Below are 56575 nucleotides of genomic sequence, written 5' to 3'. Positions count from 1 at the left end.
TGCCCATCATGGGTACGGATGCGGCATTTTGTGGTGCGCTGGTGCGATCCTTGATGAACGTCCCCTACCGCCAGTTTCAGCAGAACGAGAGCCGGTTGCTGAGCCAGCCGCACCGGTTGCTCGACTACCTCAACCATCAGTTGATGGCGTCCGGGCTTCGCCACTCTTTTGCCATGGCGGCGCTGCTGTTTGATCAGCATGATGGGCTGGTGTTTGCCAACGCAGGGCTCACCTCTCCCCACTGGCTGATGCGCTCCGGCGGCCTACCCCTTGGTCTGATGCGCAGCAGCCACTACGCCCTGCACAAACGCAGCTGGCATGAACCGTTCGCCCTGCAGTTTCGCAGCGACAGCGGCGGCTCGCTGGATGTGCAGGTTCGTCATCACTGATGCCGCCTGATAAACAGGCCAAAACAAACAGGGCGCCGATGGGCGCCCTGTTTGTTGTTTACAATCCTGACCGTTTAGACGGTGGCGGAGTGCAGTTTCTTCTCTTGAGCTTGCGGCTCTTTGGCCGGGCCTTCGGCACCGTGCATCCAGTAAACCAGGCGGTTGGCCATGGTCAGCAGGATCAGGGCGCTCAGTACCGCCGCCAGGGCGATGCCACCGAAGATGGCGATCGGGCCGGCTTCACCCACGAAGGAGCCGATAAAGCCCGCAGCGTAGTTGGCCAAGGCAACGAAGCCAAACCAGGCACCCATCATCAGGGAAGCCAGACGCAGCGGAGCCAGCTTGGTCACCATGGAGAGGCCAATCGGGGAGAGGCAGAGCTCGCCCAGGGTGTGGAACAGGTATGCGCCAACCAGCCAGAACATGGAGGTCTTGACGGTGTTGTCACCACCCTGCTGCAGCACGGCACCGACCATGAACAGGAAGCCGATAGCCAGGAACAGCAGACCCATGGCGAATTTCACCGGAGAGTTCGGCTCTTTCTTGCCGAGCTTGATCCAGATGGCCGCAACGACCGGTGCCAGAGTGATAATGAAGAAGGGGTTCAGGGACTGGAACCAGGCAGTCGGCACTTCGAAGCTGCCGATCATGCGGTCGGTATACTCCTGGGTGTAGAGGTTCATCAGACCACCGGCCTGCTCGAAGCCGGCCCAGAAGATGATGGTGAACAGACCCAGTACCAGAATAACCTTGATGCGATCCACTTCCTGCTTGGTCAGCGGTGCTTTCTGCTCGGTAGTACGCAGGGCGGCTGCGCGCTGGGCGGCAGTGACGCGACCGATGTCACCCAGGAAACGCTGGGCCATGGTGGCCTGGATCACCAGAGAGAGCAGCATACCGATACCGGCGCCGACGAAAGCAGCTTGCCAGCCGTAGGCCGTAGCGGCAGCACCACAGATCACGCCTGCCAGCAGGGAACCCAGGTTGATGCCCATGTAGAAGATGGTGAAAGCACCATCACGGCGGTGATCGCCCTCTTCATAGAGGTCACCCACCATGGTGGAGATGTTCGGTTTGAACAGGCCGGTACCCACGATCAGCAGCGCGAGGCCGGCGTAGAACATGGTGTTGACCATATCCGGGAACATGGCGTGGGGCAGTGCCAGGGTGAACTGACCTGCGGCCATCAGCACAGCACCGATCAGGATGGCGCGACGTTGACCCAGGAAGGTGTCAGCCAGCCAGCCGCCGATCAGCGGAGTGATATAAACCAGACCGGTATAGATACCGTAGAGTTTGAGGGCATCTGCCTGACTCCAGCCCAGACCGCCGTTGGCAGTCAGGTCGGTCAGATAGAGCACCAGCACGGCACGCATGCCGTAATAGGAGAATCTCTCCCACAGTTCGGTACTAAAGAGCAAAAAAAGCCCTTTAGGGTGACCTAAAAAGGTCCCTTTTGACGGGTTATTCATTGGAACTTCCACCTGTGTCTTATATTTTTTTGAGTTTTTTATGCAAGGGCGAGAAACACGCCTCAATCCTTATAGAGCATGTGTGAATAAATTACAACATTATGATTTGCTGAGAGTTTATTTACTCTTGATTGATTTTTTGTTGCAAAAATGAAAAAGGAGCATCGTTTGATGCCCCTTAAATACGTCTATAAAAAACAGATTTATCAGCGATTACAACTGCTTGACGAACTGCTTCAGCCAGCCGATGAATTCACCATTCAGCTCGTGATGGCGCACACCATATTCCACATTGGCTTTCATGTAACCGAGCTTGCTGCCGCAATCGTGGCTCTTGCCCTTCATGAAGTAGGCGTTGACCTGTTCCTGCTCCATTAACATGGCGATGGCGTCGGTCAGCTGGATCTCGTCACCGGCACCGGCCGGGGTCTTCTCCAGCAGCGGCCAGATATTGGAGGAGAGGACGTAACGACCCACGACCGCCAGATTGGAGGGGGCTTCGTCACGGGGTGGCTTCTCGACAATGGCCTGCATCGGCAGGGACATCCCTTCGCTCAGCGCTTCACCCTTGATGTCGGCGATGCCGTACTTGTCCACTTCGCTCTCGGGCACCGCTTCCACCATGATCTGGCTGATCTGGTTCTCTTCGAACATGTGCACCATCTCGGCCAGGTTGTCCTGCTTGAGGTTGCTGGCGACGTCGTCGATCAGCACATCCGGCAGCAGCACGGCGAAGGGGTTGTCACCGATCAGCGGACGGGCGCAGAGCACAGCGTGGCCCAGCCCTTTGGCCTCGCCCTGGCGGACGTGCATGATGGTGACATCTTTCGGGCAGATCTGTTGCACCTCTTCCAGCAGCTGACGCTTGACCCGTTTCTCGAGGGTCGCTTCCAGCTCGAAGCTCTTGTCGAAGTGGTTTTCGATGGAGTTTTTACTGGAGTGGGTGACCAGAATGATCTCCTTGATCCCGGCGGCGATCGCTTCGCGCACCACATACTGGATCAGCGGTTTGTCGACCACCGGCAGCATCTCTTTCGGGATGGCTTTGGTGGCTGGCAACATGCGGGTACCCAGACCGGCTACCGGGAGCACGGCCTTGCGAACGATCAGAGGGGTCTTTTTCATGGAAAACTATCCAGAGAGATGAAAGTGCGGCAATCATACTCCAAGAAAAATGGGGCAGCCACCGGCTGCCCCATTTGTATATGCAGGGCTCGGACGTTATTTGACGATGATCATGTCACGATTGGCTTCCAGCGTGGCCGGGCCAATGCCATTGACATCCGCCAGCTGATCGACCGAGGTGAACTTTCCCTGTTTTTCCCGATAGTCGACGATGGCCTGTGCCTTCTTGTCGCCAATCCCTTTCAGGCTGGTGAGTTCGGCAAGGGTGGCCGTATTGATATTCAGTTTGCCGTCCTCCTTGGCGACCGCGGCCGTGGTTGTTTGCTTGGGCGCTACCTTATCTGTGGCCAGCACGGGTTGGCTGAACAGGGGCAAGCAGGCCAGCAGCATGACTGCAGAGAGTTTCTTCATCAGCATTTCCATTCCTCCATGATGTTGGATTTTGCCGAGTGGGCACTTTGAGAAATAGCGTATCGAACGGGTCTTTTTCACTGCAACTTCTGACAGGTCAAATTCTCATGCCGATGGTGGCAGATTTGCTATAAGCGCTCCGCCATGAATGCCTCCGTATAGCCAACCTTATGATCTGGAATGTATTTCAGATGCATCTTTGATTTGACGAGCACACGTCCCCGAGACGCTCTGCTCAAACCGTTGTTGACGTGCCGGATGGCATTATTCTGCACAACACGGTGCGGATGGCATGTTTCACTGGTGTTCCAGTGATACTTAATAAAAAAGGCTGCTCACCTGGGGTGAGCAGCCTTTGTGATCGGTTTTTTCAGGTTAGAGCTGATTAAGCTTGTTCGTCAGCCTGAGCAGCCTGGATACCGGTCAGGGCGATGGTGTAGACGATGTCGTCAACCAGGGCGCCACGGGACAGGTCGTTGACCGGCTTGCGCATGCCTTGCAGCATCGGGCCGATGGAGACCAGGTCAGCGGAACGCTGCACCGCTTTGTAAGTGGTGTTACCGGTATTCAGGTCAGGGAACACGAACACAGTGGCTTTACCAGCAACCGGTGAGTTCGGTGCCTTGGACTTGGCCACGTTCTCCATGATGGCCGCGTCGTACTGCAGTGGGCCGTCGATGATGAGGTCGGGGCGCTTGGCCTTGGCCAGCTCGGTCGCTTCACGCACTTTCTCTACATCGGCACCAGCGCCAGAGGTACCGGTAGAGTAGGAGATCATGGCTACGCGCGGTTCGATGCCGAACGCGGCAGCGGAGTCGGCGGACTGGATGGCGATCTCGGCCAGCTGCTCGGCAGTCGGATCCGGGTTGATCGCGCAGTCACCGTAGACCAGCACCTGGTCAGGCAGCAGCATGAAGAAGATGGAGGAGATCAGGGAAGAGCCCGGCGCGGTCTTGATGATCTGCATCGGCGGACGGATGGTGTTGGCAGTGGTGTGCACTGCGCCGGATACCAGGCCGTCAACTTCATTGCGCTCCAGCATCATGGTACCCAGTACCACGTTGTCTTCCAGCTGCTCGCGAGCAACCACTTCGGTCATGCCCTTGTTCTTGCGCAGCTCGACCAGACGCGGCACATAGCGCTCGCGTACAACGGCCGGATCGATGATCTCGACGCGATCGGTCAGAACTACACCCTGCTGTTCGGCAACTCGACGGATCTCTTCCGGGTTACCCAGCAGTACCGGACGGGCAATGCCACGCTCGGCACAGATGGCGGCAGCCTTGATGGTGCGCGGCTCGTCGCCTTCCGGCAGCACGACACGCTTGTTGGCCTGACGGGCCAGCTCGGTCAGCTGATAACGGAACGCCGGCGGGCTCAGGCGACGGGAACGGGTAGAGCTGACGGTCAGCGACTCGATCCAGTGCTTGTCGATGTGGCCAGCGACGTAGTCCTGTACCAGCTCGATACGCTCGCGGTCATCTTCCGGAATATCGACGTTGAAGTTCTGCAGGCTGACGGCGGTCTGCCAGGTGTTGGTACCGGTCATCATGATCGGCAGGCCGGTGGCCATGGCCTGTTGGCACAGCGCCATGACCTGCGGCTCCGGATGATAGTTACCAGTCAGCAGCAGGGCGCCCAGCTTGACGCCGTTCATGGCGGAGAGGCAGGCAGAGACGATAACGTCAGAGCGGTCGCCAGAGGTGACCAGCAGGCTGCCCGGACGGAAGTGCTCAACCATGTTGTGAATGGAGCGAGCACAGAAGGTCACGGTCTGCAGACGGCGGCTGTCCAGCTCACCCTTGTGCAGGATCTTGGCGGCCAGATGCTTGGCGAGATCCTTGGCGCGCGGGGCGATCAGCTGGGTGTTCCAAGGGATGCAACCCAGGATGCGCAGCGGGCTCTTGCCGAACACTTGCAGCACTTCCAGATTGTGAGCCGCGTCGGAAGCGTGGTGATGGGCTTCGAACATCTCGGTCAGGTCAGGGCGGGTTACGCCATGCTCGTCAACCGGCGCGCCAACCTTGTTGATCACGCAGCCAACGATACGGGGGTTGTTGACACCACCGAAGTTGGAGCAGGCCAGTTCGATGCGCTCTTTCAGCTTCTGGCTGGAGTCATGGCCCGGGTGGGTCACGAATACCATGTCAGCGTCCAGTGCCTTGGCCACGTCGTAGTTCAGCTTGTTGGCAAAGGGCTGCTTGTCGGTCGGTACCATACCTTCGACAACCAGCACTTCGGCACCACTGGTTTTCACGTGTTCTTCGAAGCGGGCAACGATCTCTTCCAGCAGGATATCGGTGTTGCTGGAGCTGATCATGTTCTCGGCGTAGGAGAGGGTGAAGGGCTCGGGCGGATTGATGTTGGCAGCAGCGCGGATAACGGCGGTTGAGCGCTCGGCACCGGTTTCACCCGGACGCGGCTGGGCAACCGGTTTGAAGAAGCTGACATTGACACCGTGACGTTCCATGGCGCGAACAACGCCCAGACTCACGGAAGTTACGCCGACACCAGTGCCGACCGGGATAAGCATAATAGTGCGTGCCACTTTATACCCCTTGTTCATTTTTTGGGATCAGGAAAAGGCCGCCCTGTGGGCGGCCTCGAGTTACTGCGTCAATTAAGCGCCGACCAGTTCCAGCGCGTCGTGGGCGATGACCCACTCTTCGTTGGTCGGGATAACCAGGGCCTTGGTAGAACCAGCCTTGGTGATCTCGCCACCCTTGCCGAAACGAGCCTTCAGGTTGGCGTCGTGATCAACGTCAAAGCCCAGCAGACCCAGCTTGTTCAGGGTGATTTCACGGATCGGGGCGGAGTTTTCACCGATACCACCGGTGAAAACAACGGCGTCCAGACGACCGTCCATGGCGGCAGCGTAGGCGCCGATGTACTTGGCCAGGCGATAGCAGTAAACGTCCATGGCACGCTTGGCCTCTTCTTTGCTGTCGTAGTTGTCTTCAACGAAACGGCAGTCGGAGGTCACTTCGGTCAGACCCAGCAGGCCGGACTCTTTGGTCAGCATGGTGTTGATCTGATCGACGCTCATGCCCAGCTTGTCGTGCAGGAAGAAGATGATGGCCGGGTCCAGATCGCCGGAGCGGGTACCCATCACCAGACCTTCCAGCGGAGTCAGGCCCATGGAGGTATCAACAGACTTGCCGTTCTTGATGGCACAGACGGAACCGCCGTTGCCCAGGTGGCAGTTGATGATGTTGAGCTCTTCAACCGGCTTGTTCAGCTGCTTGGCCGCTTCCAGGCTGATGTAGTAGTGGCTGGTGCCGTGAGCGCCGTAGCGACGGATGCCGTTCTCTTTGTAGAGTTTGTACGGCAGGGCGTACAGGAAGGCTTCTTCCGGCATGGTCTGGTGGAAAGCGGTATCGAATACGGCCACGTTCTTGTCTGCCAGTGCCGGGAATACGCGGCGAGCTTCACGGATACCGATCAGGTGAGCCGGGTTGTGCAGCGGTGCGTACGGAACGGCGGCTTCGATGCCGGCAATCACGTCTTCGCAGATGACAACGGAAGAGGTGAAACGCTCGCCGCCGTGAACAACACGGTGACCGATGGCGATCAGGTTCTTGGCCAGTTCCGGATTGAGCGGCAGGATCTTGTTGACGATGAAGTCCAGCGCTTCCTGGTGAGCGGCACCCGCGCCCAGATCGGCACTGCCTTTCTCGCCATTCAGTTTCCACTTGATGCGGGCATCGTCGAGGTTGAAGCACTCGGCCAGGCCGGACAGCAGGTCATCACCGGTGGTTGCGTCAATGACGGCAAACTTCAGGGAAGAGCTGCCACAGTTAAGAACAAGAACCAGCTTACTCATGAATAAATCCTATCGCAGATTGGGTTGTGTAGGCGGATGCGTTGGACGCGGTGCGGCCAAAAACTTTCAACTTATCCTTATGAGGGTTGGCAATCTGTTGCTTGCCCCTTGTATAGTGATACAAGACCCGAAATCCAGACGTCCCTGACAGGTCAATAGCAAGAAGCTTTTGACGCAAAAATGGGCGTACAAAGGATAACCCGATTGTTGAAAAATAACAAAGTCATCCTCAACCTTTGTTACTTTGCATCAAATTTTGTCGAGGTTTTGCCGTTAGTACGTTCAAAAAGCGCTCGGAGGTAGTATGAGCATGAACATTTTTGGAACTAAGTTACAGCAAGGCCGCCATTATATGACGCTTTGGCCGCGCCGTCCCGAGCTCAATTCGATGTTTCCTGAAAATCGGGTGATCAAGGCGACCGAGTTCGCCCTCAAGGTGATCCCCGCGCTGGCGGTGTTGAGCGTGATGCTGCAGTTCCAGTTTGGCGAGCTGCACTACTGGCCCTCCGTCATCACTTCCGTGCTGTTTCTGCTCAGTTTGCCGCTGCAGGGCTACTACTGGCTCGGCCAGCGTGCCGACACCCGTTTACCCCCGTCGCTGGCGAGCTGGTATCGGGAGATCAACGGCAAGATGAATGAGCAGGGTGGCCGTCGTCAGCTGGTGTCTCAGCCGCGCTATGAAGAGCTGGCCGATACCCTCAAGGCCGCCTTCCAGCAGCTCGATAAATCCTTTCTCTACGAATAACCCGTTTCAGATGCAAAAAGGCGCCAGTGGCGCCTTTTTTGTTGTGGCCGGTGTGTGGATCAGGCCGCCAGCACCTTGCGGATCTCCTGGATGGAGAGCTTGTACTGACGTGGACACTGACGCCACACCTGCAGCATCCGCTGGTACTTGTCGCGCATGGCGATGTCGCTGGAGAGCTCGTCGCACGGGCACTTGAGCTCGGGGAAGCGCTTGTCCACCTCCAGCAGGAAGCAGACGTAGTCAGCCAGCTCACGCTCTTGGCTGCGGCTGTAGCCGTTGAACTCCAGACGGCTGGCGTTGATCTCGCCCTGATCGGCGGCATCCAGATTACCCCATGAGATGGCCAGTGCGTGGTGCAGCTCCAGGGTGTCGATTACCTCCTGGCAGGTCGCCAGATCCAGATGGCCGAAGCTCTTCTCCAGCTCGAGGATCTGCAGGCAGTAGCCGCGCTCGATGATGGTGCTTGCGCGCTGGTAGGCGTCCGCTTTCTCCGGATTGAGTTTCGCCAGAATTTCGTACTGGTTGCTCAGGATCAAACGCTCAGTGTTGCTCATGTTCATGGGATATCTCGCTGGAAGATGATTCTTGGGTCACGTTAACCCATATATAAAATGAATTTTTTGATCTGGGCGGGGGAGTTGGTGAGAAAAATCCACTGGCAAGGGCTTGCTGGCCAGACAAAAAAGGCCTGCATGGCAGGCCTTTCAATGACGCAGGGGAGGGTTATCCCTTGAGGAAATCCAGTACCACCTGATGGTGATCGCTGGTTTTGAACTTGTCGAAGTGGTGGGCAATCTTGCCCTCTTCATCGATCAGGAAGCTCTGACGGTGAATGCCGTCATACTCTTTGCCCATGAATTTCTTCGGGCCCCAGACGCCAAAAGCATCGGCGACGGCGTGGTCTTCATCAGCCAGCAGGGTGAAGTTGAGCTGGTCCCGCTCTTCGAACTTTTTCAGCCGTTTGGCCGGGTCCGGGCTGATGCCAAGCACCACCACATTGAGGGCGGTCAACTCGGCGTTCACATCGCGCAGGCTGCAGGCCTGGGTGGTGCAGCCGGGGGTCATCGCCTTGGGATAGAAGTAGACCAGTACTTTTTTGCCGCGCAGGCCAGCAAGGCTGACCTGATTGCCATTCTGATCGGGCAGGGAGAAATCGGGGGCGGGGCTGCCAGCTTGTAGTGGTTGCATGGGGTCTCCTCGGGTAAAACGCCCTCAGGCGTGTTTGCGATTGACGATAAACTCGAACGATTCGGCACCCAGTTGACGACAGAATTCGGCGAAGGCGGTTTGCGAACCTTCCACTTCACCCTCTCTGGCCAGATTGAGCTGAAAACTGATCTTCAGCAGGTTGAACGGCTGCTGCTCCAGGGTCATTGATTGCATCGCCTGAATGTTCCAGCCATGTTCGCTGAAGAACTGGGTGCACTGGCTTACGATGCCGGGCTCGTCGCGGATCAACAGGTCGGCACTGGCGCGGACGTCATACTGCAGGGACTGGTGGCGTTCGGTGCGTTTCATCATGGTGATGAGATCCCACTCCTGGCTACGCAGGGGCAGGCTGATTTCGAGTTGCATCATGCTGTTCCAGTCGCCCGAGAGCAGCATGATAAAGGTAAATTCATTGCCGAAGATGCCAAGGCGGCTGTCCACAATGTTGCAACCACAGCCACTGACGTGGCGGGTCACTTCATTGACGATGCCAGGCCTGTCCGTGCCGATGGCCGTTACGACCAAGTAGTGAGTCATAAATCTTCTCTCGTCCGTTATTTCGTTGCGAAAGCCGCGCTGGCAAGCCAACCCTCCGGCCCTGATGACCACTCCCTGAGGGACGCTGCCGACTTTCGTTCATTACTTTTTGTTCCGGATGGTATCACGGCTTGCCCCCTCTCTCCCTTGTTTTTCAAAGGGGTCAGCTTTACCATTACGCCCCTGAAAATCGGGAGAAAAGTCCATGTTACGCGGTAGTATTGTTGCGCTCGTTACCCCCATGCTGGCTTCAGGTGAAGTCGATTGGGCCAGTCTGGCCAAACTGGTCGACTATCATGTCAGCGCCGGGACCAGCGCCATTGTTGCGGTGGGTACCACAGGGGAATCGGTGACCCTGAGCGAGCAGGAGCATATCGCCGTCGTTGAAAAGACCGTTGAGTATGCCGCCGGACGCATTCCCGTCATCGCCGGTTGCGGCTCCAACAATACCGCCCATGCCATTGAATTGGCAAAGCGACTGGCCAAAACCGGCGTGGTGGCGGGCCTCTCGGTGACTCCTTACTACAACAAGCCCACTCAGGAAGGTCTCTATCGCCACTATTGTGCGATCGCCGAGGCTAGTGGTCTGCCCCAAATTCTTTATAATGTGCCCGGTCGCACCTGTTGCGATCTCAAACCGGAGACCGTGGCCCGTCTGGCCAAGGTTCCCGGCATTATCGGTTTGAAAGAGGCAACCGGCGATTTGAGCCGCACCCCGCTGCTGCGCGAGCTGTGCGGGCCGGAGTTTGCTCTCTACAGTGGCGACGATGCCACTGGTTGTGATTTTATGCTGCAAGGTGGCGATGGCGTGATTTCGGTCACCACCAATATTGCAGCGGCCCAGATGGCCGACATGTGTCGTGCTGCGCTGGCCGGTGATGCCGGGCAGGCGCATGACATCAACAATCTCTTGATGCCGTTGCACAAGACTCTGTTCTGCGAACCGAGCCCCACCCCGGTGAAATGGGCCTGTGCCCAACTGGGGTTGATTGCAACAGCCACCTTGCGTCTGCCGCTGGTTGACCTCACCCCCGAGGGCGAACAGCTGATGGCGCGAGCACTGACCACAGCGGAGTTGATGGCGAGTGTTTAAATCTAATGGAAAGGGAAATAGAGCCCGTCTGGTGCTGAGCGTTGCGACTGTGGCCGTCTTGGCCGGTTGCAGCACCCCCCAGGATCGCAAAATGGCCAACCGCGACTTCGGTTACGAAGATGCCCGCCTCGAGGGCCGCGCGTTCTTGATCCCCGCAGGATTGAGTGCCCCCACCTTCAACAGCCAGTACGACATCCCGCCGCTTCCCGAAAGCAGCCGTGAAGGTGCCCTCGGCGCCCAGGTCGATGTGCGCCCACCCGCTCAACTGCTGACAGTGGTACCGGGCAGTCAGGTGGTGCAGAGCGCAACCGAACCGACCGTTGCCTTCTATGCCCTGAGCACCAGCCAGAGCGTGGAGCGCGATACCTGGTCGTTCCTGATGAACTTCCTGGCCAAATACAAGGTCACCACCGAGAAGCTGGATCAGCAGGATGGCGTATTGCAGACCGGCTGGTTTGACAACACAGTCGCCCTCGATGGCTGGGGTGAAGATGACGAAGACTTCAAAATCCGTCAGCGTTACCAGTTCACCGTGCGCAACGATGCCCAGCGCCACGCCGTCAATATGTCGGTCCGGGTACTGGATCACGAAGAGACCATCGACGGCGAGACCAGCAACAAGCTGACCCCAGCCGATGCCCAGCGCTATGCTGCGCGAGTGCTGAACCAGTTCTCTCTCTATTACGACAGCCAGCTGAAAGCCCGCGAGCAGCACAAGTCCAACGATGGCATGGGTCTGCAACTGGGTCTGGACAACAACGAGCTGAGCGCCTGGATTGCCGAAGGCTCCTTTGATCAGGTGTGGCGTCGTCTCAACCAGGTACTGCCCGCTTACGGTTTCACCATCAAGGATACCCAGCAGTCACTGGGCTGGATCGACGTCGAGTACGAAGAGCCGGGCGCCGAGTTCTGGAAGGCGAAAGGGAGCAAGCCGTTCAAACTGGAGGAGGAGAAATACCGCTTCCAGCTTGGCGAAATGGCGGGAGGCAAGACCTCCATCACCCTGTTCGACAAGGACAAGAAGCCGGTATCGTCCGGGGTTATCTCCCAGATGTATATCAGCCTGTCCGAGGCGTTCGCCAAGGGGCTGGCCGATCAGGCAGCAGCAAAAGCAGAATAAATACAGGGGCCTTGTGCCCCTGTTTTGTTATCTGAATCCCCCTGAAAACGCGGTGATTCCGAGCGGTTTTCGATGATGCGAGCCCCCTTGCCAGCCCGTTGCAAACAGAGCGCGCAGGTGAGTAACTCGCGATGTTTACCCCCCACAAACAGGAAGTGTTATTAGCCATGAGTCTTGCAGATCAAGTATTGGCGGTGAATGACGATTTGCCGATCCGTACCGATAAACCTGTCCATTCCGGCAAAGTGCGCAGCGTCTACTGGTTGACCCCCGAAGACAGTGCCCGGCTCATAAAAGAGAAAGGCTATGATGTGCCGGCCGATGCGCCCCTCGCCCTCATGGTGATCAGCGATCGCATCTCGGCCTTCGATTGCATCTGGCAAGGTGTGGATGGCCTGAACGGCGTACCGGGCAAAGGGGCGGCGCTCAACGCCATCTCCAGCCACTGGTTCAAGCTGTTCAAGGAGAAGGGACTGGCCGACAGCCACATTCTGGATATTCCGCACCCCTTCGTCTGGATCGTGCAAAAAGCCCGTCCGGTGATGATCGAGGCGATTGCCCGCCAATACATCACCGGCTCCATGTGGCGTGCCTACAAGGATGGCGAGCGCGAGTTCTGCGGCATCACCCTGCCGGAAGGGCTGAAAAAGGATCAGAAACTGCCGGAGATCCTCATCACTCCCTCCACCAAGGGCGTGCTGAAAGGGCTGGATGGCGTGCCGGAAGCCGATGACGTCAACGTCTCCCGTGCCGATATCGAGCGCCATTATAAGGGCTTCAACTTCAGCAAGCCGGCCGATATCGACCGCTACGAAGTGCTGCTCAAAGAGGGCTTCAACGTCATTAGCGACGCGCTGGCCGGGCTGGATCAGATCTTCGTCGATACCAAGTTCGAGTTTGGTTACGTCCACGATGCGGCGGGCAATGAAAAGCTCATCTACATGGATGAAGTGGGCACCCCCGACAGCTCCCGTATCTGGGATGGCGCGGCCCTGCGCGACGGTCAGATTGTCGAGAAGTCGAAAGAGGGTTTCCGTCAGTGGCTGCTCAACCACTTCCCGGATCCGGACATCCTGCTCAACAAGAACCGCATGCCGGAACGTTTTGCCCTGGCCCGCGACAACAAGCTGCCGACCGAAGTGATGATGGATATCTCCAACACCTATGTCGGGATCGCCGAGAAGATCATCGGCCACAAGCTGGCGCGTTCTGCCAATCCCAAGCAGGAGATCATCGAGGTGCTGCGCGATCAGTACGGTCTGATCGACTAAGGGTTGCTCTCTTTTTTTGTCGTCAAAAAACAAACGTTTGCTGATGGCGAAGGAGATAGGCAGAGAAACAGACGGGCCCCGCTATGGGGCCCGTTTTTATTGCTGGTCTGGCGGCAAGCGAGCGGCGATTAGCCGTTGACCCTGAACACCTGACCGGTCTGGATGCCCAACACCGACTTCTTGTAAGCCTGCGCCACCTTGGCGGCTGGCACCGGCACGAACCCCGGGAAGAAGTCGGCGTATTTGTCCATCGACTCCGCCAGCACGGTGGGGCTCACCACGTTGATGCGAAGGCCTCTGGGTAGCTCGCAGGCGGCCGCTTTCACAAAGTGATCGATGGCGCCGTTGACTGTGCTGGCGCTCACGCCCCAGTTGATCGGCTCCTCGCTCAGAATACCGCTGATCAAAGTGATGGAACCCTTGTCAGTCAGATAGGGAATGGCGGCTCGGGTCAGGTTGATCTGGCCCATCAGCTTGCTCTCCAGTCCCACCTGCCACTGCTCGTCGGTCATCTCGGTCAGGCCGTTGAAGGCCACGTTGCCGCTGGCTACCACCAGCGCATCGAACTGACCCACCTTGGCAAACAGCGCCTTGATGGAGGCGGGATCGCGCATATCGACCGTGGCATCACCACGGCTGTGGCCGACCCGGATCACCTGATGATCTTTGGCAAGCAGTTCACTGACCGCGGAGCCGACGGTGCCGGAGGCACCCACAATCACAATTTTCATCTGCATCACTCCTGGTTGGGATGTATCGATTCTAGCGCAACATAAAATGCGAAAAAGCGCGTAAAATAAACCCATTGTTTCCATATTGGAGCTAATGATGGATATCGCCCATCTGGCCAGTTTTTATGAAGTGGTGCTGCGCGGCAGTTTCTCGGCCGCTGCCGATACGCTGGGAGTGAGCAAGGGGATGCTGAGCCGCCATGTCAGCGCGCTGGAGACCTCCCTCAATGCACAACTGTTGCAGCGCACCACCCGCCGCCTCAGTCTGACCGAGGCGGGCAAGACCCTCTATCAGCAGGCGGGGGAGATCTTCGCGCTGGCTCGGCAGGCGGAGCAGGATATTCAGGCGCTGACCGAAGAGGATTGCGGACGACTGCGCTTTACCTGCCCGGTCAGCACTGGCGACCGCATGGTGAGCGAACTGCTGACCAGCTTTGCCGCGCTCTGCCCGGGAGTGGAGGTGGAACTCAATTTCACCAACCAGATGGTCGACATGAGTCAGGGAGAAAACGACATCGCCCTGCGCGCCATGAGTGAGGTGCCGGACAATCTGGTGGCCCTGCCGCTGGGGCGGCTCAAGGATGTGGTGGTGGCGAGCCCCGCACTGGTGGCGCGAGAGGGGCGTCCCGCCACTCCCTATGAGCTGAGCGGGCGCAGCTGCATGTTGCAGGGGCACAATCCGGCTTGGGAGCAGTGGCACTTTATCCGTGAGGGGGAAGAGGCCCACATTCTGGTGCAGGGCAAGGTGCGAGCCAACCACTACAGCACAGTGCTGCAACTGGCGCGTGCCGGTATGGGCTATGCCAAGTGCCCGCTGATGCTGGTGGAGTCGCTGCTGACGGCGGGAGAGCTGGTGACCGTGCTCGACGAATGGCAGAGCGGGCTGCATCAGCTCCATGTACTGCATGCCCAGCAGCGGCGGGTGCCGCGCAAGATCCGGCTGTTCAAGCAGGTGCTGGCCCAGTGGTTTACCGAGCGGCCCCACTACCTGTTCTGAGCGGCGTTATTTTTCTGTCATCTTCGGCTGCTACCCTGCGCCCATCATCGGCATCAGGAAGATCAGCGGGAATGAAGAGTAATAGAGGGTTGACCGGTTTTGTGCTGCTCTGTGCAGTCTTGGGGGCCGGCAGTGTACAGGCCATGGTGGAAGTGAAGGTGCCGGAGAATTTCCGCATCCTCGCGGTGAGCAACGGCACCTTGCAAGATGAGCAGCATGCCACCCTGGCGGATGGAGAGCAGCAACTGCTGGTGCGCTTCGAGGGGGTGATCCCCAGTCGCAGCAGCAGCGAGAATGATCGGCAGGTACGCTCAGAGCCGCAGGTGGTGCGCTATCAGGGCAGCAATCAGCATTTGCAGTTGACGGCCAGCGTACCGGGAGACGAGCGGGGGATGCAGGCGTATGCCAAGGCTCCTGTGGTGGCGTTGCAGGAGAATGGCCACGCGCTTGCTATCCAGCAGGATGTGCTGGTGACCAGCGGCATGCTGCTTGGGGTGGATTGGAACGGCAAACTGGCTGAATACAACCGCAGCGGCGGCAAGGCGGCGCTGACGGCTGGCGCCGTTGCTACGCAGCCAACGGCCACGGCCGCTGGTGGGGCTCAACTCGTTGTGGCAGCCAGCGAGCTGGAAGGGCAGTTGCAGCAGCTGTTCCTCCAGGCAGACCCGGCCCTGCGCAAGCGCTTTATCGGTTGGGCCGTCCCACAGCTTTAAGTTTTCTGCCCGTTGCAGTAACGTGGACACTCCTTTTTTCAGGCGCTCTGTTCATCGTACTCAACGAGGTTTTCATGTTTGAATTGCATTCACGCCTGCAGGCAGATACCCGGTGGCTCGGGGATCTGCCCCTCTGCCGTGTCTTGCTGGCCAAAGACAGCCAGTATCCTTGGCTCATTCTGGTACCGCGAGTAGCCAATCTGCGGGAAATTCACCATCTGGCTCCGGAGCAGCAGCAACAACTGATGCAGGAGTCCTGCTCTGTCGCCAACCTGATGGAACAGGCCCTCAGCCCGGACAAGATCAACATCGGCGCGCTGGGCAATCTGGTGCCGCAACTCCATCTTCACCATGTCGCCCGCTTTGCGACGGATCGCGCCTGGCCAGGCCCCATCTGGGGAGCTCATCCGGTCGTGCCTTACGAGCCACAAGTTTTGGCGCAGCAGGCCGATATATGGCGTGCCCGGCTCGCCAAGCTGAGCGGTTTCACCCCTGTGGCTGCTGATAACGGAGTCAACTGAGAGGCGTGTCGCTATTTCAGTCTCCGGGCCGCGCCATCTGTTAGAGTTATGGTATAGATAAGCCCATTTTCGATGTTCAGGAAGGTCCCATGATAGTGACAAGATCCGATGACGATGCCGTATTGACCACAGAGGATGTGCTGCTCAGCCTGTGCAACTCGGTGACGGACGTTTTGAGTGCCGCGACCATGAGTCAGGTGCGGTTTTCCGGCATGGTGCAGCGGATCAGCAAGACCTGCCTCAAGCCGGATATCGGCTGCTTCGTGCTGTTTGATGGCGGTTTTTCCGGTCTGGTGGTAATCAACTTCTCCGCCGCCGCCGCCATGGAGCTGTACGAGAGCTACATGCTGAGCATGGGACTCTCCAAAGAGGATCTCGCCATCTCCCACACCTCTGACGAGGTGAGCAACGTGATGGGCGAGCTGATGAACCAGATCGTCGGCAGCTTTACCGTCAAGGTGGGCCGGGATCTGCAGACCCACATCACCCAGAACCAGCCGAAGATGCTGGCGCTCAACAAGCAGGTGATGCTGAGCGTCGATACCAATCTCGACAGCCCGGAGTCCCGCCGCGTCACCTTCTTCACCGCCCGCAACAATATCTTCTATCTGGAGCTGGCGATGGACAAAACCGAGTTCATCCGCATCCACAATGAGGGGATGGAGCACGAGGAGCTGGATCCCGATGCGCTGATTGCCCAGGCCAAGCAGGATGCCGCCAAGCCGGCTCAGGCTGCGGCCCCGGTTGCCAACGATCACGACGATCTGCTCGACTCTCTGGGTATTTGAGGCAAATGCCGGATAGCAACAAGGCCACCTTCGGGTGGCCTTGTTGTATCGGTGCGAACAACCGTTGTTAGAAGTTGTAGAGCAGGCCGGTGTTGAACATCACGGATTCAGAATCGTAGAAGTTGATGTCGGAATCGGACTTGGCGTAGCCAGCGGTAAAGGTTGCCGAGAGCGGCGCAATACCGAACAGGCGGTGCCAGAAGAAGGTACCGGTCAGGGCAAACTCGTCGGAGTCGGCGTTTTGGCCAAAGATCGGGTTGGCCTCATCATATTTGGTCTGGCCCAGATAGGCGTTGCTGACGAAAGACCACTGGGAAGCGCGCATGCCGTAGGTCAACTGCAGGCCGTTGCTCTTGTAGCTTTGGGCGCTGCCATCCAGATCCGCTTGGCGGTAGATAAAGGCTGGCTCCAGCATCTGACCGGGTGCCAGCTGCCATTTGTAGGAGAGGTCGAGGGCGTGGATCTTGCCGTTGCGATCCAGTTTGGCTGCTGTATCGGCGCCGTACTGGCTGCCGCTGCGCTCCTCATCCACCTCGATGTTGCGGGTGGTCAGGCTACCATTGAAGTTGCTACCCCAGATGCTGTCCCAGGCGAAGCGAACCCCTTTTGACTTGATATCGGTCGACTGACGGTCGACACCCACCGCGAAGGGATCGCTCCATTGCTCGGTCGGCATGGCATTAAAGACCACGGAGCCAGCTACGATGCCCTTGTCGCTCATTTCCTGACGGATACCGAGCTGCTGGGTGAAGTCGAAACGGATGGCATCCTGGATCAGGTTACCGAGGAAGACCTGGGTGCGGGTATCGGCAAAGGTGTAGCGGATATCGGCGTTAAGCAGCGGGGCAACGGCGGAGCTGCTCTCGGCACTGCCCAGTCCGCTCAGGCGGCGGTTTTCATCATCACCACTATAAAAATTCGATTCGTAATTGATGACACTGACCCCGCCAAGCAGGAAACCGGACCAGCCAGACTCCTTGGGAATTTCACCCAAATCAGCATAAGCACTATTTGCGACCAGCAGGCCCAGGCCCAGCAAGGTGGTATTGCGCATCGGATAACTCCTAAATTAAATGGTAGTGAATTTTTTCGGCCGGTGAGTATAAAGAAAAAACCTTAATGGCAACTGACTCAATATTGCCAATTATCCTAACCCACTCATTTCATTCGGCGAATCGTTAATTAATTGTGCGAGATTAAGAAGAGTTCACTCGGTTGTGCTGGTATTCTGTACCGCGAATATCGGGGGAAAACAATAAGATGAAACAGATTAAATCCTGGGCGCAATATTATGTCGATCTTATGACCAAGCTGGGACTGGTGCGCTTCAGTATGTTCCTGGCGGCGGGCATTATCGTGCTGGCGGTCGCCATCCAGATGGGGGTGACCCTGTTCCTGCGCGGCAATATCGATGTGATCGACTTCGTTCGCTCGGTCTTTTTTGGCCTGCTGGTGACCCCCTGGGCGGTCTATTTTCTCTCCATCGTGGTGGATCAGCTGGAGGATTCCCGTCAGCGACTGAGCAGGATGGTGCGCAAGCTGCAAGATATGCGCGAGCGGGATCTGGAGCTCAATACCCAGCTGCAGGAGAACATCAGCCGCCTCAACGCCCAGATTGCCGAGACCAACCGGGCCGAGAGCCTGCGTCTGCAGGCCATCGAGGATCTCGAGAACGAGGTGTTCCAGCGAGAGAAAGCCCAGCTTCATCTGGGGGAGCGCACCGCTCTGCTGCGCTCCTTTATCGACTGCTCCCCCGATCTGGTCTACTACCGCAACGAGGATGAGCAGTTTTCCGGTTGCAACCGCGCCATGGAGGAGCTGACCGGCAAGGTGGAGGCCGAGCTGATTGGTCTGACCCCGTTCGATGTCTACAAGCAGGAGATCGCCAACAAGGTGGTGGAGACCGACAAGCAGGTTTTTGCCAGCAACGAGCCGCTCACCTACGAGCAGTGGCTGGAATATCCCGATGGCCGCAAGGCTTATTTCGAGCTGCGCAAGGTGCCCTTCTTCGACCGCTTCGGCAAGCGACTCGGCCTGCTCGGCTTTGGCCGTGACATCACCGAGCGCAAGCAGTATCAGGACAAGCTGGAGAAGGCGAGCCGCGACAAGACGACCTTTATCTCCACCATCAGCCACGAGTTGCGCACCCCGCTCAACGGCATCGTGGGCTTAAGCCGGATGCTGATGGATACCCCCCTCGATCCCAAGCAGCATCAGCAGCTCAAGACCATTCACCTGAGTGCGGTGACCCTTGGCAATATCTTCAACGACATCATCGACTTGGACAAACTGGATCGCCGTCGCCTCGAAATTGCGCCGACCCGTATCGACTTGCCTGCCTTCCTCGACGAGCTGGAGACCCTGTCGCGCATTCAGGCGGAGCAGAAGGGGCTCTATCTCCATTTCGATCGCGATGGCGACATGCCGCAATTCGTGATGGCTGACGGTACCCGCCTGCGCCAGGTGCTGTGGAATCTGGTGGGCAATGCGGTCAAGTTTACCGATGAGGGGGGTGTCACCGTGCGTTGTCTCTCCCATCCCGCCGACGAGCCGGGCAAGCTGGCCCTGCACTTCGAGGTGGAGGATACCGGTATCGGTATCCCGCGCGCCCAGCAGGAGAAGATCTTCGCCATGTACTATCAGGTGCAGGGCAAGAAGCACGCCACCGGCACCGGCATTGGCCTCGCGGTCTCCCGTCAGCTGGTGCAGGCGATGGGCGGGCAGCTCTATGTGGATAGCGATCCGGGCGAAGGTTCCTGCTTCACCGCCGAGCTGGAAGTGGCTTGCGCCGAGCCTGTGTTGCCAGAGCAGGAGGAGGAGATGCCCTCCCTCGATATCCTGCTGGTGGAGGATGTGGAGCTTAACGTGACGGTGGCCTGCGCCCTGCTGGGCAAGCTGGGTCATCAGGTGCAGGTGGCACGGGACGGCACCCAGGCGTTGGCGATGGCCAACCCGGATGATTTCGACCTCATTTTGCTCGATATCCAGCTGCCGGATATGACAGGCTTCGATGTGGCGAAAACCCTGCTGGAGCGTTATGGCGACAGCCTGCCACCCATGGTGGCGCTCACCGCCAACTCCACCGGCGATCGCCAGTACTACCGGGATCACGGCATGCAGGATGTGATCAACAAGCCGCTTGGCTCCAAAGCGGTGCGGGAGGTGATTGGTCACCTGTTTGCCGATCTGACCGAGGATGAAGCGGACGAGCAGGCTGATGCGGGCAATCAGGATGCCCTGCTGGATATCCCCTTCCTCACCGATTACGCCGATACCGTGGGTAAGCCGGTGCTGCTCTCCAGCGTCGATCTGTTCGAGAAGATGATGCCGGACTACATGGCAGTGCTCGACTCCAACATGATTGCCAAGGATCAAGCTGGGGTGGTGGAAGAGGCACACAAGATAAAAGGGGCGGCAGGCTCCATTGGCCTGCGCCGATTGCAGCAGACGGCACAGCTGATCCAGAGCCCGGATCATCCCGCCTGGTGGGAAAACGTGGAAGACTGGATTGAGACGCTGCGCCGGGAATATCCGGGCGATATTGCCCGTCTGCGGCGCTGGTTGCTGTCTTGAGGCTGGAGGTTGTCTTGAGTCTGATGGAAGTTGCTGGCAAGGAGCTGCGAGATGTATAGCCGTTTGATTACCCCCGTGCGCATCCACCCCTGGGGGGACGAGGAGCTGCTGGAGGCGACCGAGCAGGATCGCGCCCGTATCGTGCAGGCCGCACCGGTGCGCCGGTTGCAGCAGAAGACTCAGGTCTTTCCGCTCGATGTGAAGGCCTCGGTGCGCAGTCGCCTCACCCACTCGCTGGAGGTGCAGGAGACCGGTCGCCAGATCAGCCGCCGCATTCTGGCCGCCTTGCCAGCAGGAACGGTCTGCGAAGGGGCCTTTATCAATCTGGTGGAGATGTCCTGCCTGCTTCATGACGTGGGCAACCCGCCGTTTGGCCACTTTGGCGAGCAGGTGATGAGCCAGTGGCTCGGCGAGATGCTCGATCCCCTCTATCAGCAGGCGCTGGCGCAGCCACCTTCGGCCCAGTGGGCTGAATTGCGTCAGGATCTGCAACTGTTTGATGGCAACGCCCAGAGCTTGCGGCTGGTGCACAGCCTGCACGAGCTCAACCTGACGCTTGGACAACTGGCGGCACTCTGCAAATACCCGCAGCAGCCGCAACCCGGGGTGAGCTATGGCCAGCATCATGGCTGGAGCAGCAAGCGGGGCATCTTCTTCAGTGAGCAGCCGCTCTACCGCGCCCTCGGTCAGAGCCTGGGATTGGCCCCGGGCTGCCGTCATCCGCTGGTCTACATCATGGAGGCGGCCGATGACATCTCCTACTGCATCGCCGATCTGGAAGATGCGGTAGATCGGCGGATCCTGACTCAGGGTGAACTGCTGGCGGCACTGCGGGCCGCTGACCAGAGTGACTACATGGGCACCTTGCTGGATGAGGCGCTGGCTTCTGGTCGGGGCTTTTTCCCCCATTTTCGCCAGCAACTGACCCGGGATCTGGTGGCGCTGGCGGCGCAGAGCTATGTCAGCGAACATCAGGCCATTTTGCAGGGCTCCTATCCGCAAGCGCTGCTGCACGGTCAGGCGCCGGCGGCGCGGGTGCTCGATATCCTAAAGCGGGTGGCCCGCGAGCTGGTCTTTATGCGCCCCGAAGTAGAGGCCCTCGAGCTGGAGGGGTATGCGGCGCTGCGCGGGGTGCTGACCAGTTATGCCTGCCTGTTGTCGCTGCCAGCGCCACAGTTTGCCCGCCTGCTGGCCGGGGAGGGGAGTCAGGCGCTTTTCTTTGCGCGCCGCCTCTATCACCGCCTCTCGGCCCGCCATCTCAAGGCCTATCGATTGGCGATCGCCACCCCGGATCCGCGCTTTGCCTGCCAGAACGAGCAGGAGTGGTATTACCGGGTGCGGCTGCTGCTCGATTATGTCAGCGGCATGACGGATACCTATGTACTGGAAGAGTACCGGCTACTCTCGGGGATCTGATGCCCCAAGCTCCCTGTCGGGCAGCATAAAATGCCGTAAAAACGTTTAAAAAGGAGTCGCAAGAGGCTTGTTTTAAATTCGGATATTTTTTAGACTTCTGCAACCTGTTCAACTTTTATCCGGTAAGGAGACGAATATGCAACATCTGATGCTTAATATTGCATTCTCTCGCGGCACTGCGTGCGGCGTGAAATCTCGTGCTCTTTTACCGCGTGGCGTAAACAGGTAACCCCTGTCTTTTTATCACCCGCGGTTCGTCCCGCAGGGTGATATCCACTTTCTCCGGGAGAACCGCATGTTCAACTGGAGAATGTCATGTCTATCGAACTGGTTTTACTGCGCAGTGTTGAATCCCTGGTCCAGAGAAGGATTGCCCGGGTCGAGCGTCGTCTCGTGCAGGTCAATCTGTCGCCCGCCCTGCTCAGGGATATCGGGCTGGAAGGATATCAGGGTCAAATCGCCCTTGTTCGCGAGCGGGAGTATCAAACCGGCTTCCGCCTCGGGAATCGAATAACCTGATCGCGAAGGGGAGAATAAGATCCCCCTCGCTAGTGAAATGGCAGGCTGCATGCCTGCCATTTTTCCATCTTATGGTTGATTCCAGGTTCACATGTTGGTGACTCAGTATTATCCTCTCCGCCCTCTTTGTAACAGCTGCGATTGTTTTCTCGCCTTGCGTCGTCAGGATCTGCAAGATTAGAGGTGGCAGCCCTATCTGTTTTACTCATCAGGACAAGACCTTATGCCACTCTTTCGTCAGCTTTTTCTTCCCATGTTGCTGTTGTTTTCGGGCATGTTGGCTGTTGCGGCTCCCCAACCGCAAGATGAGAGCACAAGTAACGAGATTTCTGCACAAAAGGAGCTGCTGGTTGGGGTTCCCCGTGGCGGCTATCTCCCTTTCATCTATCAACTCCCCAACCTGCGTTATGCCGGTCCGCTCAAGGAGCTGGCCTCGCGCATCGCAGCCGAAATGGGCGTGTCATTGCGTTATATCCCCTACAACTCCTACGTAGATGCCCAGATTGCTCTCCAAGGCGGCCAGATTGATGCATTAATCGGGGTCGAACGTAATGCTCTTGAATTGAAGGGGATAAACCCTATTGGCAGTATCGGTTCTTATGCTCGCTCCATTTTAATGCATACCCCGGATCAGCAATTGACCCTGGAGCAGGCGCGCAAGTTACGCTGGGTCTGTATTCGCGGGTTTGGCAGTTGCACTGAGTTGGATCGTTTGGGGATCTCTGATGTAACTGAGCTTGAGAGCCGTGACGAGGCGACCTATATGGTCAAGCTGGGCGCTGTCGATGCATATCTTGATTTGGAACCAATTGTTTCCCTTAAGATGGAGAGAATGCCTGCATCAATGGGGGTTGTCGCTCCAGGGTGGCTTTCTGGCAGCACGCTGACGATGGCGACCAGCTCCCGCCAGCCAGAGCTGAGCGAGAAGCTTTGGCAGGCATATCAACGGATACCCGTTGCAGACTCACGATTACGGTTGCATCAGAAAAATGAACGCGCCAACGCAGGTCTGTTGCTGGAACCAGATGAGGCTAGTTGGCTGAAGCAGAGAAACAAGGTCATCAAGTTCGCCGTTGCCCCCGGATTTGCCGGCATCAGTGAAATCGATGACGAAGGTGAATTGCATGGCTATACGGCAGACCTGATGAAGTTATTGAGTCTGCGCTCCGGGATCCGCTTTGAGCTGGCGTCGACAAATACCTGGCAGGAGTCACTAAAACTGCTGAAAGAGCACAAAGTGGACCTTATTCCCTTGATGACACCGCTCAAGGATCGTCAGTCCTTTGCCTCTTTTACCTCCTCCTATCTGAAGTTCGACAGCTATGTTGTAGCCAGACACGGTGCTCGCCCGCTGAAGTCGTTGGTCGAGCTGAAAGGGCGTCTGATTGGTGGTGTGACGGGCTCTTACGAAGCCTCTCTCATTCACGCGCTGGGCGCCAATATTATCGAAGTAGGCAAAGATGCCGATTTACTGACCTTGCTTGATACTGGGCGAGCCGAATATGTGCTGTTGACCATGACCAATCTGGGACAGCAGGCGATGAAGGGTTTCAATGATAAGTATCAGGTAGTGCTGAGCTCCCCCGAATTTTCCGTACCTATCAGTATGGCCGTCGATAATGCTCAGCCCGAGTTGCTCCACATCATGGACAAGTTGCTGCTGACCATCACAGATGAGGAGTGGCAACTGCTGGAACGACGCTGGCTCAATGTGTCGGTCAATATCGAGTCTGATTACACCCTTATTTACAAATGGTTGGCCATAGGGGGGGGCGCCTTGCTCGTCAGCGGTTTGTTGGTGATGTTCTGGGCTCGCAGTTTGCGTCGCCAGATTGCGCAGCGGAAAATCGCAGAGGACAAGCTGAATGAACAGTTGCTGTTTGTGCAGACCTTACTCAACTCACTGCCAACCATGGTGGCGCTACGTGATAGCGAGCAGCGGATCACCTTGTGCAATCAGGCCTATCGCGATGCTTTCCTTGGTGCTGGCAGTAGCAGTGAGGAGCTGCAAAACATGCCCGAGACACTCAGAAACAGTGTGTTGGAAGAAGAGCGTTTGGTGTGGCAGACAGGACAGGATCTGGAGGGGGCAGGCAGTAACCTGCGAGCTGATGGTACGCCCTGCCATGTTATCTATGCCAAACGCCCTTATCGCGATCCCGATGGCAATATGCTAGGGGTGTTGACAGTACTGACCGATGTCAGCCGGATCAAGGAGGCGGAGGAGCGCGCCCGTCAGGCTGAAAATCGCCTTACCCAGATTACCGACAGCATGCCTGGGGTGGTCTATCAGTATTTGTGGCAAGGGCCGGGCAAGGGGCGCTTTCTTTATGCCTCTCAGGGGGCCAACGAGATTCTGGGGGTATCTCACCAGGATTTATTTAACGCTGAATCGGGTGGTGAGGTATTTGGCTTTACCGAACAGGCCCTGCAGGAGTTTGTCAGCAAGGTGGCCAACCATGCCGAGACCCTGGCCCCCCTCGATCTGGAGGTCAGGGTGGAGCGGCCTGATGGAGATCGCTATCTGCAAGTGCGTGGCAACTTTGTCAGACAAGAAAAGCAAGAGCTCATCCTTAACGGAGTGATTCAAGATATTACCGCCCTCAAGCAACAGGAATAAGAGCTGCGCGAAGCTCGCGCCTATGCCGAGCAGGCGATGCAGGCGCGCAGTCGCTTTTTGGCAACCATGAGCCATGAACTACGAACACCCATTTCAGGCATGCATGGCATGCTCGAATTGCTGCAAATGAGCGAGCTCAACGACGACCAGCGTTTTATGGTGCGCAATGTGGTCACCTCGACCAATAACCTGCTCTATCTGGTCAATGACATCCTCGATTTCTCCAAGATAGAAGCGGGTCAGTTGCAGTTGAATTACCAGAGCAGCCGGTTGCAAACGGTGATCTGCGATGCCATTCGTGGCCATGCGGCACTGGCTCATAACAAGGGGCTCAACGTGGTGCTGGAGTGGGAGCATCATGTGCCGGATTGGGCCGACATCGACGGGGTGCGTATCGGTCAGGTCATCTCCAACCTGCTCAACAATGCGGTGAAGTTTACCGAACAAGGGGGGATTACGATTCGGGTCAGCTACCTGAGCGAGCAACTGACCATCAGTGTCAGTGACACCGGTATCGGGATCGCCGCAGAGAAGCAGGCGCTGCTGTTCACGCCTTTTGAGCAGGTGGAGTCAGATATCAACCGTCGTTTTGGTGGCACCGGACTGGGGTTGGCAATCTGTGAGCAGCTGGTGTGCAAAATGGGGGGGGCACTGACACTGACCAGCAAGGCAGGAGAGGGCTCCAGCTTCCGCTTTACCGTACCGCTTACCAATCCGCAGTGGGATCCCCCTGCTCTGGCTGACACAGAATGGTGGTTTTTCAGCGATGACACCAACCTCGAAGCGGCCATGGTACGGCAGGGGGCCAAGCTCAGGTACTTGGGGGCCAATGAGCTCAGTCGCTCACTGGACGGGTTGCTGTTGGCCGATCAACGGTGGCTTGAGCAAGCGCTTGGGGGGGAATGGCAAAGCTGGCTGCAACACTCTGCGCTGAAGGGGATCATAGCGTCACCCGATGAGGCGTTACGGGGTCGGATTGGTGAACAGAAATGGTGGCGCCTGGGTCTATCTCCTCTCTATCCGGATCTTCTGCTGGAGAGCTGCCACGAATTGCTACAGGAGCGGGTCACACCAATCCTCCCTGCGCTTGCAGAGAAGCTGGGTGGCAAAGTATTGGTGGCCGATGATCATCCGGTCAATCGTGCCTTGCTGGCACGGCAGTTGGCCATTCTTGGTATCGAGGCTCAGGTCGTGGAAGATGGCGAGAAGGCTCTGCGGGCCTGGCAGGGACAGCAATTCTCTCTGCTGTTGACTGATTGCCATATGCCGGTGATGGATGGTTATGCCCTGACCAAGGCGCTGCGGGCTGCGGGAGTGACGGCCCCCATCATAGGGGTAACGGCAGATACGTCGGAAGAGGCGAGTGCTCGTATGGTAGAGGCAGGCATGAGTGACATGTTACTGAAGCCCTACCCGCTGGATATCTTGCGCCAGATGCTGGCCCATTGGCTGGCAGAGAGGACGCCAACCAGAAGCGCGGTTGCGCCCGTTGTTGGGGCTACAGGCATGCAGGCTGAGCGCTGGTTGGCGCTGTTTGGTGACGAGCTGACCGCGCGAGCCATGGCGGTGGAGTATCTCGATTCCAACCGGCAGGATGGCGAGGCCATGATGGCAGCACTGATTTGTCATGATGCCAGCGCTTTGGTAGAGACAGCCCACCGGATCAAGGGGGCTGCCCGAATGGTCGGGTTGGAGGAGCTTGCCAGCCAGGCTGCCATGCTGGAATCGGCAGCGCGATTGAAGCGGCTCGACGAGCTCGACGATCTGGTCAGCACAGTGCAGAGGTTGATGACGGCGATTGCCCACGACATTGGATTATGGCTCGATGAAAAAAGCACAACATGAGTTGGTCATCATGGTCGTGGAAGACCATGGATTTCAGCGCAAGGCGCTGCTGCACCAGATCCGCAGCCTGGGTTACCAGAATCTGCTGGAAGCGGTTGATGGTATCGAGGCGTTGGCGCTTAGCCAGCAACACAACGTCGATATCCTGTTTTGCGATCTGCGAATGCCCGGAATGGATGGCATGGCGCTGTTGCGCCGCCTGTCGCTGGGTGGTTTTCAGGGCGGCATTATCCTCTCCAGCGCGCTTGAGGGGGATGTGGTCGAAGCCGTATTGCGTATGAGTACCGCTTATGGCCTGCAGGTGCTCGGTCGCATAGAGAAACCCTCAACGCCGCAGCAGCTCCAGCGGCTTATCCAGGCTTGGTCACCCCGGCAGGAACCAGTCAGAGAAGAAGAGGGGCACAGAATAGGACTCGATGAGTTGCGTCGGGCGATCGAGCAAGATCAACTGCTGCCCTGGTATCAGCCCAAGGTGAGTTTTGCATCCGGCGAGTGGGTCGGGATGGAGGCGTTGGCCCGCTGGCAACACCCGGAGTTTGGCCTGATCCCTCCCGGGCGTTTTATTTCACTGGCGGAGAGCAACGGGCTTATCGATCCGTTGACCGAGGTGATCATCAGCAAATCTCTGAGTGATGGCCATTTATGGGAGGAAACCGGGTTGTCACTCAATCTGTCGATGAACCTCTCCACCACCTCACTCATTGAAGGGGACCTCTGCAACTTATTGATTGATCAGTGCAAGCGCTGGAGTATCAATCCTGAGCTCATCACCCTCGAGGTGACCGAGAGCGCATTCGTGCAGGATCTGGGCAAGTCTCTGGAGGTGCTGACCCGGCTAAGGATGCATGGCTTTGGCCTCTCCATCGATGATTTTGGTACCGGCTACTCCTCGATGCAGCAGCTGGCACTGTTGCCGTTCACCGAACTCAAGCTGGATCGCTCTTTCGTCGATCGCTGCCATGCCGATCCGTCACGTTTGGCTATCATCGAGTCCAGTATCGAGTTGGCCCGCAAGCTGGGGCTGAAGTCGGTGGCGGAAGGGGTAGAGGATGAGGCGACCTGGCGAGTGCTGGCCCAACTCGGTTGCGACCTCTGTCAGGGATTTTTCTCTGCCCGCCCGATGCCGCGCAGTGAATTGGCTAATTGGCACCGGACTTGGCAAGATAGATTGCCTACACTGATATCTATCTGATTCTGTTGGCTGGATCCCTCCGTTTGAACAAGGATGTTCATGAAAATCTCAAGCAAGTTGCTGCTCAGCTTCGGTTTTATCAACCTGCTGATCCTGCTCTCCTCCACGCTGGTCTATTACCGGCTGACCCAGATCAATCAGGCCCAACACACCCTGCTGGAGCAGGCGCTGCCCGCCTTGCAGCGGGATGAGGCGAGCCAGAAGGCACTGGTTGCCACCGTTTCTGCCCTGCGTGGCTATCTGATCCTCGGCAAGGATCCGGCTCAGGCTTCCCGCCTCAAGCAGGAGTGGGAGTCGGCCTGGCAGGCCATCGCCCATCAGGCGTTCAGCCCGGCGCTCGCCAAGTCTCTCGAGACCTTCAAAAGCCATCAGGAGAAGGTGTGGACCATCGCCCAGAGTGAAGAGAATCTGCCCGCTCACACCCTGATGTTGCAGGAGGCGGGGCCGTTGGCGGAGGCGGCGCTCGATCAGTTGCAATCCTTTGCCAATGAAGAAGTTGGTACTCCGCAGGATCAACTTTCCGGCGATCGCCGCATGCTGCTCAAACAGGTGGGGGATGCCTACAACAGCCTCGCCAACGCTCTCTCAGCCCTGCGGGATTTTCTCATCTCAGGCGATCCCGAATACCGCAGCAAATATCAGGATTACTACCAGTTTCACCAGCAGCGGGTGGCTGAGGTTAAGCAGCAAGCCGCGCTTTTTACCGACACCCAGCAGAGCCTCTGGCTGCTGTTTGAAGAGATGGCGACCCCTTTCTCCGAGCTGGTGGGACAGGTGATCGAGAAGCGCCAGGCACCGGATTGGGATCAGGCAAACTACCTGATGGCCACCGACATCGAGCCGATGCAGTCCAGCCTCAGCGAGCAGCTGGTCCAGCAGGTGGGGAAAACCCGCGCCGAGGTGGATCAGATTTCGGCGCAGATGACTGGAGCCGGGAGGGCCATCAACCAGACTCTGCTGTTGGCTACCGGCAGTGCCATCGTGCTTGGCATGGTAGTCGCCTGGCTCTTTAGTCGCCGTCTGACCCGTGACATTGCCTGTCTGGTGACCCGGGCGGGGCAGGTTGCGGATGGCCGGCTGGCGGCCGAGCCCTTGCCAATCACAGGGCAGGATGAGTTGGGAGAATTGACTGGTTCCATCAACCGGATGTCTGCCCAGTTACATCATCTGGTCGGGGAGTTGCAGGGCGCAGTGGGGCAGGTCGAGGTGGCCTGTCTCGATGTGGGCAGCACTACCAGAGCCATAGTGGCGGATCTGACGGAGCAGGATCAGCGGGTCGATGCGGTGGCGGCGGCTATCGATCAGATGTCGGTGAGTGCTCGTGATGTGGCTGGCAACATTGCCGGTGTGGCGGATGGTGCCCATCAGGTGCGGCAGCAGACCCGTCAGGGAGAGGCCGCGCTGGCGCGAATGAGCGATACCATGCAGCAGATTGCCGCCATGATTGGACAGGCCAACGAAGCCATGGGGCTGCTGGAGCATCAGAGTGAACAAGTGGGGCAGATCACCGAGGTGATCGCCACCATTGCGGAGCAGACCAATCTGCTGGCACTCAATGCGGCGATAGAAGCGGCGCGGGCAGGCGAGCAGGGGCGCGGTTTTGCGGTAGTGGCCGACGAGGTGCGCCAGCTGGCGACCCGCACCCATCAATCAACTGCCGAGATCAGCCAGACTATTGCGGCCATCTCCCAGCAGACTCGCCAGACCGTGAGTACCGTCAGCAGCGGAACCCGGTTGGTAGAGCAAGGGCGGGATGCAGTCGGATTGGTGACCGATACCCTGAGTGCCATGAACCAGTTGGTACAGTCGCTGTCGGGACAGCTGGAGGCCATTTCGGTTGCAACCGAGCAGCAGTCGCGGGTGGCCGCCGAGGTATCCGGGACGGTCGACGACATTGCCGCGCTCAGTCTGCAATCTTGTCAGCGCAGTCAGCAGGGGGAGGAGATCGTAGCCAGACTGGCTGGTGATACTGGCAAGCTGAAGGCTGTCATCGCCCGCTTTGATCTTGATGCGTGAGATGGCGGGATCATCCCGCCATTGCTATTGCCATTCACCGGGCCGTCTGGCCCGTGGGTTTAGTCCAGACGTCTGAAGGTGTGGTTGTCGAAGCTGCTGGTGGTCTCCCGGTTGAGCAGGCTGACCAGCAAAATCGCCCGTTTCTCTCCATCCGGCTCCATATAGATGGCTTCGAAGCCGGCAAGCGGCCCCTCTTCAATCAGCACCTTGTCGCCCGAGCAGGGCAGGCTAGCGTAGCTGGCTCTCGCCTCGTCGCTGTCATCGCGGCTCATCAGCTGATAGACCAGCTTGCTGCTGATGGGGGTCCATTCACTGCCAAAGTGGATGATCCGGCTGATGCCGCGGGTCGATTTCAGGGTGACCGGTGTCACCTCTTCCAAATCAACGAAGATAAACAGATAGTTGGGGAACATGGGTTCCCGTACCGGAACTCGCTTGCCCCGGCGCAGCTTCTCGATCTCCACCATGGGGTAATAGGATTCGATACCCTGGGCATCGAGGTGGGCGCGGGCGCGGGCCTCTTCTTTTGGCTTGCAGTAGGCCAGATACCATTTTTTCATGTTATGAGTATGTTCGTGTTGCCGTGCTCGCGGATATGATAGCGGCGCCAATAAAAAAGGCCACGCATTGCGTGGCCTTTTTTGCAGAGTGAGCAATTACCAACCTTTTACCAGGCCGCCTTTGAACAGCTCGAGACCTTTCTTGTAAACATCATCGGTCTGGAAAGCTTGTACGAACTGTTTGACCTTCTCGTCATCCTTGTTGTTGTCGCGGGCGACGATCAGGTTGACGTAGGGGGACTCTTTGTCTTCAACAAACAGGCCGTTTTCGGTCGGGGTCAGGCCAATCTGACCGGCGAAGGTGTTGTTGATGATGGCCAAGTCCACGTCTTCCAGCGAGCGCGGCAGTTGGGCTGCTTCCAGCTCGACAATCTTGAAGTTACGCGGGTTGCTGGCGATATCCAGCACGGTGGCTTCCAGTCCGGCGCCATCCTTCAGGGTGATCAGGCCCTGTTTGGCCAGTAGGATCAGGGAGCGACCCAGGTTGGTCGGATCGTTCGGTACCGCGATCTGAGCGCCATCTTGCAGCTCGCTCAGCGCCTTGATCTTCTTGGAGTAACCGGCAATCGGGTAGACGAAGGTGTTGCCAACCGGCACCAGCTTGAAGCCGCGATCACGTACTTGCGCATCCAGATAGGGTTTGTGCTGGAAGGCGTTGACGTCGATGCTGCCATCGTTCAGCGCCACGTTCGGGGTGACATAGTCGGAGAAGTTAACCACCTCGACTGTCAGACCGTATTTCTCTTTGGCGACCTTGGCAGCCACTTCAACCAGCTCGGTCTCGGGGCCGGCAATAGCGCCCACTTTCAGAACCTTGCTCTCTTCTTTTTGACCGCAACCGGCCAGAACCAGACCAGCCAGCAGGGCAGCCGCAACGGATTTGATGCCAAATTTCATAAAACCTCCTGTCAGAAATCGACGATTAACGATGATCACATTTGTTGACCAGGCGCTCACCCGCGCTCTGGATAAGTTGAACCAGTACTACCAGGATAACCACGGTCACCAGCATGACGGTCGGGTCAAAGCGCTGATAACCATAACGAATACCCACATCCCCCAGACCACCGCCACCGATAGCCCCGGCCATGGCCGAGTAGTTCACCAGAGTGACGAGGGTAATGGTGACACTGTTGAGGATGCCGGGCAGAGCCTCGGGCAGCAGCACCTTGGTGATGATTTGCAGCGGCTTGGCGCCCATCGCCTTGGCCGCTTCCAGCAGGCCGTCCGGCACTTCCATCAGGGCCCCTTCCACCAGACGGGCGATGAAAGGGATGCAACCGACAGTCAGCGGCACGATGGCGGCGATGGTGCCGATACTGGTGCCGACAATCAGCCGGGTTAGCGGAATGATGGCGACCAGCAGGATGATAAAGGGCACCGAGCGACCCACGTTGACCACCATACCCAGAGTACGGTTGAGCAAGGGGTTGGCCAGGATCTGGCCCGCCTTGGTCACATGCAGTGCCACGCCGAGCGGCAGACCCAGCAGGCAGCCGAACAGAGCGGAGGCAAACACCATGATCAGGGTGTCGCCCAGGGCCGTGATGAGCAGATTAATCATGGCTTCGGACATAACCCATTACCTCCAGCTGAATGTGGTTGTCGATAAGGAACTGCTGGGTGGCCTCGCACTGGGCTTCATCCCCGAACAGCTCGGCCAGCAGGAAACCGAATTTGACGCCACCGGCGTACTCGATGTCCGCGCTCAGAATGCTGATGTCGATATTGAAACGGCGGCTCGCCTCGGAGATCAGCGGCGTATCGACCGTGCTGCCGGTAAAGCCGAGCTTCACCAGCGGGTAGCTGCCCGGCACCCGCTCACTGCTCATCCGATCCTGATACTCCTGGGGTACCTCCAGATGGATGGTGGAGTGGATGAAGTCACGGGCCAGCTGGGTCTTGGCGTTGCTGAAGAACCAGGCCACTTCGCCCTGTTCGATCAGACGGCCGTCGCTGATGATGGCCACTTCGTCACAGATCCCCTTCACCACGTCCATCTCGTGGGTGATGAGCAGGATGGTGAGCCCCAGCTTGACGTTGATCTCCTTGAGCAGGGTCAGGATCGAGCGGGTGGTCTGCGGGTCGAGGGCCGAGGTGGCCTCGTCGCAGAGCAGTACCTTGGGGGCCGGAGCCAGTGCGCGGGCAATGGCGACGCGCTGTTTCTGACCGCCGGAAAGCTCGGACGGATAGGCTTGGGCACGGGCTTCCAGCCCGACCAGAGCCAACAGCTCGGCAACCCGTTGCTGGATCTTCTCTTTGCTCCAGCCCGCTAGCTCCAGTGGAAAGGCTATGTTGGCAAACACGGTGCGGGAGGCCAGCAGGTTGAAGTGCTGGAAAATCATCCCGATCTGGCGGCGAGCCTGGGTCAGATCCCGTTCGCTCAGGGCGACCAGATCCTGGCCATCGACAATCACCTGGCCCTCTGTCGGGCGCTCCAGCAGGTTGACACAACGAATGAGGGTACTCTTGCCGGCACCGGAGGCACCGATCACCCCGAAAATTTTGCCTTGGGGTACATGCAGACTCACATCACGCAGGGCGTGCACGGCGTCACTGCCTGTACCGTAGACTTTGTTGAGACCGATCAACTTAATCATGGATTCTTCCGTGCTAACAGCCTTAAAGCACAGGGCGCTACAGGCGGGGAAATTGGGCAGAGGTTCCACTGGGTTACTCTGTCATCATGGAGGATGATGCTAAGATGTCTGGATGGCCATGTCAACGCATGTTTTTACGTCTAGACGTCTAAAAAAGTGATAAGGATTTCTGTCAGGCGGATAACGATCAGGATGGTATTGTTGCTCTTCCAGATCCTGTTTCGTCCCTGCGGCAGATAACCGAATTAAAGATGGTTTATGCCGGGTAAATGCTGGTTTTATTAGTGTGTCAGCCCGTTTCTGTTCACATCTGCTGTCGAGCTTAATGCTCCTCCATCGTTACACAAATTGCTGCACAAATCGTTCCCTATTCGTGACCGGATCACCTGATCGCCACTTTGTCGGTGTCAACCTTGATGCAGCGCAAGGGGGGCTCGGATAGGGATTGGGTCGGTGGAGCCGGTTTTTTATACTGATGATGTCGACAAGCATGGAGGGCTGTGCGATGAGATTCCAACAGATCAAAGAGTTGCTGCACTATCTTGAGCAGGTTCACCACCAGCTCGGACTCTGTTACGGGCGTTTGACCAGTCAGGTGGACAGCGAACGCAGCCGGATGTTGCTGGTCTATCTGCAAGGGCGTGAGGATGCGGCCAGTGCCCATCTGCACGAATATGCCGCTCAGTTGGGAGATGCAGTCAGGGAGACCTGGCTGAACCAGAGTTTCAGCGAGGATATGCTGCCTGCCATTACCCGCTTCGAGCTGCCGGCATCAGTTCAGACCCAGGATATCGTCACTCAGGTATGCCGCTGGGAAGAGCAGCTGGTGGGCGAGCTGAGCCATCTGGCCCGGGAGTGCCCGACACCGGCCACCACCGCCTTGCTCGAGAATCTGGCCAGGCTGGAGCAGACCCGCTTGACCCGACTGGTGCACGGGGTGCATCGACTCGACGACATGTAGCGGGTGATAAGCACCAAACACGCAAGATGACCGCAAAACAAAAGGGCCCGGCAGCAGTGCCGGGCCCTTTCCATTGGTATCTGCTGACTTGCAGTGAGCGTCGGTCAGCCCTGCTGCTCGGCCGCGTAGAGAGCGGCCCCGATAATGCCCGCCTGATTGAGGCTGGCCGCCGGAATGAGTGGCGCCCGGGTCTCGATGCGATCGACAAACTTATCCAGCTTGGCTGCGCTGCCGCCCCCCAGAATGAAGAGGTCGGGGGAGAAGAGAAACTCGAGGCGCGCCAGATACTTGTTGAAGCGCTTGCCCCAGCGGTTCCAGGAGAGATCTTCCCGTTTGCGCGCCGCATCGGAGCAGTAGTGCTCGGCGACCATTCCTTCCAGCATCAGATGGCCCAGCTCGGTGTTGGGCAGCAGATGGCCGTTGACGAAGATGGCGGTGCCGATGCCGGTGCCGACCGTGATGAGGATGATGACCCCCTTGCGATCCTTGCCGGCGCCAAAGCGCATCTCGGCCAGACCGGCTGCATCGGCATCATTCAGCACATAGCAGGGCTTGCCGGTGACATCGGCAAACAGATGCTCGGCATCGGTTTCGATCCAGCTCTTGTCGATGTTGGCGGCACTCTTGGCAACCCCGTTGTGTATGGTGGCAGGAAAACCGCAGCCCACCGGTCCTTTCCAGTCGAAATGTTCGACCAGCGCCTTGAGGGTATGGGCGATGGCGGCCGGGGTGGCCGGTTGCGGTGTGGCAATGCGATGGCGCTCGCCAATCAATTCGCCGGTTTTGGTATCGACCAGACAGCCCTTGATCCCTGAGCCTCCAATATCCACTCCCAACATATGCATCTGTGTTGTCCTTGTTGTGTGCCGACCAGTTTGCAGTGACCACGCTGTTATGGGCACTGCAGGTCGGCAGAGCATGAAAAAAGTGCTGCAATCCGGCAAGGGGCAGATCACTTATGCGTGATCCGACAGACCTTTTTCGATGCAGCGGATCAGCAAACGGGTCTTCTTGTTCTCTTCATCCTGACGCCGGGCAAGGGTGGCCAGCGCCCATTCGATATGTTCGGCCACCATGGGCTCGGCGGTGGTCAGCGCCAGTTGCAGGGCGGCGATTACCTCGGGGATCGCCGGACCATTGCCAAGGGCGACTGCCAGATTGCGGCGCCAGCGCTGGTAACCGATGCGGCGGATCGGGCTCCCTTCGGTTTGTTTGAGGAAATCGCTCTCGCTCCAGCACCACAGCGCCAGCAGGGGGGGGCGGTGCAGGCTGGGGCGGGGGCTAAAATCGGGTTCCGGGCTGGCATCTGCGTAGCGATTCCAGGGGCAGATGAGCTGGCAGTCGTCGCAGCCGTAGATGCGGTTGCCCATCAGGGGTCGGAACTCTTCCGGAATAGGGCCATCATTCTCGATGGTGAGATAGGAGATGCAGCGGCGGCCATCCACCACATAGGGGGCGACAATGGCGCCGGTCGGGCAGATGTTGATGCAGGCGACACACTTGCCGCACTGCTCCTTCTCCACTGGCTGGTCGAGCGGCAGCGGCAGGTTGAGCAACAGCTCACCGAGAAAGAAGAAGGAGCCGGCCGATTCGTTGAGCAGCAGTGAGTGTTTGCCAACCCAGCCGAGGCCCGCCTTGGCCGCCAGTGGCCGCTCGAGGATGGGGGCGGAGTCGACGAAGGGGCGCCACTCACCCAAGGTCTCTTCAATGCCTTGAAACAGCTCGGCGCAGCGCGCTTCGATGCGATCACCCAGCTGTTTGAGCCGGTTGCGCAGCACCTTGTGGTAGTCGCGACCGAGAGCATAGCGGCTTATATAGCCGAGAGTCGGATCGCGCAGGGTAGCGGCGAAGCCCGCTTCGAACGGCAGGTAGTTCATCCGCACCGACAACACCCGCACCGTGCCCGGCAGCAGCTCGTGGGGGCGCGCGCGCATCATGCCGTGGCGCGCCATGTAATCCATGCTGCCGTGATAGCCCGCATCCAGCCAGGCCTGCAATCTCGGCTCTTCGATACGCAGATCGGTGTCGGTGATGCCCGCCTGGTCAAAACCTAGCTCCCGTGCCCAGAGCTTGATATCGTGGGCCAGCTGGTGGAAGTCAGGAGCGCTCATACGGCTTGGCCTGGCCGGCGTTTGCTGGCGTGGGTCGATTGATAAGAGGCGGGAGCCGTCATGGTAGAGATCATCAGGGGCGCGTTGGGCACAAAAGAGGGGGGCAGTTTACCACAGGGGCTGTGGCAGACTGAACAGATCCGCGCACTGGAGCGCAACTGGGCCGCGCGTGAGGGGCAACCTCTCTATGCCCTGATGGAGCGAGCCGGTGCCGCGCTGCGCACCTATGCCACCCTGCATTGGCCTGATAGTCGCTGCTGGTGGATTTTCGTCGGCCCCGGTAATAACGGCGGTGATGGCTATGTGCTGGCCCGCCTTGCCCGCCAGATTGGCATCGAGGTGGTGGTGATTGCCGCCAGGGCACCCGACCAGCTGAAGGGGGATGCCAGACGGGCCGCCGATGAGTGGCTGGCGGCCGGTGGCCGGGTCTGGCTGGCCGAGCAGTTTGATAAGGACCAGCACTCCACCCCGGAGCTGGTGGTCGATGCCCTGTTTGGCACCGGCGTCAACACGCCCCTCTCGCCACTACTGACAAAGATCGTCGCAACAATCAATGGTTTGGCTGTGCCCGTGCTGGCGGTGGATCTCCCCTCCGGCCTCAACGGCGATACCGGCCGAGCCATGGGGGCTGTGGTGCAGGCCACTCGCACCCTCACCTTTATCGGTATCAAGCAGGGGATGCTCACCGGCGACGGGGTGGATTGTGTCGGCCAGCTTGACTGTGATCCTCTTGGCGTGACGCCTGATGACACTATGCTGCCCGCCGCCTGGCGTATCGATTATCCCCTGCTCAGCACGCAGCTGACCCCGCGCCCGCGCGCTTCCCACAAGGGCTCTTATGGCAAGGTACTGCTGGTGGGAGGCAATCGCGGCATGCAAGGGGCCATCGTGCTGGCTGCCCGCGCCTGCCTGCGGGCGGGGGCCGGGCTGGTGCGGGTGTCTCAGCATCCAGAACATCCGCCGGTCAGCCTCTATCAACCCGAACTGATGAGTCTCACTAACGCAGATGACGAGGGGTGGGCGTCGGTGCGGGTCATTGGCCCCGGGCTCGGTCAGGATGAGTGGGGAAGAGTACAAATCACCCGTTATCTCACCGAACGGCTGCCACTGGTTTTGGACGCCGATGGATTGAATTGGCTGGCGCAATCTCCCCGCCATCAGGATAATTGGGTGCTCACGCCCCATCCCGGTGAAGCTGCGCGCCTGCTGGGATGCTCCATTGCCGAGATTGAAACCGATCGGTTTGCCGCCGTGCAGGCGCTGCAGCGGCGCTATGGCGGTGTGGTGTTGTTAAAAGGGGCGGGAACACTTATTTATGACGGCGAGCAGGTCGCTCTCTGTTGTGAAGGCAATCCCGGCATGGCAAGTGGCGGGATGGGCGATCTGTTATCTGGTATAATCGCCGCCCTTTTGGCCCAGGGCTGGTCTGCCACCATGGCAAGCTGGCTGGGCGCCGTGATCCACGGCGAGGCTGCAGATCAGGCCGCCGCTGACGGCGAGCGGGGCATGCTGGCGTCAGACTTGCTGCCGCTGATCCGCAAACTGGTTAATCCCGACACCATTACAAGTTAAAAAGAAGAACATGGCAAAACAGTTGATGATGACACTGCCGGACGAGGCAGCAACCGTGGCACTGGGTGGCCGTCTGGCACAGGCATGCCAGCAGGCGACCACAGTGTTTTTGCATGGCACGCTTGGCGCCGGTAAAACCACCCTGACCCGCGGCTGGGTGCAGGGCCTTGGCCATCAGGGCAAGGTAAAAAGCCCGACTTACACCCTGGTCGAACCCTATGAGCTCGATGGCTGGCAGGTCTACCATTTTGATCTCTATCGCCTGGCAGATCCGGAAGAGCTGGAATTCATGGGCATTCGGGACTATTTTGCCGCCAACACTCTCTGTCTGGTGGAGTGGTCCGAGAAGGGCGAGGGCTGGTTACCGGCTCCCGACCTGGAAATTACCCTCACTTATGTAGGCGAGCAGCGCGAGGTTCTGATAGAGGCTCGCACTGCTATTGGCGAAGCCATTCTGGAACGGTTGTCATCTACGTGCGCTTGATCCTTGTTATTGCTCTCTCTTTGATGGCGTTACCCTCTTGGGCGAATCAGCTCAAGAGCGTACGAATCTGGCCATCACCGGATAACACCCGGGTGGTGCTCGATATGAGCAGCGCTCCCAATTACAACTACTTCACCCTCACCGGCCCGGATCGGCTGGTGATCGATCTGAAAGGGGCGAGCAACGCCGCCAATCTGGCCCGGATCGAGAACAACAGCGAACTGGTGCGCAAGATCCGCCAGAGCACTCCGCTGGAGAAGGGCGGTTTGCGACTGGTGATGGATCTCAGCTCCGCCATCAAGCCGGTGGTCTTTCCGCTGGCGCCAGCCGGGCCCTATGGTCACCGTCTGGTCATCGACCTTCCCTATGAAGAGAAGCGCTCGGCGGCAGCAGTGCAATCCACGCCTGTCGGTGGCAAGGGCAAGGGGGTGGTGATTGCCATCGACCCGGGCCACGGCGGGGAAGACCCGGGCTCCATCGGCCCGCGTCGTACCTACGAGAAGCGGGTCACGCTGGCGGTCTCCCAGAAGCTGGCGGCACTGATCGACCGTGAACCGGGGATGCGCGCCGTGATGACCCGTCGTGGCGATTACTTCGTCGACCTCAACAAGCGCTCCGAGATCGCCCGCAAGGCCAAGGCGGATCTGCTGGTCTCTATCCATGCAGACAGTTTTCATAACTCGACCCCGCGCGGTGCCTCGGTCTGGGTCTTGTCGACCAACCGTGCCAACCGCGAGATGGGCAGCTGGCTGGAGAAGCAGGAGAAGCAGGGCGAGCTGCTGGGCGGTGTCGGCAAGGTGTTGGCGGAATCCGATCCCAATCCCTATCTGGCGCAGACCTTCCTCGACCTCTCCATGGACAAGTCCCGTGCCGAAGGGTATGACGTCAGCCGCCAGATCCTGCGCTCCATGGGCAAGGTCGCCCGACTGCACAAGAAGGCGCCGGAACACGCCAGTCTGGCGGTGCTGAAGGCGCCGGATATTCCCTCGGTGCTGGTGGAGACCGGTTTTATCTCCAACCATGCGGAAGAGAAGCTGCTGGCCACCGCCAGCTATCAGGACCAGCTCGCCCGCGCCATTTTCGAGGGGATCCGCAACTACTACCGCGCCCACCCGACCAAGGGAGCCATGCTGACCGGCAAGGGGCAGGTGAGCCAACCTGCCGCTACTCGCCCTGCACCGGTAGCCCGGCAGCCGGTGAGCCAGCCCAGGCAGGCACAGTCGCAGCCGGTAGTGACCAACAAGATGCCCGCCACCGCCCGCGATGGCGGTGCTGGGAGCGGCTCTGGCGCCGGGGTGATCAAGCCTTACTCGGCTGCAGCGCAAGAGAGCGGTGCACCGGTCAGCAGTGTGGGGGACTATGACAAATCGCGGATGCTCCGCCATGTGGTCAAACGGGGCGAGAGCCTCTCCCGCCTTGCCGAGAAGCATGGAGTGAGTCAGTCCACTCTGGTGGAGATCAACCAGCTGCGCAGCCGGGATATTCAGATTGGTCAGACCATCTATATCCCCCAGCAGGGGCAGAGCCGCAGTGCCGCTCCCGTTCGCAGTGACGACAAGTCGCAGATGATCCGCCATGTGGTCAAGCGGGGGGAGAGTCTCTCCCGCCTTGCCGAGAAGCATGGGGTGAGTCAGGCACGGCTGGTGGAGATCAACAAGCTCAAGTCGCGGAATATTCAGGTAGGGCAGGTGCTCTACATTCCGCAAAACTGACGCGCGGGAGCGGGTGATGCCGCTCCCGCTGTTAGCGAATACCATCAGCAAGATTGAAATTCAGGAGTCAGCGATGCCGATCCGTATATTCCCCCTGATTCTGGCCAACCAGATTCCGGTTGGTGGAGAGGTGGTGGAGCGGCCCTCCTGGAGCCTTAAGAGACTGACCATCAGCAAGATTGAAATTCAGGAGTAAATGATGCCGATCCGTATTTTGCCACCCATTCTGGCCAACCAGATTGCAGCCGGAGAGGTGGTGGAGCGGCCCTCTTCTGTGGTGAAAGAGCTGGTGGAAAACAGCCTGGATGCGGGGGCCGACCGGGTCGAGATCGACATCGACAAGGGGGGAGCCAAGCTGATCCGCATCCGTGACAACGGCTGTGGCGTCGCCAAAGACGAGCTGGTGCTGGCGCTGTCGCGTCATGCGACCTCCAAGGTGGCCACGCTGGATGATCTGGAAGGGATCAACAGCCTCGGCTTTCGTGGTGAGGCGCTCGCCTCCATCAGCTCGGTCTCCCGTCTCACTTTCACCTCCCGTACTGCAGATCAGTCCGAAGCCTGGCAAGCCCAGGCGGAAGGGCGCGAAATGAGCGTCACTATCAAGCCGGCGGCCCATCCGGTAGGCACCACGGTGGAGGTGGTGGATCTCTTCTTCAATACCCCGGCGCGGCGCAAGTTCATGCGCAGCGAAAAGACCGAGTTTGCCCATATCGACGAGCTGGTGCGCCGCATCGCGCTCTCCCGCTTCGATGCCACCCTGATCCTGCGCCACAATGGCAAGGTGGTGCGTCAGTACAAGGCCGCCAATACCGTGCCGGAGCAGGAGCGACGTCTCGCCGCCGTTTGCGGCACCCCCTTCATGCACCATGCGCTGGCGGTGGAAAGCGAGCATAGCGACGTGCGTCTGTGGGGCTGGCTGGCGACTCCGGAGGGGGCAAGACCGCAAAACGATCTGCAATACACCTACGTAAACGGCCGGATGATGCGCGACAAGCTCATCAACCACGCCATTCGTCAGGCCTATGACGAGTTGTTGCCTCCCGACCGCTTCGCCGCCTATGTACTCTATATCGAGCTGGATCCCCGTCAGGTGGATGTCAACGTTCACCCGGCCAAGCATGAGGTGCGCTTCCATCAGGCGCGACTGATCCACGACTTTATCTTTCAGGCGCTGTTTACCGCGCTGCGCCGCGAAGGGGTCAGCGCCGCTCATCAGGACGCGCCGCTGGCCGAAACCCTGGTCGAGTTGCCGGTCAGTCCGCAGATTGAATATCCCGGTCAGGCGCCACGCCCGGAGTGGTACGGTGCCGAGCACAGCTACCGGGCACCTGCACAGGTGCGGGAGGGGGGCGGTGGGGCTGGCCGAGCCAGCAATTATCAACCGCCCGAGCCCCCAAGCCGGGAGGCGATGCGCGGCATGGGCGCTCTGCTCACTACGCTGCCTATCGCAATTGCGGCTGAGGCTGTTCCCGCACAGCCCACCGACACAGTGCCGTCACCCAAACAGGGGGGATGTCGCGCCCTGACACTGGTGGAGCAGGCCTACCTGTTGATCGAGAGGGATAATCAGCTGGCGCTGCTCTCGCTGGTACGCGCCGAGCGGGTACTGCTACGCCACTGGCTGCTGGAGACCTGGGGCCAGGGACTGGCGGCCCAGCCACTGTTGCTGCCGGTCTCCTTCAAATTGCCGAAGAATTTGATCGCGCTGGTGACCGAGCAGGAACGTTTGCTGAAACGGATGGGGCTGGAGTTGAAAAGCGGGGGGCGCGACACCATGATCCTGACTCGGGTGCCGGCTCTGCTGCGCCAGACCGATCTGGTGCGTCTGTTACCCGAATTGCTGCAAATTATCGAGGGCGGATCTGACAGTGATGCTGGTCAGCAGGCTGAAGTATTATGCCAATGGCTGGTGGAGCAGGGGATAAGCCGCGAGAAGATATACGATTTTTCAACTGCCAGTCGTCTGCTGACGGAACTTGTGAATGATTTCAGTGACCAACTGGCAGACATTCGCATGGTGCGCCCCCTTTCGTTGGCGACCGTGCTGGAGGAGTTTGAACATGGCGAGTGACTTGCCGACCGCAATTTTTCTGATGGGGCCGACGGCCTCCGGCAAGACGGATCTCGCCATTGAACTGTGCCAGGCGCTGCCCTGCGACATCATCAGCGTCGATTCGGCGCTGATCTATCGCGGCATGGATATAGGTACGGCCAAGCCGACCGCCGATGAACTGGCACGTGCCCCGCACCGGCTGATCGACATTCTTGACCCCGCCATGAGCTATTCGGCAGCCGATTTTTGCAAGGATGCCCTGCGGGAGATGAAAGAGATCGCCAACCGTGGCCGCATTCCGCTGCTGGTGGGCGGCACCATGCTCTATTTCAAGGCGCTGCTGGAGGGATTGTCCCCGCTGCCCTCTGCCGATCCCGCCATTCGTGCCGGGATTGAGGAAGAGGCTGCCCTCCTCGGTTGGCAAGCGCTGCACGACGAGCTGGTGCGCATTGACCCGGTGGCCGGGGCGAGAATTCACCCCAATGACCCGCAGCGGCTCTCTCGGGCACTGGAGGTCTACCGCATCAGCGGCAAGACCCTTACCGAGCTGACGCAGGTGCAGGGGGAGGGCTTGCCCTATCGGGTGCTGCAGTTTGCCATCGCCCCGAGCGATCGCGCCGTGCTGCATCAGCGTATCGAACTGCGCTTTGACAAGATGCTGCAAGGCGGCTTTGAACAGGAGGTTCGTGCGCTGATGGCGCGCGGCGATCTGACCCCGGATCTCCCCTCCATTCGCTGTGTGGGTTATCGCCAAATGTGGGACTACCTGTGCGGTGAAGTGGGGTATGATGAGATGCGTTATCGTGGCATTGTTGCCACACGCCAATTGGCAAAACGACAGATGACCTGGTTGCGCGGCTGGCCCGATGTGACCTGGTTGGAATCTGGTGAGTCTGGCAATCTCGACCGCGTGCTTGCTCGCGCTGGTGCGGCTTGACACTCCCTGTATAATCAGGTTGTTATATTGATATTCGGTGTTTAAAAACAACAAACTATAAGGAAAAGAAAAATGGCTAAGGGGCAATCTCTCCAAGACCCGTTTTTGAATGCGCTGCGCCGTGAGCGGATTCCTGTTTCTATCTATTTGGTGAACGGCATCAAACTGCAAGGTCAGATCGAGTCTTTTGACCAGTTTGTTATCCTGCTGAAAAACACCGTGAGCCAGATGGTTTACAAGCACGCCATCTCGACTGTCGTACCGGCCCGTGCCGTCAATCATCACCAGCCCACACCGGGTGGCGCGGCTGATGAACAGGGTGATGCCGAGGCGTGATATCCCTGGGCGAGTCGACTCGCCAACTCAGATTCATCATGATTCCTGTTAAGGAGCAAGCGCTTGTTTGACCGTTATGAAGCTGGCGAACAGGCCGTTCTGGTGCATGTCAACTTCAGTGATGAGGGTGAGCGGGAGGATCTGGAAGAGCTCAAGATGTTGGTGAGCTCGGCCGGAGTCAATGCGCTGGGGGTAATTACCACCAGTCGCAGTGCGCCCAGTGCCAAATTTTTTGTCGGCAGTGGCAAGGCTGAAGAGATCGCGTCCCAAGTCCAGATGCTGGATGCCGACGTCGTCATCTTCAACCATGCCCTGACCCCTGCCCAGGAGCGCAACCTGGAGCGTCTGTTCCAGTGCCGGGTGGTGGATCGAACCGGCCTGATCCTCGATATCTTTGCCCAGCGCGCCCGAACCCACGAAGGTAAACTGCAGGTCGAACTGGCCCAGTTGCGCCATCTTTCCACTCGTCTGGTGCGAGGCTGGACCCACCTTGAGCGTCAAAAGGGCGGGATCGGTCTGCGTGGCCCGGGTGAAACCCAGCTTGAGACTGACCGGCGTCTGCTGCGGGAACGCATCAAGGCGATTTTGCGTCGGCTCGACAAGGTGGCCAAGCAGCGGGAGCAGGGACGCCGCGCCCGCAACCGCAACGAAGTGCCGACGGTGTCACTGGTTGGTTATACCAACGCCGGAAAGTCTACTTTGTTCAACCAACTTACAGCTGCCAGCGTGTATGCTGCCGACCAATTGTTCGCAACTCTGGATCCCACCCTGCGTAAACTGGTGATCCGGGATGTGGGTGATGTGATTTTGGCGGATACAGTTGGATTTATTCGACACTTGCCCCATGATCTGGTCGCGGCCTTCAAGGCGACCCTGCAGGAGACCCGTGAAGCGGATCTGCTGCTGCATGTGGTGGACTGTGCCGATGAGCAGATGCAGGAGAATATCGACTCCGTGCAGCAGGTGTTGGCCGAGATCGAAGCCGATGACAGGCCCCAGCTGATGATCTGCAACAAGATCGACAAGCTGGCGGATCGCCCGGCAGGTCTGGAGCGGGATGACGAGGGGCGCCCGTTGCGCGTCTGGTTGTCGGCCCAGACTGGTGAAGGTTGTGAGCATCTGTTTACGGCGCTGACCGAATTGCTGGCTGGCTCCATGGTGCATCACACCCTGCAGTTGCCTCCTTCTGCCGCGAGATTGCGCAGTGCGCTCTATCAGCTGAAAGGGATTGAGCAGGAAGGTTTTAGCGAGGAGGGTGATTTCGTGCTGGAAGTCCGCTTGCAAGTGGCCGACTGGAACCGCCTCGTGAAACAGGAAGGTGAGAGTTTACAACGCTTTATCAGGCATTGATTCGTCGATGAAGATGAACCCTTAGGGGCTTCTCAACGTATGATGGCCCGATAGAGATGATATCCATCCGCATGTATTAATGGAGACGCTGATGGCTTGGAATGAGCCTGGTAACAACGGCAAAGACCGTGACCCTTGGGGGAATAACGGCAAGAATCAGGGACCCCCTGATCTGGATGAAATGCTGCGCAAAGTGAGTCGCCGTTTCGGTGGCTTGTTTGGTGGCGGCAAATCTGGCGGCGATGTAGGTCGCTTTGGTATCTCCATCGCGCTGGTTGTGGCTGTGGTGGTGTGGGTCGTCAGCGGCTTCTACACCATTCGCGAAGCGGAGCGTGGTGCCGTGCTGCGGTTTGGCAAGTTTTCCCATATTGTCGAGCCGGGCCTGCGCTGGAAGCCGACCTTTATCGATCAGGTGATCCCGGTGGACGTCGAGTCCGTGCGCTCCCTGCCTGCCTCCGGTTTCATGCTGACTCAGGATGAGAACGTGGTACGGGTCGAGATGGACGTGCAGTACCGTGTCGTCAATCCCGAGCAGTATCTGTTCAGTGTGACCAATGCCGACGAGAGTCTGGGTCAGGCCACCGATAGCGCCCTGCGCTACGTGGTGGGTCATACCCGGATGGATGACGTCCTGACTACCGGTCGTGAGAAGGTGCGTCAGGAGACCTGGCAGGTGATCGATGGCATAATCGAGCCTTACCAGATGGGTCTGCAGATCGTCGACGTCAACTTCTTGCCGGCACGTCCGCCGGAAGAGGTGAAAGACGCCTTTGATGACGCCATCTCCGCTCAGGAAGATGAACAGCGCTTCATTCGTGAAGCAGAAGCCTATGCCCGTGAAGTCGAGCCCAAGGCCCGTGGTCAGGTGAAGCGTCTGGAGCAGGAAGCGGAAGCTTACAAGTCCCAGATCGTGTTGAAAGCCCAGGGTGAAGTTGCTCGCTTCAACGAGCTGCTGCCCCAGTATCTGGCTGCCCCCGAGCTGACCCGTGAGCGTATCTATCTGGAAACGATGGAAGAGCTCTATCAGCAGGCCAATAAGGTGGTGGTCGACATGCCGGCTGGCAACAACAGCATGATCTACCTGCCGCTCGACAAGCTGTCCGGCAAGCCGAAGGCTGCCCAGTCTGATCGTGCCACTGTCGCCCCGGTCACAGAGCAGGTCCCCGTTTCCAACGAGGGTGCCAACTCTACGCCGACAATGCCGCTGCGTAGCGGTGACCGCTTCAGCTCAGGGAGAAACTGATAGATGAAAAAGCTAGCTATTGGTGCAATCGCTGTCGCGGCCATGGTCTGCTTCTCTTCTGTCTTTATCGTTGATGAAGGTCAGAAGGGGATTGTGGTGCAGTTTGGCAAGGTGAAGCGGGTTGACTCCGGTGAACCCCGCCTCTATGAGCCGGGCCTGCATTTCAAGGTGCCGCTCATCGACCAGGTTCGCAAGATGGATGCCCGCATCCAGACCATTGACAGCCAGGCCGACCGTTTTGTCACCTCCGAGAAGAAAGACCTGATCATCGACTCCTACGTGAAGTGGAAGATCGAGGACTTCTCCAAGTACTACCTGGCAACCGGTGGTGGCAACAAGCTGCAGGCTGAAGATCTGCTCAAGCGCAAGATCAACAACGGTCTGCGTTCCGAGATCGGTAACCGCACCATCAAGGACATCGTCTCCGGTGAGCGCAGTACCGTGATGGAAGATGCCCTGAAGAAGATGGCGCGCTCCTCCGAGCTCGGTATCAAGGTGGTGGATGTGCGGATCAAGCAGATCAACCTGCCGGTGGAAGTCTCCAACTCCATCTACCAGCGGATGCGCGCCGAGCGTACCGCAGTTGCCCGTGAGCACCGCTCTCAGGGTCGCGAGAAGGCTGAAATCCTGCGTGCCGATATCGACCGCAAGGTGACCGTCATGATCGCCGACGCCGAGAGTAACGCTCGCCAGCTGCGCGGTGAAGGGGATGCGGAAGCCGCCAAGATCTATGCCGACAGCTACAAGAAAGACCCCGAGTTTTTCAGCTTCGTGCGTAGCATGGAGGCCTATCGCAAGAGCTTTGCCGGTGGCAACGACCTGATGGTATTGAAGCCGGACAGCGAGTTCTTCCGTTACCTCAAGTCTCCTCACGGCACCAAGCAGTAATCGCCACGAGGTCACATTCAAAGGGTCTGCATTGTCAGACCCTTTTGTTTTTGGTGCCAATGCCAGCCGTCGACCCAGGGGGCTGGTTGCATTGAAGGAGGTCGGATGCTGACATCCATGCTGATGGGGTTGGGATTGCTGCTGTTGTTCGAGGGGCTCGGCCCGTTGTTGATGCCCAGGGCATGGCAGCAGATGTTGCGGCTGCTGAGCGATCAGCCACCGGAGCAGTTGCGCCGTATCGGCGGCTCGCTAGTGGTGGCAGGTAGCGTGATCCTCTGGATGCTGAGTCGCTGAGTCTGGCGAAATGCACTGTCCAGCAGATAGCAGACAATAAAAAAGAGGCCGAAGGCCTCTTTTTTCATGCATGTCGTTTACTCAGGCACTGCGCTGCACGGCCATGTGGGCCAGTGTTTCCAGCGCGTGCTTGTGCGGGGAGTCCGGCAGGATGGCGAGGGCGGCAATGGCCTTGTCGGCCTCTTCCCTGGCTCGTATGCGGGAGTACTCCAGCGCGCCGGTACGATCGAGAATGCCGAGGATCTGCTCAAGATGCTCCATGCCGTTACGGTGCTCGATGGCATCGCGCACCAGCTGGCGCTCTTCCGGCGTGCCCACTTCCATGGCGCGCAGCAGCGGCAGGGTCGGTTTGCCTTCGGCCAGATCGTCGCCGACGTTCTTGCCCATCTCTTCGCTCTGGGAGCAGTAGTCCATCACGTCATCGATGATCTGGAACGCGGTGCCCAGATACTTGCCGTAATCGGTCATGGCCTGCTCGACGGGCTCGGGCTGATGGGTCAGCACGGCGGCAAGGCGAGTGGCGGCCTCGAACAGCTTGGCGGTCTTGCAGTAGATGACCGTCATGTAGCTCTCTTCGGTGGTATCCGGGTCGTTACAGTTCATCAGCTGCAACACTTCCCCTTCGGCGATGGTGTTGGTGGCATCCGAGAGGATCTCCATCACCCGCAGGTTGGAGAGTTCGGCCATCATCTGGAAGGAGCGGCTGTAAAGGTAGTCACCCACCAAGACGCTGGCGGCATTGCCAAACATGGCGTTGGCGGTCTCCCTGCCACGGCGCAGGTCGGATTCGTCGACCACGTCGTCGTGCAGCAGGGTAGAGGTGTGAATGAATTCGATGATGGCGGCCAGTTTCAGGTGATCCTCACCCTCATAGCCCAGCGCACGCGCAGCCATCACGGTCAGCATGGGGCGCATCCGTTTCCCGCCGGCGCTGACAATGTAGAAACCCAGCTGATTAATCAGACTAACGTCAGACTGGAGTCGGGCCAGGATCAGTTCATTGACCGCCGTCATGTCGGCGGCACAGAGCGCACGGATAGTCTGTTGGTCCATAAGTCTCGTAACGTGACAGCAGCAATAACTGCGATTTTAGTAATGGCAGGGATTCTACACGATTTCACAATGGGTTACAGTTAGGCGTTTATCCACGGCGGCAGATATGCGCACAAAATAAACTTTTTGCTAAATTGGCCTTGCCTGAGCAGATCGATTTGCGTAGAATGCCCGCCCATTGTTATAGGTTTTTGCGCATGTCTAGCCTTGAGCAAAAGACATGCCTTTACGGAGTTAATCAAATGTACGCGGTATTCCAAAGCGGCGGAAAACAACACCGTGTGGCCGAAGGTCAAATCGTTCGTCTGGAAAAGCTGAACGTTGAGACTGGCGCTACCATCGACTTCAACGAAGTTCTGATGGTTGCTGCAGGCGACACTTTTAAAGTAGGTGCTCCTTTCGTTGAAGGTGGCAAGGTTGTAGCTGAAGTTGTGGCTCACGGCCGTGGCGAGAAAGTGACTATCGTCAAGTTCCGTCGTCGTAAGCACCATCGTAAGCAAGCGGGCCACCGTCAGTGGTTCACTGAAGTCAAAATCACTGGCATCAGCGCTTAATTAGAGGAGTCCGATAAATGGCACACAAAAAAGCTGGCGGTTCATCCCGTAACGGTCGCGATTCTGAAGCTAAACGCCTGGGCGTGAAGCGTTTCGGCGGCGAAACAGTTCTGGCTGGCAGCATCATCGTTCGTCAACGTGGTACCAAGTTCCACGCTGGCACCAACGTTGGTCTGGGCAAGGATCACACCCTGTTCGCTACCGCGACTGGTAAAATCCTGTTCGAAGTTAAAGGTCCGCTGAATCGTAAGTACGTTAGCATCGTTGCTGAGTAATTACGGACCGCAAGGATCCGAAGCCCCGCCAACAGGCGGGGCTTTTGTTTTTCTGACGTCTTTCTGATGTCGTTGACGAAAAAACGGAACGCAGCTGACTTTGGCTCTGACGGGCATGATTGGCAAGATGCGTATCGCCCGCAGGGGTCTGTACCACTATAATTGCGTATCGGTTTTTCGAATTAAGGTGACGGTTACCTATGAAGTTTGTTGATGAAGTCCAGATTCGAGTCGATGCCGGTGACGGTGGTAACGGTTGTGTAAGCTTTCGCCGTGAAAAATATATTCCCAACGGTGGTCCGGACGGCGGTGACGGCGGTGACGGTGGCGACGTATATCTGATCGCCGACGAAAACCTCAATACCCTGATCGACTACCGTTTCGAGCGTTTCCATGCTGCCGAGCGCGGTGAGAATGGCCAGAGCGCCAACTGTACCGGTCGCCGCGGCAAGGACAAGATCCTGCGTGTGCCGGTCGGTACCCGGGCGACCGATGAGGATACCGGTGAACTGCTGGGGGATCTGACCCACCACGAGCAGAAGCTGCTGGTTGCCAAAGGTGGTTTCCACGGTCTGGGCAACACCCGCTTCAAGAGCTCCGTCAACCGTGCTCCCCGCCAGAAGAGTAATGGTACTCCGGGTGAAGTGCGTACCCTGAAGCTGGAGCTGCTGCTGCTGGCCGATGTCGGCATGCTGGGTCTGCCCAACGCAGGCAAGTCTACCTTTATTCGCGCCGTTTCTGCGGCTCGCCCGAAAGTAGCTGATTACCCCTTCACTACCCTGGTACCGAACCTGGGTGTGGTGCGTGGTGAGAACTCCCGCTCCTTCGTGATCGCCGATATCCCGGGTCTGATCGAAGGCGCTGCCGAAGGTGCAGGCTTGGGAATCCGCTTCCTGAAACACCTAGAGCGCTGCCGCGTGCTGATCCACCTGGTGGATATCTGCCCGGTTGATGGCTCCGATCCTGCTGAAAATGCCGTGACCATCGTCAAGGAGTTGGAGAAGTACAGCCCGGAACTGGCTGGCAAGCCGCGCTGGTTGGTGTTTAACAAGATGGATCTGATCCTGGAAGAGGAAGCCCAGGAGGTGATGGATCGCGTCAAGGCGGCCCTGAACCACGAAGGTCCGGTCTATGCCATCACTGCCATCAGCAAGGAAGGCACCAAGAAGGTCTGCTACGACATTCTGGATCTGCTGGATACCATGCCCCGTCAGCTGGCGGAAGATGCCAAAGACGCCATCGAGAAGGTGGAGTTCAAGTGGGACGACTACCACAAGAACCAGCTGGCCAAGGCTGAAGCGGAAGCACTGGCTGCCTCTCTTGCCTTCGATGAAGGGCTTGATGATGACGATTGGGATGACGACGAAGATGATGGCGTTGAAGTCATCTACGTCCGTGACTGATCCCCGTCACTCTCATTGAAAACCGGAGCCTGAACAGGCTCCGGTTTTTTTATGTCTATCGAGCAGCAACTCATTAGGTATATTTGTGATGTCACTTATTGCCTGCTACTGATAACCGATTATACTGCCCACCAAAATTAACAATAACGAAACAATCATCTGGCGATGTCGATTGAATCGATATGCGCCGCTGTATCTTATTGTTTTAATGGAAGGTTTACCTGTGGAAATATTTATGCGCAGATTTCTGCCTTAAGGGCTTGTTTGTGCATTTTTTTAGAGTATTCTTGCGCCCGTTTTGCCGGTTAATGCATGAATACGCAGGTTGGCCGAGCTAGGGAAAAGTAACATTAGGGCAGTCATATCATGTTGGAAAAGAGTCTCGAAGCACCTGCGGTCAATACTCGCCGTAATTTGTTGATGTTTCTGGTTCCGTCACTTATCGGGATCCTGCTGTTCATGACGCCGGTCGTCTATGACGGTAACGTCACCATCCCGGTGGCCGTGCTGGCCAAGCTGGTACAGCGCGTTTTTGCCGATTATCTGGTCGCCATGGTCAGTGCGGTGATCACCACCACCATGCTGATGACGGTGATTGCCTGGCTGTTCAAGCCAGCGATTCTGGTGCGTCGTCCTTTCCTCAACAGTTTGTTCAATGTCTCCCCTTTCTGGGCCTGCGTGCGGGTATTGGGCGGTATCTTCGTGCTGCTGACCTTCTTCCAGGTGGGGCCAGAGGTGCTTTACTCCGGCGCAACCGGTGGACTGGTGCTCAACGATCTGCTGCCGGTGCTGTTTTCGGTCTTCATTTTTGCCGGCCTGTTGCTGCCGTTGCTGCTCGATTTCGGGCTGCTGGAATTTGTCGGCACCATGATGACCCGCATCATGCGTCCTGTCTTCCGGTTGCCGGGCCGCTCCGCAGTGGACTGCTTTGCCTCCTGGCTCGGCGATGGCAGCGTCGGTATCCTGCTGACCAGCAAGCAGTACGAAGGGAAGTTCTATACCCAGCGTGAAGCCGCGGTGATTGGCACCACCTTCTCTGCGGTCTCCATCACCTTCTGTCTGGTGGTGATCTCCCAGGTGAAGCTGGAGCACATGTTTGTCCCCTTTTACCTGACCGTCTGTCTGGCGGGCGTGGTTGCGGCCATCGTGGTGCCGCGTCTGCCACCGCTCTGCTGGAAGAAGGACATCTATGCCGATGGCACCCCCCTGTGCCGCAAGCAGGAAGCTGTGCCGCACCAACACAGCGTGATGAGCTATGGTTTCGAGCGTGCCCTGACCAAGGCTGACAGCATGACTGATCTCGGCGCCGTCGCGCGGGAAGGGGTGAAGAATGCACTGGATATGGTGTTTGGCGTGCTGCCGGTGGTAATGGCGATCGGTACCTGTGCCCTGATGCTGGCCGAACATACCCCTATCTTCAACTGGCTTGGTGCTCCGTTTGTCCCCTTGCTGGAGCTGCTGCAACTGCCGGAGGCGGAAGCGGCTTCCAAGACCATCATGGTCGGTTTTGCCGACATGTTCATTCCGGCGGTGCTGGCCTCGACCATCGAGAGCGACATGACCCGCTTCGTGATTGCCGCCATGTCGGTAACCCAGCTGATCTATATGTCGGAAGTGGGCGCCCTGCTGCTGGGCAGCAAGATCCCGGTCAAGTTGTGGGAGCTGTTCGTTATCTTCCTGCTGCGCACTCTGGTTACCTTGCCGGTTATTGCCGGGGTGGCACACCTGCTGTTCTAAGGGCGCAGCGCAGTGAAAAACGGTCAACCTCGGTTGACCGTTTTTTTATGGCTTTTCCTCTTTTCTCCGGGCTTGATGGATTACGCGGGTTATTCGCAAAACGTCCTGCCTTGCAAGGTGTGGGTCATTCGCCGTGGGCTGAGTGTGGGTAACAAGAGAGAAGGGCCTGCGGGCCCTTGCTCATCAGTGTCCCTGCGGGTGGGGCTGTGCCGGCTTGCGGGGACACTGCACCAGCAGGGTATGGATGGTGTAGGTGCTGATCTGGGGGAAGCTCGGGCTAAATCCCCTCATCGGGTCGGTGCCCCCCATGCTCATCTGAACCTTGGTGAAGGTGTGCTGGCTGCGATCGGTTTCCTGATAGCCCTGCGGACAGCTCAAGCTTGCCTGTTGCTGGCAATCATCCGGCGCACTGCACTCGATCTCGAATCGTTGCAGCGAGGAATCTGCGGAGGTGAGCTCAGTGACAGTGGCGGGGGCGCAACCGGACAGCAATATACTGCCCAGCAGGACAATTCTCTGTGACATAAAAGGCGCGTGCTCTGTGGGACAAGAAAAGGGTGGTCGCGTGCCGGCCGGACCCTTGGTATCCCGCGCCGGCCGCCGTATGGGTTAGCGTGACGTTATGCTCAGATCGGACACTGGATGGTCAGCGAGTGGACCGTGTTGGCGATGCGATAGGGCTTGGCTGCTTTGTAGACCTTCTTCTCGTCGTCATAGCTTCCCCCCAGATACTGGGTGCTGTAGAGCGTCTGCTGGCGACGGTCGGTCTCCTTGTAACCTTGCGGGCAGGTCTGGTTGGCCTGCTGGAAGCAGGCTTTCATGCTGCTGCACTCGATGTAGAAGCCGCGCAGGCTGGGATCGGCAAGGTGCACCGGGGTGACGGTAGGGGCGGGGGGAGACAACAGGGCGCAGCCGGACAGCGTCAGTGCGCCCAGCAGAACGAGATGTTTTGACATAGATAACCTGAACAGTGTGGTGTGACAAAGAGTGAGGGGGAGTCTGTTGCTCCCCCTTCGCTATAGGGGCACCGTTATAACCAGCCCGGGGCGCTCAGGCCAGCCCGCAAATGTAAGAAAATATGATCCACCCCCGGGCTTGCGCGGCCAGCAGGATGAGCGTTCAAACAATACTTGCCTGAGATTTGTTCCGTTCGATTGCTGCCGCTTGGCAGGCAGAGTGTGGCAGGAGATAGTGATTCATTCAGGTATCCCGTGCTACATTGCCCCACTTGTTACTGGCCTGTAAATCAATGGAGTGAACCATGTCTGCCATCCCCTATTCCGTGCTCGATCTGGTGCCTGTTGCCGAAGGTTCCGTGCCTGCCGAGTCGTTTCGCTGTTCACGGGATCTTGCCCGCCATGCCGAGGGTTGGGGTTACCAGCGCTACTGGCTGGCCGAACATCACAACATGCCGGGCATTGCCAGTGCCGCCACCTCGGTGCTGATCGGCCATCTGGCCGAAGCCACCACCACTCTGCGGATCGGCGCGGGTGGCATCATGCTGCCGAACCACTCGCCGCTGGTGATTGCCGAACAGTTTGGCACCTTGGCTTCTCTCTATCCCGACCGCATCGACCTTGGCCTTGGCCGCGCCCCCGGGACCGATCAGCGCACCATGCGGGCGCTACGACGTATGCGCAGCGGTGAGGTGGATGATTTCCCAGCCGATGTGCGTGAGCTGATGAGCTACTTTGGCGACGAGATTGGCGCGGTGCAGGCGGTGCCCGGTCAGGGGCTGCATCTGCCCATCTGGCTGCTGGGCTCCAGCCTCTACAGCGCGCAACTTGCAGCGGCGATGGGCTTGCCATTCGGTTTTGCTTCCCATTTCGCGCCCGCCATGTTGCTGCAGGCGCTGGAGATCTACCGCAGCCAGTATCGCCCCTCCGCTCGCTGGCCCAAGCCCCATGCGGTGGTCTGCATCAACATGATCGCCGCCGACAGTGAGCGGGAGGCCCGCTTCCAGTTCACTACCGTGCAGCAGCAGTTCTTGCGCCTCCATCGCGGTGATGCGGGCACGCTGCCCGCGCCGGTCGTCCAGCTTGGCGATGAGTGGTCTCCCCGTGAGCTGATGGCGATGGAGCAGACCCTGGCTCGCTCGCTGGTGGGCGATCCGGAGCAGATCCGCCATGGCCTCAAGGCGCTGCTGGCAGAAACCCGTGCCGATGAGCTGATGTTCAATGGGCCCATCGTCGATCATCAGGCCCGACTGCGTTCTTTCGAGATTGCCGCCGAGCTGATGCAGAGCCTGTAAGCCATGACGAACCCTACTGTCGCGGTGGATGGGCCGTATTGGAATCCCATGGTACCGGAGCTGTCGGTTACCGATCTGGCTCGATCTCTGGTTTTCTATACCGGTTTGTTGGGCTTCTCGGTCCGCTATCGGCGCGATGCCCCTCCTTTTGCTTATCTTGAGCAGCAACAGGTACAACTGATGCTGGAGCAGGTACATCCGGCGGGTTGGCAGGTCGGGGCGCTAGAGCCACCGTTCGGTCGGGGGATCAATCTGCAGATGGAGCTGACCGAGATCCAGCCGCTACTCGACCGCTTGCAGGCCGCCGAGATTGCACTTTTCCGGCAGCCCACTGAGGTCTGGTATCCAGTGGGCGAGATGCTGGCCGGGCAGCGCGAATTTTTGCTGCAGGATCCCGATGGCCCCCGGTGTCAGAATAGTTGTCGCCTAATCTGAATAATCTAAATGTGAAGACCGGGGGCGGATAAAGAGTGTCGAATGGCTCGTTATTCAAGTGAGCGCAAGGCTGCTTTGCTCAAGAAGCTGCTGCCGCCCATCAATATGTCGGTGGCCGAGTTGGCTCGGCAGGAAAACATCAGCGAGGTCACTCTGTATAATTGGCGCAAACACGCCAAAGACGGAGGGTCTCCTGTGCCCGGGGACAACAAACTGACCGATGAATGGCCCGCCGAGGCCAAGTTCGCCGTCGTGCTGGAAACCGCTGCGCTTTCCGAGATTGAACTCAGTGAGTACTGCCGCCGTAAGGGTCTCTATCCCGAGCAAGTCCAGCAATGGCGCCAAGCCTGTATTCTGGGCCAGCAATCCGCTCGTACCTTACAACAGGCGGAGAAGGCACAGGCCAAAGCGGACAAGAAGCGTATCCGGCAACTGGAGCAAGAGCTGCGGCGCAAAGACAAGGCCCTGGCCGAGGCAGCAGCTCTGCTGATATTGCAAAAAAAGCTCGATGCCTACTGGAGCAACGTCGACGAGGACAACTGACCTCGTTGCCAGAGCGGCAGCAATACGTTGCATGGTGGCGCGAAGCGCTTGAAGCTGGCGCCCGCAAGCATCCTGCGGCCGAGGTGTTGGGGCTGAGTCTGCGCACGCTCCAGCGCTGGTTGGCCGGGCCTGAGCTGAGTGCCGATAGGCGACCGGATGCGGTTCGTTCCATACCTGCTCATGCATTGAGCCCAGAGGAGCGGCAGGCCGTGCTGGACGTCTGCAATAGCCAGGAGTTCGCCTCGTTGCCGCCGAGTCAAATTGTGCCACGGCTGGCCGACCAGGGGCGCTACTTGGCCAGTGAGTCGAGCTTCTATCGCATCTTGCGGGCGGCTGACCAGCAGCACAGGCGTGGCCGGAGCCAGCCACCGCGCCATGTGCCGGTACCAACCAGCCATACCGCGACTGGGCCCAATCAAGTGTGGTCCTGGGATATCACCTACTTGCCGTCACTCGTGCGCGGCCAGTATTACTACCTCTATCTGATAGAGGACATCTACAGCCGCAAAGGGGTGGGCTGGGAAGTGCATGAGCAAGAGTGCGGTGAACGGGCGGCGGCGTTGCTGCAACGGAGCATCATCCGCGAGCAGTGCTGGAAGCAGCCGCTGGTCTTGCACTCGGACAACGGCGCGCCAATGAAGTCAGTCACGCTGCTGACCAAGATGCATGACCTGGGTGTCACGCCCTCGCGGGGACGGCCTCGGGTCAGCAACGATAATCCGTACTCGGAGTCATTGTTCAGGACGCTGAAGTACTGTCCGCAGTGGCCATCAGACGGCTTTGCCAGTCTGGAAGCGGCCAGGGAGTGGGTGCGCGACTTTATGGCCTGGTATAACGAAGAGCACCGGCATAGCCGTATCCGCTTCGTCACACCCAACGAGCGGCATCGGGGTGACGATAAAGCCCTGCTGGCGAAACGGGATGCTGTGTACCAGGCCGCCCGAGCACAACACCCAGCGAGGTGGAGTGGCAAGACGCGAGACTGGACACCTATCGGTGCCGTGATGCTAAATCCGGAGCGGCCCGAGAAACCCGAGCCGGAGCAAAAAGAGGCTGCTTAAAACAGCTTTGCGCGACAACTATCTTGAAAAACGCCG

Annotated in this window: 52 protein-coding genes and 1 pseudogene (1 of these 53 cut by a window edge); 34 read left to right on the top strand and 19 right to left on the bottom strand. The window is 58.5% G+C overall.

Features of this window, described 5'->3' with window-relative positions; all coding sequences use genetic code 11:
• A protein-coding gene (locus AB5Y97_RS17345) for a response regulator (protein ID WP_204484104.1) crosses the window boundary here: on the top strand, positions 1 to 389 show its 3' portion. The gene continues 583 nt to the left of window position 1, outside the view; 389 of the gene's 972 nt are visible here — the last part of the coding sequence; its start codon lies off the left edge, out of view; its stop codon occupies positions 387 to 389.
• Between the two features lie 74 nt (positions 390 to 463).
• Here the strand turns inward: AB5Y97_RS17345 and AB5Y97_RS17340 are convergent, their stop codons facing one another.
• The 5 genes from AB5Y97_RS17340 to AB5Y97_RS17320 all read right to left on the bottom strand — a co-directional run bounded on the left by AB5Y97_RS17340 (position 464) and on the right by AB5Y97_RS17320 (position 7220).
• A complete protein-coding gene (locus AB5Y97_RS17340) occupies positions 464 to 1861 on the bottom strand; it encodes a peptide MFS transporter (protein ID WP_335837983.1) in 1398 nt (465 codons plus the stop codon).
• 213 nt (positions 1862 to 2074) lie between these two features.
• Complete coding sequence (gene galU / locus AB5Y97_RS17335) at positions 2075 to 2986, bottom strand: UTP--glucose-1-phosphate uridylyltransferase GalU (RefSeq protein WP_064338738.1); 912 nt, start codon at positions 2984 to 2986, stop codon at positions 2075 to 2077.
• Positions 2987 to 3082: 96 nt separating this feature from the next.
• Positions 3083 to 3403: a ComEA family DNA-binding protein gene (locus AB5Y97_RS17330; protein ID WP_064338737.1), complete on the bottom strand. Its 321-nt coding sequence runs from the start codon at positions 3401 to 3403 to the stop codon at positions 3083 to 3085.
• Between the two features lie 379 nt (positions 3404 to 3782).
• The gene (gene pta, locus AB5Y97_RS17325; RefSeq protein WP_368158558.1) at positions 3783 to 5963 is read right to left on the bottom strand and encodes a phosphate acetyltransferase; all 2181 of its coding nucleotides are present in this window, start codon (positions 5961 to 5963) and stop codon (positions 3783 to 3785) included.
• Between the two features lie 54 nt (positions 5964 to 6017).
• Entirely contained in the window at positions 6018 to 7220 is a 1203-nt protein-coding gene (locus AB5Y97_RS17320; RefSeq protein WP_368158556.1) for an acetate kinase, read from the bottom strand.
• Between the two features lie 304 nt (positions 7221 to 7524).
• On the opposite strand from AB5Y97_RS17320, the gene yfbV reads away from it, so the two are divergent.
• Positions 7525 to 7965, top strand: coding sequence for a terminus macrodomain insulation protein YfbV (gene yfbV / locus AB5Y97_RS17315; RefSeq protein ID WP_005339116.1), 441 nt, complete (start codon positions 7525 to 7527; stop codon positions 7963 to 7965).
• 59 nt (positions 7966 to 8024) lie between these two features.
• Here yfbV and AB5Y97_RS17310 read toward each other — a convergent pair whose 3' ends face one another.
• The 3 genes from AB5Y97_RS17310 to AB5Y97_RS17300 all read right to left on the bottom strand — a co-directional run bounded on the left by AB5Y97_RS17310 (position 8025) and on the right by AB5Y97_RS17300 (position 9711).
• A complete protein-coding gene (locus tag AB5Y97_RS17310) occupies positions 8025 to 8525 on the bottom strand; it encodes a YfbU family protein (protein ID WP_236563144.1) in 501 nt (166 codons plus the stop codon).
• A 163-nt stretch (positions 8526 to 8688) separates the two neighbouring features.
• Positions 8689 to 9153: a thioredoxin-dependent thiol peroxidase gene (gene bcp, locus AB5Y97_RS17305; RefSeq protein ID WP_042059887.1), complete on the bottom strand. Its 465-nt coding sequence runs from the start codon at positions 9151 to 9153 to the stop codon at positions 8689 to 8691.
• 24 nt (positions 9154 to 9177) lie between these two features.
• On the bottom strand, positions 9178 to 9711 hold the full coding sequence (locus tag AB5Y97_RS17300; protein ID WP_005349229.1) for a glycine cleavage system protein R: 534 nt from the start codon (positions 9709 to 9711) through the stop codon (positions 9178 to 9180).
• Positions 9712 to 9916: 205 nt separating this feature from the next.
• Here AB5Y97_RS17300 and dapA point away from each other — a divergent pair, with 205 nt between their 5' ends.
• The 3 genes from dapA (at position 9917) to AB5Y97_RS17285 (ending at position 13195) form a co-directional block, all read left to right on the top strand.
• Complete coding sequence (dapA, locus tag AB5Y97_RS17295) at positions 9917 to 10804, top strand: 4-hydroxy-tetrahydrodipicolinate synthase (protein ID WP_005349232.1); 888 nt, start codon at positions 9917 to 9919, stop codon at positions 10802 to 10804.
• Positions 10797 to 11924 (top strand): outer membrane protein assembly factor BamC, encoded by a 1128-nt coding sequence (bamC, locus tag AB5Y97_RS17290; RefSeq protein ID WP_368158555.1) that lies wholly within the window; start codon positions 10797 to 10799, stop codon positions 11922 to 11924. The genes dapA and bamC overlap by 8 nt, the downstream gene beginning before the upstream one ends.
• Before the next feature lie 167 nt (positions 11925 to 12091).
• Positions 12092 to 13195: a phosphoribosylaminoimidazolesuccinocarboxamide synthase gene (locus AB5Y97_RS17285; RefSeq protein ID WP_040065098.1), complete on the top strand. Its 1104-nt coding sequence runs from the start codon at positions 12092 to 12094 to the stop codon at positions 13193 to 13195.
• 128 nt (positions 13196 to 13323) lie between these two features.
• Here the strand turns inward: AB5Y97_RS17285 and AB5Y97_RS17280 are convergent, their stop codons facing one another.
• Positions 13324 to 13926, bottom strand: a complete 603-nt coding sequence (locus tag AB5Y97_RS17280; RefSeq protein ID WP_201945853.1) for a short chain dehydrogenase — start codon at positions 13924 to 13926, stop codon at positions 13324 to 13326.
• A 97-nt stretch (positions 13927 to 14023) separates the two neighbouring features.
• On the opposite strand from AB5Y97_RS17280, the gene AB5Y97_RS17275 reads away from it, so the two are divergent.
• From AB5Y97_RS17275 to AB5Y97_RS17260, 4 genes are all read left to right on the top strand, one after another.
• Entirely contained in the window at positions 14024 to 14923 is a 900-nt protein-coding gene (locus tag AB5Y97_RS17275) for a LysR family transcriptional regulator (protein WP_201945899.1), read from the top strand.
• A gap of 71 nt (positions 14924 to 14994) precedes the next feature.
• Positions 14995 to 15636 (top strand): DUF2057 domain-containing protein, encoded by a 642-nt coding sequence (locus AB5Y97_RS17270; protein WP_342402258.1) that lies wholly within the window; start codon positions 14995 to 14997, stop codon positions 15634 to 15636.
• A gap of 74 nt (positions 15637 to 15710) precedes the next feature.
• A complete protein-coding gene (locus AB5Y97_RS17265; protein ID WP_179903192.1) occupies positions 15711 to 16157 on the top strand; it encodes an HIT domain-containing protein in 447 nt (148 codons plus the stop codon).
• Positions 16158 to 16246: 89 nt separating this feature from the next.
• A complete protein-coding gene (locus AB5Y97_RS17260; RefSeq protein ID WP_005339098.1) occupies positions 16247 to 16945 on the top strand; it encodes a DUF3334 family protein in 699 nt (232 codons plus the stop codon).
• A 67-nt stretch (positions 16946 to 17012) separates the two neighbouring features.
• On the opposite strand, the gene AB5Y97_RS17255 is transcribed toward AB5Y97_RS17260, so the two are convergent.
• Positions 17013 to 17999, bottom strand: coding sequence for a DUF2860 family protein (locus tag AB5Y97_RS17255; protein ID WP_019446216.1), 987 nt, complete (start codon positions 17997 to 17999; stop codon positions 17013 to 17015).
• Positions 18000 to 18205: 206 nt separating this feature from the next.
• Here AB5Y97_RS17255 and arcB point away from each other — a divergent pair, with 206 nt between their 5' ends.
• The 6 genes and pseudogenes from arcB to AB5Y97_RS17225 all read left to right on the top strand — a co-directional run bounded on the left by arcB (position 18206) and on the right by AB5Y97_RS17225 (position 30126).
• Positions 18206 to 20518: an aerobic respiration two-component sensor histidine kinase ArcB gene (gene arcB / locus AB5Y97_RS17250; protein WP_021231951.1), complete on the top strand. Its 2313-nt coding sequence runs from the start codon at positions 18206 to 18208 to the stop codon at positions 20516 to 20518.
• Between the two features lie 51 nt (positions 20519 to 20569).
• On the top strand, positions 20570 to 21934 hold the full coding sequence (gene dgt / locus AB5Y97_RS17245) for a dGTPase (protein WP_201945849.1): 1365 nt from the start codon (positions 20570 to 20572) through the stop codon (positions 21932 to 21934).
• A gap of 315 nt (positions 21935 to 22249) precedes the next feature.
• Complete coding sequence (locus tag AB5Y97_RS17240; protein ID WP_005349248.1) at positions 22250 to 22453, top strand: hypothetical protein; 204 nt, start codon at positions 22250 to 22252, stop codon at positions 22451 to 22453.
• Positions 22454 to 22676: 223 nt separating this feature from the next.
• Positions 22677 to 26918: pseudogene (locus AB5Y97_RS17235) on the top strand (transporter substrate-binding domain-containing protein).
• Positions 26899 to 28110 carry an EAL domain-containing protein gene (locus AB5Y97_RS17230; RefSeq protein ID WP_019446212.1) on the top strand — a complete coding sequence of 404 codons (1212 nt, stop codon included), beginning with the start codon at positions 26899 to 26901 and terminating at the stop codon, positions 28108 to 28110. Before AB5Y97_RS17235 ends, AB5Y97_RS17230 begins: the two are co-directional and overlap by 20 nt.
• A gap of 39 nt (positions 28111 to 28149) precedes the next feature.
• Positions 28150 to 30126, top strand: coding sequence for a methyl-accepting chemotaxis protein (locus tag AB5Y97_RS17225; protein WP_368158551.1), 1977 nt, complete (start codon positions 28150 to 28152; stop codon positions 30124 to 30126).
• A gap of 59 nt (positions 30127 to 30185) precedes the next feature.
• Here AB5Y97_RS17225 and rfaH read toward each other — a convergent pair whose 3' ends face one another.
• The 4 genes from rfaH to metN form a co-directional block, all read right to left on the bottom strand.
• Positions 30186 to 30686, bottom strand: coding sequence for a transcription/translation regulatory transformer protein RfaH (gene rfaH, locus AB5Y97_RS17220; protein ID WP_005339074.1), 501 nt, complete (start codon positions 30684 to 30686; stop codon positions 30186 to 30188).
• Between the two features lie 96 nt (positions 30687 to 30782).
• Positions 30783 to 31583, bottom strand: coding sequence for a methionine ABC transporter substrate-binding lipoprotein MetQ (gene metQ, locus AB5Y97_RS17215; protein ID WP_005339072.1), 801 nt, complete (start codon positions 31581 to 31583; stop codon positions 30783 to 30785).
• Positions 31584 to 31608: 25 nt separating this feature from the next.
• The gene (locus AB5Y97_RS17210; RefSeq protein ID WP_005339070.1) at positions 31609 to 32262 is read right to left on the bottom strand and encodes a methionine ABC transporter permease; all 654 of its coding nucleotides are present in this window, start codon (positions 32260 to 32262) and stop codon (positions 31609 to 31611) included.
• A complete protein-coding gene (gene metN, locus AB5Y97_RS17205; RefSeq protein WP_005339067.1) occupies positions 32243 to 33286 on the bottom strand; it encodes a methionine ABC transporter ATP-binding protein MetN in 1044 nt (347 codons plus the stop codon). Before metN ends, AB5Y97_RS17210 begins: the two co-directional genes overlap by 20 nt.
• 505 nt (positions 33287 to 33791) lie before the next feature.
• Here metN and AB5Y97_RS17200 point away from each other — a divergent pair.
• A complete protein-coding gene (locus AB5Y97_RS17200; RefSeq protein WP_005339064.1) occupies positions 33792 to 34247 on the top strand; it encodes a hypothetical protein in 456 nt (151 codons plus the stop codon).
• Between the two features lie 104 nt (positions 34248 to 34351).
• On the opposite strand, the gene ppgK is transcribed toward AB5Y97_RS17200, so the two are convergent.
• The gene (gene ppgK / locus AB5Y97_RS17195) at positions 34352 to 35092 is read right to left on the bottom strand and encodes a polyphosphate--glucose phosphotransferase (RefSeq protein WP_005339062.1); all 741 of its coding nucleotides are present in this window, start codon (positions 35090 to 35092) and stop codon (positions 34352 to 34354) included.
• Between the two features lie 111 nt (positions 35093 to 35203).
• Positions 35204 to 36358 (bottom strand): tRNA epoxyqueuosine(34) reductase QueG, encoded by a 1155-nt coding sequence (gene queG, locus AB5Y97_RS17190; protein ID WP_201945846.1) that lies wholly within the window; start codon positions 36356 to 36358, stop codon positions 35204 to 35206.
• Between the two features lie 60 nt (positions 36359 to 36418).
• Here queG and AB5Y97_RS17185 point away from each other — a divergent pair, with 60 nt between their 5' ends.
• The 11 genes from AB5Y97_RS17185 to AB5Y97_RS17135 all read left to right on the top strand — a co-directional run bounded on the left by AB5Y97_RS17185 (position 36419) and on the right by AB5Y97_RS17135 (position 47227).
• Positions 36419 to 37930 (top strand): NAD(P)H-hydrate dehydratase, encoded by a 1512-nt coding sequence (locus tag AB5Y97_RS17185; RefSeq protein ID WP_274160141.1) that lies wholly within the window; start codon positions 36419 to 36421, stop codon positions 37928 to 37930.
• Positions 37931 to 37940: 10 nt separating this feature from the next.
• Positions 37941 to 38414 carry a tRNA (adenosine(37)-N6)-threonylcarbamoyltransferase complex ATPase subunit type 1 TsaE gene (tsaE, locus tag AB5Y97_RS17180; protein ID WP_005339056.1) on the top strand — a complete coding sequence of 158 codons (474 nt, stop codon included), beginning with the start codon at positions 37941 to 37943 and terminating at the stop codon, positions 38412 to 38414.
• Positions 38415 to 38437: 23 nt separating this feature from the next.
• On the top strand, positions 38438 to 40126 hold the full coding sequence (locus AB5Y97_RS17175; RefSeq protein WP_274160142.1) for an N-acetylmuramoyl-L-alanine amidase: 1689 nt from the start codon (positions 38438 to 38440) through the stop codon (positions 40124 to 40126).
• 73 nt (positions 40127 to 40199) lie between these two features.
• Positions 40200 to 40322, top strand: coding sequence for a hypothetical protein (locus AB5Y97_RS17170; protein WP_265177239.1), 123 nt, complete (start codon positions 40200 to 40202; stop codon positions 40320 to 40322).
• Between the two features lie 3 nt (positions 40323 to 40325).
• The gene (mutL, locus tag AB5Y97_RS17165; protein ID WP_201945897.1) at positions 40326 to 42197 is read left to right on the top strand and encodes a DNA mismatch repair endonuclease MutL; all 1872 of its coding nucleotides are present in this window, start codon (positions 40326 to 40328) and stop codon (positions 42195 to 42197) included.
• Complete coding sequence (miaA, locus tag AB5Y97_RS17160; protein ID WP_201945843.1) at positions 42187 to 43116, top strand: tRNA (adenosine(37)-N6)-dimethylallyltransferase MiaA; 930 nt, start codon at positions 42187 to 42189, stop codon at positions 43114 to 43116. The genes mutL and miaA overlap by 11 nt, the downstream gene beginning before the upstream one ends.
• Positions 43117 to 43188: 72 nt before the next feature.
• Positions 43189 to 43452 carry an RNA chaperone Hfq gene (gene hfq, locus AB5Y97_RS17155; RefSeq protein ID WP_005339045.1) on the top strand — a complete coding sequence of 88 codons (264 nt, stop codon included), beginning with the start codon at positions 43189 to 43191 and terminating at the stop codon, positions 43450 to 43452.
• 63 nt (positions 43453 to 43515) lie between these two features.
• Complete coding sequence (hflX, locus tag AB5Y97_RS17150) at positions 43516 to 44802, top strand: ribosome rescue GTPase HflX (RefSeq protein WP_005339043.1); 1287 nt, start codon at positions 43516 to 43518, stop codon at positions 44800 to 44802.
• 91 nt (positions 44803 to 44893) lie between these two features.
• Positions 44894 to 46045, top strand: a complete 1152-nt coding sequence (gene hflK, locus AB5Y97_RS17145) for an FtsH protease activity modulator HflK (protein WP_005339041.1) — start codon at positions 44894 to 44896, stop codon at positions 46043 to 46045.
• A 3-nt stretch (positions 46046 to 46048) separates the two neighbouring features.
• Positions 46049 to 46933, top strand: a complete 885-nt coding sequence (gene hflC, locus AB5Y97_RS17140) for a protease modulator HflC (protein ID WP_005339038.1) — start codon at positions 46049 to 46051, stop codon at positions 46931 to 46933.
• A 105-nt stretch (positions 46934 to 47038) separates the two neighbouring features.
• Positions 47039 to 47227 carry a DUF2065 family protein gene (locus AB5Y97_RS17135; RefSeq protein WP_005339036.1) on the top strand — a complete coding sequence of 63 codons (189 nt, stop codon included), beginning with the start codon at positions 47039 to 47041 and terminating at the stop codon, positions 47225 to 47227.
• Between the two features lie 81 nt (positions 47228 to 47308).
• Here the strand turns inward: AB5Y97_RS17135 and ispB are convergent, their stop codons facing one another.
• Positions 47309 to 48280, bottom strand: coding sequence for an octaprenyl diphosphate synthase (gene ispB / locus AB5Y97_RS17130; RefSeq protein WP_201945841.1), 972 nt, complete (start codon positions 48278 to 48280; stop codon positions 47309 to 47311).
• A gap of 242 nt (positions 48281 to 48522) precedes the next feature.
• Between ispB and rplU the strand changes: the two genes are divergently transcribed.
• The 4 genes from rplU (at position 48523) to AB5Y97_RS17110 (ending at position 52249) form a co-directional block, all read left to right on the top strand.
• The gene (gene rplU / locus AB5Y97_RS17125; protein WP_005304210.1) at positions 48523 to 48834 is read left to right on the top strand and encodes a 50S ribosomal protein L21; all 312 of its coding nucleotides are present in this window, start codon (positions 48523 to 48525) and stop codon (positions 48832 to 48834) included.
• Between the two features lie 17 nt (positions 48835 to 48851).
• The gene (gene rpmA, locus AB5Y97_RS17120; protein ID WP_005339028.1) at positions 48852 to 49109 is read left to right on the top strand and encodes a 50S ribosomal protein L27; all 258 of its coding nucleotides are present in this window, start codon (positions 48852 to 48854) and stop codon (positions 49107 to 49109) included.
• A 200-nt stretch (positions 49110 to 49309) separates the two neighbouring features.
• The gene (gene cgtA / locus AB5Y97_RS17115) at positions 49310 to 50512 is read left to right on the top strand and encodes an Obg family GTPase CgtA (RefSeq protein WP_005339026.1); all 1203 of its coding nucleotides are present in this window, start codon (positions 49310 to 49312) and stop codon (positions 50510 to 50512) included.
• 366 nt (positions 50513 to 50878) lie between these two features.
• Positions 50879 to 52249 (top strand): YjiH family protein, encoded by a 1371-nt coding sequence (locus AB5Y97_RS17110; protein ID WP_005339025.1) that lies wholly within the window; start codon positions 50879 to 50881, stop codon positions 52247 to 52249.
• Positions 52250 to 52432: 183 nt separating this feature from the next.
• On the opposite strand, the gene AB5Y97_RS17105 is transcribed toward AB5Y97_RS17110, so the two are convergent.
• Positions 52433 to 52774, bottom strand: a complete 342-nt coding sequence (locus AB5Y97_RS17105) for a hypothetical protein (protein WP_103250442.1) — start codon at positions 52772 to 52774, stop codon at positions 52433 to 52435.
• Positions 52775 to 52875: 101 nt separating this feature from the next.
• Positions 52876 to 53205 carry a hypothetical protein gene (locus AB5Y97_RS17100; RefSeq protein WP_103250441.1) on the bottom strand — a complete coding sequence of 110 codons (330 nt, stop codon included), beginning with the start codon at positions 53203 to 53205 and terminating at the stop codon, positions 52876 to 52878.
• A 305-nt stretch (positions 53206 to 53510) separates the two neighbouring features.
• On the opposite strand from AB5Y97_RS17100, the gene AB5Y97_RS17095 reads away from it, so the two are divergent.
• The 3 genes from AB5Y97_RS17095 to AB5Y97_RS17085 all read left to right on the top strand — a co-directional run bounded on the left by AB5Y97_RS17095 (position 53511) and on the right by AB5Y97_RS17085 (position 56539).
• Entirely contained in the window at positions 53511 to 54500 is a 990-nt protein-coding gene (locus tag AB5Y97_RS17095) for a luciferase-like monooxygenase (protein ID WP_103250440.1), read from the top strand.
• 3 nt (positions 54501 to 54503) lie between these two features.
• Positions 54504 to 54935 carry a bleomycin resistance protein gene (locus AB5Y97_RS17090; protein WP_368158547.1) on the top strand — a complete coding sequence of 144 codons (432 nt, stop codon included), beginning with the start codon at positions 54504 to 54506 and terminating at the stop codon, positions 54933 to 54935.
• A 42-nt stretch (positions 54936 to 54977) separates the two neighbouring features.
• Positions 54978 to 56539 (top strand): IS3-like element ISAs20 family transposase gene (locus AB5Y97_RS17085; RefSeq protein WP_088813959.1). Its coding sequence is split into 2 segments (ribosomal slippage): positions 54978 to 55440 and positions 55440 to 56539, totalling 1563 coding nucleotides; the frame shifts between segments, so codons are not numbered across the junction.
• The last annotated feature ends 36 nt before the right edge of the window (positions 56540 to 56575 follow it).

It is taken from the genome of Aeromonas sp. R10-2, assembly GCF_040908445.1.
GTDB lineage: Bacteria > Pseudomonadota > Gammaproteobacteria > Enterobacterales > Aeromonadaceae > Aeromonas > Aeromonas veronii.
The sequence above is the reverse complement of the archived record's forward strand: the minus strand, read 5'-3'. Positions and strand labels throughout refer to the sequence as shown.

Coding starts and splice junctions, on each gene's coding strand:
- AB5Y97_RS17340 (WP_335837983.1), bottom strand. CDS start 1,861: ATGAATAACCCGTCAAAAGGGACCTTTTTAGGTCACCCTAAAGGGCTT.
- galU (WP_064338738.1), bottom strand. CDS start 2,986: ATGAAAAAGACCCCTCTGATCGTTCGCAAGGCCGTGCTCCCGGTAGCC.
- AB5Y97_RS17330 (WP_064338737.1), bottom strand. CDS start 3,403: ATGCTGATGAAGAAACTCTCTGCAGTCATGCTGCTGGCCTGCTTGCCC.
- pta (WP_368158558.1), bottom strand. CDS start 5,963: ATGAACAAGGGGTATAAAGTGGCACGCACTATTATGCTTATCCCGGTC.
- AB5Y97_RS17320 (WP_368158556.1), bottom strand. CDS start 7,220: ATGAGTAAGCTGGTTCTTGTTCTTAACTGTGGCAGCTCTTCCCTGAAG.
- yfbV (WP_005339116.1), top strand. CDS start 7,525: ATGAGCATGAACATTTTTGGAACTAAGTTACAGCAAGGCCGCCATTAT.
- AB5Y97_RS17310 (WP_236563144.1), bottom strand. CDS start 8,525: ATGAACATGAGCAACACTGAGCGTTTGATCCTGAGCAACCAGTACGAA.
- bcp (WP_042059887.1), bottom strand. CDS start 9,153: ATGCAACCACTACAAGCTGGCAGCCCCGCCCCCGATTTCTCCCTGCCC.
- AB5Y97_RS17300 (WP_005349229.1), bottom strand. CDS start 9,711: ATGACTCACTACTTGGTCGTAACGGCCATCGGCACGGACAGGCCTGGC.
- dapA (WP_005349232.1), top strand. CDS start 9,917: ATGTTACGCGGTAGTATTGTTGCGCTCGTTACCCCCATGCTGGCTTCA.
- AB5Y97_RS17285 (WP_040065098.1), top strand. CDS start 12,092: ATGAGTCTTGCAGATCAAGTATTGGCGGTGAATGACGATTTGCCGATC.
- AB5Y97_RS17280 (WP_201945853.1), bottom strand. CDS start 13,926: ATGAAAATTGTGATTGTGGGTGCCTCCGGCACCGTCGGCTCCGCGGTC.
- AB5Y97_RS17275 (WP_201945899.1), top strand. CDS start 14,024: ATGGATATCGCCCATCTGGCCAGTTTTTATGAAGTGGTGCTGCGCGGC.
- AB5Y97_RS17270 (WP_342402258.1), top strand. CDS start 14,995: ATGAAGAGTAATAGAGGGTTGACCGGTTTTGTGCTGCTCTGTGCAGTC.
- AB5Y97_RS17265 (WP_179903192.1), top strand. CDS start 15,711: ATGTTTGAATTGCATTCACGCCTGCAGGCAGATACCCGGTGGCTCGGG.
- AB5Y97_RS17260 (WP_005339098.1), top strand. CDS start 16,247: ATGATAGTGACAAGATCCGATGACGATGCCGTATTGACCACAGAGGAT.
- AB5Y97_RS17255 (WP_019446216.1), bottom strand. CDS start 17,999: ATGCGCAATACCACCTTGCTGGGCCTGGGCCTGCTGGTCGCAAATAGT.
- arcB (WP_021231951.1), top strand. CDS start 18,206: ATGAAACAGATTAAATCCTGGGCGCAATATTATGTCGATCTTATGACC.
- dgt (WP_201945849.1), top strand. CDS start 20,570: ATGTATAGCCGTTTGATTACCCCCGTGCGCATCCACCCCTGGGGGGAC.
- AB5Y97_RS17240 (WP_005349248.1), top strand. CDS start 22,250: ATGTCTATCGAACTGGTTTTACTGCGCAGTGTTGAATCCCTGGTCCAG.
- AB5Y97_RS17230 (WP_019446212.1), top strand. CDS start 26,899: ATGAAAAAAGCACAACATGAGTTGGTCATCATGGTCGTGGAAGACCAT.
- AB5Y97_RS17225 (WP_368158551.1), top strand. CDS start 28,150: ATGAAAATCTCAAGCAAGTTGCTGCTCAGCTTCGGTTTTATCAACCTG.
- rfaH (WP_005339074.1), bottom strand. CDS start 30,686: ATGAAAAAATGGTATCTGGCCTACTGCAAGCCAAAAGAAGAGGCCCGC.
- metQ (WP_005339072.1), bottom strand. CDS start 31,583: ATGAAATTTGGCATCAAATCCGTTGCGGCTGCCCTGCTGGCTGGTCTG.
- AB5Y97_RS17210 (WP_005339070.1), bottom strand. CDS start 32,262: ATGTCCGAAGCCATGATTAATCTGCTCATCACGGCCCTGGGCGACACC.
- metN (WP_005339067.1), bottom strand. CDS start 33,286: ATGATTAAGTTGATCGGTCTCAACAAAGTCTACGGTACAGGCAGTGAC.
- AB5Y97_RS17200 (WP_005339064.1), top strand. CDS start 33,792: ATGAGATTCCAACAGATCAAAGAGTTGCTGCACTATCTTGAGCAGGTT.
- ppgK (WP_005339062.1), bottom strand. CDS start 35,092: ATGCATATGTTGGGAGTGGATATTGGAGGCTCAGGGATCAAGGGCTGT.
- queG (WP_201945846.1), bottom strand. CDS start 36,358: ATGAGCGCTCCTGACTTCCACCAGCTGGCCCACGATATCAAGCTCTGG.
- AB5Y97_RS17185 (WP_274160141.1), top strand. CDS start 36,419: ATGGTAGAGATCATCAGGGGCGCGTTGGGCACAAAAGAGGGGGGCAGT.
- tsaE (WP_005339056.1), top strand. CDS start 37,941: ATGGCAAAACAGTTGATGATGACACTGCCGGACGAGGCAGCAACCGTG.
- AB5Y97_RS17175 (WP_274160142.1), top strand. CDS start 38,438: ATGGCGTTACCCTCTTGGGCGAATCAGCTCAAGAGCGTACGAATCTGG.
- AB5Y97_RS17170 (WP_265177239.1), top strand. CDS start 40,200: ATGCCGATCCGTATATTCCCCCTGATTCTGGCCAACCAGATTCCGGTT.
- mutL (WP_201945897.1), top strand. CDS start 40,326: ATGCCGATCCGTATTTTGCCACCCATTCTGGCCAACCAGATTGCAGCC.
- miaA (WP_201945843.1), top strand. CDS start 42,187: ATGGCGAGTGACTTGCCGACCGCAATTTTTCTGATGGGGCCGACGGCC.
- hfq (WP_005339045.1), top strand. CDS start 43,189: ATGGCTAAGGGGCAATCTCTCCAAGACCCGTTTTTGAATGCGCTGCGC.
- hflK (WP_005339041.1), top strand. CDS start 44,894: ATGGCTTGGAATGAGCCTGGTAACAACGGCAAAGACCGTGACCCTTGG.
- hflC (WP_005339038.1), top strand. CDS start 46,049: ATGAAAAAGCTAGCTATTGGTGCAATCGCTGTCGCGGCCATGGTCTGC.
- AB5Y97_RS17135 (WP_005339036.1), top strand. CDS start 47,039: ATGCTGACATCCATGCTGATGGGGTTGGGATTGCTGCTGTTGTTCGAG.
- ispB (WP_201945841.1), bottom strand. CDS start 48,280: ATGGACCAACAGACTATCCGTGCGCTCTGTGCCGCCGACATGACGGCG.
- rplU (WP_005304210.1), top strand. CDS start 48,523: ATGTACGCGGTATTCCAAAGCGGCGGAAAACAACACCGTGTGGCCGAA.
- rpmA (WP_005339028.1), top strand. CDS start 48,852: ATGGCACACAAAAAAGCTGGCGGTTCATCCCGTAACGGTCGCGATTCT.
- cgtA (WP_005339026.1), top strand. CDS start 49,310: ATGAAGTTTGTTGATGAAGTCCAGATTCGAGTCGATGCCGGTGACGGT.
- AB5Y97_RS17110 (WP_005339025.1), top strand. CDS start 50,879: ATGTTGGAAAAGAGTCTCGAAGCACCTGCGGTCAATACTCGCCGTAAT.
- AB5Y97_RS17105 (WP_103250442.1), bottom strand. CDS start 52,774: ATGTCACAGAGAATTGTCCTGCTGGGCAGTATATTGCTGTCCGGTTGC.
- AB5Y97_RS17100 (WP_103250441.1), bottom strand. CDS start 53,205: ATGTCAAAACATCTCGTTCTGCTGGGCGCACTGACGCTGTCCGGCTGC.
- AB5Y97_RS17095 (WP_103250440.1), top strand. CDS start 53,511: ATGTCTGCCATCCCCTATTCCGTGCTCGATCTGGTGCCTGTTGCCGAA.
- AB5Y97_RS17090 (WP_368158547.1), top strand. CDS start 54,504: ATGACGAACCCTACTGTCGCGGTGGATGGGCCGTATTGGAATCCCATG.